The 57,671-nt window shown below is 68.8% G+C and carries 45 protein-coding genes and 1 tRNA gene (1 of these 46 running past the window's edge); 24 read left to right on the forward strand and 22 right to left on the reverse strand.

Features of this window, described 5'->3' with window-relative positions; translation table 11 throughout:
- Positions 1-1,359: FHIPEP family type III secretion protein (locus AC1DYN_RS00005; protein ID WP_477957028.1), on the reverse strand; the 1,359-nt coding region annotated here is incomplete at its 3' end.
- A gap of 144 nt (positions 1,360-1,503) precedes the next feature.
- Between AC1DYN_RS00005 and sctQ the strand changes: the two genes are divergently transcribed.
- From sctQ to AC1DYN_RS00020, 3 genes are read left to right on the forward strand one after another with little or no spacing between them, the layout of a single operon-like run.
- A complete protein-coding gene (gene sctQ / locus AC1DYN_RS00010) occupies positions 1,504-2,589 on the forward strand; it encodes a type III secretion system cytoplasmic ring protein SctQ (protein WP_477957029.1) in 1,086 nt (361 codons plus the stop codon).
- Entirely contained in the window at positions 2,586-3,245 is a 660-nt protein-coding gene (gene sctR, locus AC1DYN_RS00015) for a type III secretion system export apparatus subunit SctR (RefSeq protein WP_477957030.1), read from the forward strand. Before sctQ ends, sctR begins: the two co-directional genes overlap by 4 nt.
- A 10-nt stretch (positions 3,246-3,255) precedes the next feature.
- Entirely contained in the window at positions 3,256-3,798 is a 543-nt protein-coding gene (locus AC1DYN_RS00020; protein WP_477957031.1) for a GNAT family N-acetyltransferase, read from the forward strand.
- A gap of 246 nt (positions 3,799-4,044) precedes the next feature.
- Here the strand turns inward: AC1DYN_RS00020 and AC1DYN_RS00025 are convergent, their stop codons facing one another.
- Positions 4,045-4,476 carry a winged helix-turn-helix transcriptional regulator gene (locus tag AC1DYN_RS00025; RefSeq protein ID WP_477957032.1) on the reverse strand — a complete coding sequence of 144 codons (432 nt, stop codon included), beginning with the start codon at positions 4,474-4,476 and terminating at the stop codon, positions 4,045-4,047.
- Positions 4,477-4,587: 111 nt separating this feature from the next.
- On the opposite strand from AC1DYN_RS00025, the gene AC1DYN_RS00030 reads away from it, so the two are divergent.
- The 4 genes from AC1DYN_RS00030 (at position 4,588) to AC1DYN_RS00045 (ending at position 10,213) form a co-directional block, all read left to right on the forward strand.
- On the forward strand, positions 4,588-5,202 hold the full coding sequence (locus AC1DYN_RS00030) for a hypothetical protein (RefSeq protein ID WP_477957033.1): 615 nt from the start codon (positions 4,588-4,590) through the stop codon (positions 5,200-5,202).
- 86 nt (positions 5,203-5,288) lie between these two features.
- Positions 5,289-7,547, forward strand: a complete 2,259-nt coding sequence (locus AC1DYN_RS00035; RefSeq protein ID WP_477957034.1) for a winged helix-turn-helix domain-containing protein — start codon at positions 5,289-5,291, stop codon at positions 7,545-7,547.
- A 135-nt stretch (positions 7,548-7,682) separates the two neighbouring features.
- Positions 7,683-8,438 (forward strand): DsbC family protein, encoded by a 756-nt coding sequence (locus AC1DYN_RS00040; protein ID WP_477957035.1) that lies wholly within the window; start codon positions 7,683-7,685, stop codon positions 8,436-8,438.
- Between the two features lie 122 nt (positions 8,439-8,560).
- Entirely contained in the window at positions 8,561-10,213 is a 1,653-nt protein-coding gene (locus AC1DYN_RS00045; RefSeq protein WP_477957036.1) for an RICIN domain-containing protein, read from the forward strand.
- 19 nt (positions 10,214-10,232) lie between these two features.
- On the opposite strand, the gene AC1DYN_RS00050 is transcribed toward AC1DYN_RS00045, so the two are convergent.
- Entirely contained in the window at positions 10,233-11,174 is a 942-nt protein-coding gene (locus AC1DYN_RS00050; RefSeq protein WP_477957037.1) for a winged helix-turn-helix domain-containing protein, read from the reverse strand.
- Between the two features lie 267 nt (positions 11,175-11,441).
- Here AC1DYN_RS00050 and AC1DYN_RS00055 point away from each other — a divergent pair, with 267 nt between their 5' ends.
- Both AC1DYN_RS00055 and AC1DYN_RS00060 read left to right on the forward strand, forming a co-directional pair.
- Positions 11,442-12,188, forward strand: coding sequence for a sensor histidine kinase (locus AC1DYN_RS00055; protein ID WP_477957038.1), 747 nt, complete (start codon positions 11,442-11,444; stop codon positions 12,186-12,188).
- A 263-nt stretch (positions 12,189-12,451) separates the two neighbouring features.
- Positions 12,452-13,696, forward strand: a complete 1,245-nt coding sequence (locus AC1DYN_RS00060) for a hypothetical protein (RefSeq protein ID WP_477957039.1) — start codon at positions 12,452-12,454, stop codon at positions 13,694-13,696.
- 83 nt (positions 13,697-13,779) lie between these two features.
- Here the strand turns inward: AC1DYN_RS00060 and AC1DYN_RS00065 are convergent, their stop codons facing one another.
- The 3 genes from AC1DYN_RS00065 to AC1DYN_RS00075 form a co-directional block, all read right to left on the reverse strand.
- A complete protein-coding gene (locus AC1DYN_RS00065; RefSeq protein ID WP_477957040.1) occupies positions 13,780-14,781 on the reverse strand; it encodes an AraC family transcriptional regulator in 1,002 nt (333 codons plus the stop codon).
- 22 nt (positions 14,782-14,803) lie between these two features.
- Positions 14,804-15,622 carry an oxidoreductase gene (locus AC1DYN_RS00070; RefSeq protein WP_477957041.1) on the reverse strand — a complete coding sequence of 273 codons (819 nt, stop codon included), beginning with the start codon at positions 15,620-15,622 and terminating at the stop codon, positions 14,804-14,806.
- Between the two features lie 213 nt (positions 15,623-15,835).
- Entirely contained in the window at positions 15,836-16,384 is a 549-nt protein-coding gene (locus AC1DYN_RS00075; protein ID WP_477957042.1) for a hypothetical protein, read from the reverse strand.
- A gap of 103 nt (positions 16,385-16,487) precedes the next feature.
- Between AC1DYN_RS00075 and AC1DYN_RS00080 the strand changes: the two genes are divergently transcribed.
- The 5 genes from AC1DYN_RS00080 (at position 16,488) to AC1DYN_RS00100 (ending at position 25,698) form a co-directional block, all read left to right on the forward strand.
- Entirely contained in the window at positions 16,488-16,832 is a 345-nt protein-coding gene (locus tag AC1DYN_RS00080; protein WP_477957043.1) for an ArsR/SmtB family transcription factor, read from the forward strand.
- Positions 16,822-17,325 (forward strand): SRPBCC family protein, encoded by a 504-nt coding sequence (locus tag AC1DYN_RS00085; RefSeq protein ID WP_477957044.1) that lies wholly within the window; start codon positions 16,822-16,824, stop codon positions 17,323-17,325. Before AC1DYN_RS00080 ends, AC1DYN_RS00085 begins: the two co-directional genes overlap by 11 nt.
- Before the next feature lie 1,162 nt (positions 17,326-18,487).
- Positions 18,488-22,444 carry a sensor domain-containing protein gene (locus AC1DYN_RS00090; RefSeq protein WP_477957045.1) on the forward strand — a complete coding sequence of 1,319 codons (3,957 nt, stop codon included), beginning with the start codon at positions 18,488-18,490 and terminating at the stop codon, positions 22,442-22,444.
- Positions 22,445-23,018: 574 nt separating this feature from the next.
- Positions 23,019-25,301, forward strand: a complete 2,283-nt coding sequence (locus AC1DYN_RS00095; protein WP_477957046.1) for a nitric-oxide reductase large subunit — start codon at positions 23,019-23,021, stop codon at positions 25,299-25,301.
- A 4-nt stretch (positions 25,302-25,305) separates the two neighbouring features.
- Entirely contained in the window at positions 25,306-25,698 is a 393-nt protein-coding gene (locus tag AC1DYN_RS00100) for a SirB2 family protein (protein WP_477957047.1), read from the forward strand.
- Between the two features lie 193 nt (positions 25,699-25,891).
- On the opposite strand, the gene AC1DYN_RS00105 is transcribed toward AC1DYN_RS00100, so the two are convergent.
- From AC1DYN_RS00105 to hemC, 5 genes are all read right to left on the reverse strand, one after another.
- Positions 25,892-25,968 (reverse strand) — tRNA-Arg (locus AC1DYN_RS00105).
- Between the two features lie 27 nt (positions 25,969-25,995).
- Positions 25,996-27,249, reverse strand: a complete 1,254-nt coding sequence (locus AC1DYN_RS00110) for a heme biosynthesis HemY N-terminal domain-containing protein (RefSeq protein ID WP_477957048.1) — start codon at positions 27,247-27,249, stop codon at positions 25,996-25,998.
- A complete protein-coding gene (locus AC1DYN_RS00115; protein ID WP_477957049.1) occupies positions 27,249-28,316 on the reverse strand; it encodes a uroporphyrinogen-III C-methyltransferase in 1,068 nt (355 codons plus the stop codon). Before AC1DYN_RS00115 ends, AC1DYN_RS00110 begins: the two co-directional genes overlap by 1 nt.
- Positions 28,317-28,354: 38 nt before the next feature.
- Entirely contained in the window at positions 28,355-29,107 is a 753-nt protein-coding gene (locus AC1DYN_RS00120; protein WP_477957050.1) for a uroporphyrinogen-III synthase, read from the reverse strand.
- Between the two features lie 12 nt (positions 29,108-29,119).
- A complete protein-coding gene (gene hemC / locus AC1DYN_RS00125; protein WP_477957051.1) occupies positions 29,120-30,079 on the reverse strand; it encodes a hydroxymethylbilane synthase in 960 nt (319 codons plus the stop codon).
- A 116-nt stretch (positions 30,080-30,195) separates the two neighbouring features.
- On the opposite strand from hemC, the gene ppc reads away from it, so the two are divergent.
- A complete protein-coding gene (gene ppc, locus AC1DYN_RS00130) occupies positions 30,196-33,045 on the forward strand; it encodes a phosphoenolpyruvate carboxylase (RefSeq protein ID WP_477957052.1) in 2,850 nt (949 codons plus the stop codon).
- An 8-nt stretch (positions 33,046-33,053) separates the two neighbouring features.
- On the opposite strand, the gene AC1DYN_RS00135 is transcribed toward ppc, so the two are convergent.
- Complete coding sequence (locus tag AC1DYN_RS00135) at positions 33,054-33,968, reverse strand: glutaminase (RefSeq protein ID WP_477957167.1); 915 nt, start codon at positions 33,966-33,968, stop codon at positions 33,054-33,056.
- Positions 33,969-33,988: 20 nt separating this feature from the next.
- Here AC1DYN_RS00135 and AC1DYN_RS00140 point away from each other — a divergent pair, with 20 nt between their 5' ends.
- Positions 33,989-35,293 carry a glycerate kinase type-2 family protein gene (locus AC1DYN_RS00140; RefSeq protein WP_477957053.1) on the forward strand — a complete coding sequence of 435 codons (1,305 nt, stop codon included), beginning with the start codon at positions 33,989-33,991 and terminating at the stop codon, positions 35,291-35,293.
- Between the two features lie 15 nt (positions 35,294-35,308).
- Here AC1DYN_RS00140 and AC1DYN_RS00145 read toward each other — a convergent pair whose 3' ends face one another.
- From AC1DYN_RS00145 to xdhA, 5 genes are all read right to left on the reverse strand, one after another.
- Positions 35,309-35,866 carry a ferritin-like domain-containing protein gene (locus AC1DYN_RS00145; protein ID WP_477957054.1) on the reverse strand — a complete coding sequence of 186 codons (558 nt, stop codon included), beginning with the start codon at positions 35,864-35,866 and terminating at the stop codon, positions 35,309-35,311.
- A 113-nt stretch (positions 35,867-35,979) separates the two neighbouring features.
- On the reverse strand, positions 35,980-36,771 hold the full coding sequence (gene xdhC / locus AC1DYN_RS00150; RefSeq protein WP_477957055.1) for a xanthine dehydrogenase accessory protein XdhC: 792 nt from the start codon (positions 36,769-36,771) through the stop codon (positions 35,980-35,982).
- Positions 36,772-36,853: 82 nt separating this feature from the next.
- Complete coding sequence (locus AC1DYN_RS00155) at positions 36,854-38,110, reverse strand: GNAT family N-acetyltransferase (RefSeq protein WP_477957056.1); 1,257 nt, start codon at positions 38,108-38,110, stop codon at positions 36,854-36,856.
- Positions 38,111-38,234: 124 nt separating this feature from the next.
- Positions 38,235-40,616 carry a xanthine dehydrogenase molybdopterin binding subunit gene (gene xdhB / locus AC1DYN_RS00160; protein ID WP_477957057.1) on the reverse strand — a complete coding sequence of 794 codons (2,382 nt, stop codon included), beginning with the start codon at positions 40,614-40,616 and terminating at the stop codon, positions 38,235-38,237.
- Positions 40,613-42,145 (reverse strand): xanthine dehydrogenase small subunit, encoded by a 1,533-nt coding sequence (xdhA, locus tag AC1DYN_RS00165; protein ID WP_477957058.1) that lies wholly within the window; start codon positions 42,143-42,145, stop codon positions 40,613-40,615. Before xdhA ends, xdhB begins: the two co-directional genes overlap by 4 nt.
- Positions 42,146-42,252: 107 nt before the next feature.
- Here xdhA and AC1DYN_RS00170 point away from each other — a divergent pair, with 107 nt between their 5' ends.
- Genes AC1DYN_RS00170 through AC1DYN_RS00205 form a run of 8 tightly spaced genes read left to right on the forward strand, consistent with a single transcriptional unit; the run spans position 42,253 to position 51,342 of the window.
- The gene (locus tag AC1DYN_RS00170) at positions 42,253-43,200 is read left to right on the forward strand and encodes a LysR family transcriptional regulator (RefSeq protein ID WP_477957059.1); all 948 of its coding nucleotides are present in this window, start codon (positions 42,253-42,255) and stop codon (positions 43,198-43,200) included.
- A complete protein-coding gene (guaD, locus tag AC1DYN_RS00175) occupies positions 43,197-44,489 on the forward strand; it encodes a guanine deaminase (protein ID WP_477957060.1) in 1,293 nt (430 codons plus the stop codon). Before AC1DYN_RS00170 ends, guaD begins: the two co-directional genes overlap by 4 nt.
- A 60-nt stretch (positions 44,490-44,549) precedes the next feature.
- On the forward strand, positions 44,550-46,085 hold the full coding sequence (locus AC1DYN_RS00180) for an ABC transporter ATP-binding protein (protein ID WP_477957061.1): 1,536 nt from the start codon (positions 44,550-44,552) through the stop codon (positions 46,083-46,085).
- Positions 46,072-47,190, forward strand: coding sequence for an ABC transporter permease (locus AC1DYN_RS00185; RefSeq protein ID WP_477957062.1), 1,119 nt, complete (start codon positions 46,072-46,074; stop codon positions 47,188-47,190). Before AC1DYN_RS00180 ends, AC1DYN_RS00185 begins: the two co-directional genes overlap by 14 nt.
- Positions 47,190-48,107 (forward strand): ABC transporter permease, encoded by a 918-nt coding sequence (locus tag AC1DYN_RS00190; protein WP_477957063.1) that lies wholly within the window; start codon positions 47,190-47,192, stop codon positions 48,105-48,107. Before AC1DYN_RS00185 ends, AC1DYN_RS00190 begins: the two co-directional genes overlap by 1 nt.
- Positions 48,108-48,157: 50 nt before the next feature.
- Entirely contained in the window at positions 48,158-49,321 is a 1,164-nt protein-coding gene (locus AC1DYN_RS00195; protein ID WP_477957064.1) for a BMP family ABC transporter substrate-binding protein, read from the forward strand.
- Positions 49,322-49,324: 3 nt separating this feature from the next.
- The gene (locus AC1DYN_RS00200; protein ID WP_477957065.1) at positions 49,325-50,314 is read left to right on the forward strand and encodes a Rieske 2Fe-2S domain-containing protein; all 990 of its coding nucleotides are present in this window, start codon (positions 49,325-49,327) and stop codon (positions 50,312-50,314) included.
- A complete protein-coding gene (locus AC1DYN_RS00205) occupies positions 50,311-51,342 on the forward strand; it encodes an adenosine deaminase (protein ID WP_477957066.1) in 1,032 nt (343 codons plus the stop codon). The genes AC1DYN_RS00200 and AC1DYN_RS00205 overlap by 4 nt, the downstream gene beginning before the upstream one ends.
- Before the next feature lie 90 nt (positions 51,343-51,432).
- Here the strand turns inward: AC1DYN_RS00205 and AC1DYN_RS00210 are convergent, their stop codons facing one another.
- From AC1DYN_RS00210 to AC1DYN_RS00230, 5 genes are all read right to left on the reverse strand, one after another.
- Positions 51,433-55,089: an RICIN domain-containing protein gene (locus AC1DYN_RS00210; protein ID WP_477957067.1), complete on the reverse strand. Its 3,657-nt coding sequence runs from the start codon at positions 55,087-55,089 to the stop codon at positions 51,433-51,435.
- Positions 55,090-55,270: 181 nt separating this feature from the next.
- A complete protein-coding gene (locus tag AC1DYN_RS00215) occupies positions 55,271-55,960 on the reverse strand; it encodes an ORF6N domain-containing protein (RefSeq protein ID WP_477957068.1) in 690 nt (229 codons plus the stop codon).
- A 21-nt stretch (positions 55,961-55,981) separates the two neighbouring features.
- A complete protein-coding gene (locus tag AC1DYN_RS00220; protein WP_477957069.1) occupies positions 55,982-56,359 on the reverse strand; it encodes a hypothetical protein in 378 nt (125 codons plus the stop codon).
- Between the two features lie 121 nt (positions 56,360-56,480).
- Complete coding sequence (locus tag AC1DYN_RS00225) at positions 56,481-57,320, reverse strand: alpha/beta fold hydrolase (RefSeq protein ID WP_477957070.1); 840 nt, start codon at positions 57,318-57,320, stop codon at positions 56,481-56,483.
- Positions 57,321-57,328: 8 nt separating this feature from the next.
- Positions 57,329-57,671: the final stretch of a 3-hydroxybutyrate oligomer hydrolase family protein gene (locus AC1DYN_RS00230; RefSeq protein WP_477957071.1), read on the reverse strand. 1,844 nt of this gene lie beyond the right edge of the window; only the last 343 of its 2,187 coding nucleotides appear in the window; the start codon falls outside the window, past its right edge — the gene reads right to left on this strand; its stop codon occupies positions 57,329-57,331.

Genomic DNA, 57,671 nt, shown 5'->3' on the forward strand with positions numbered 1-57,671 from the left:
GGCATGCGGGGCCGGCGCCGGCGGCGCCAGCAGCGACCAGCCCGGGCGCAGCGCGGCCTGCGCGACCGGCACGTCCTTCACCAGCACCTGGTAGTGCCCGTCGGGCAACGCCGCGGACGCGCTGAACTGCAGGCGCGGGAACACCGGGCCCAGCTCGCCTTCGACGGTGGCCTTCATCAGCGCCATGCGGCGGTCGAGCAGGTGGCGGTCGAGCACGCCGCGCAGCGCCGGCGACAGCCGCACCGCGAGCGGCGCGGCGATCGCCTCGGGCAGCGCGAGCTCGCCCTCGGCCGCGCCGTCGCGGTAGGACAGCCAGGCCGGCGTGCGCCGGCGCGACTGGCCCCAGCGCGACCACAGGCCCAGCCCGATGATCGTGCCCGACAGCAGCGCGAACACCCATTTCGGGAAGCCCGGCACCAGCATGAAGCTCGCGATCGCGATGCCGGCGATCATCAGCGCGCGCGGGTAGGCGAGCAGCTGCTCGCCGATCTGCCGCGCAAGCTGCTTGTCGCGCGACTCGGGGCCGCTGCCGACGCGGGTGATCACGACGCCGGCGGCGATCGACACCAGCAGCGACGGGATCTGCGACACCATGCCGTCGCCCACCGTCAGGATCGCGTAGCGCTGCAGCGCCTCGCCGACGCTCATGTCGTGCATCAGCGAGCCGATCGCGATGCCGGCCAGGATGTTGACCAGCGCGATGATGATGCCGGCGATCGCATCGCCCTTGACGAACTTCATCGCGCCGTCCATCGCACCGTGCAGGCTGCATTCCTGCTCCAGCTGCGCGCGCTTGAGCTGCGCCTGCGCCGGCGACAGCACGCCGGCACGCACGTCGGCATCGATGCTCATCTGCTTGCCTGGCATCGCGTCGAGCGCGAAGCGCGCGGCGACCTCGGCGACGCGCTCGGAGCCCTTGGCGATCACGATGAACTGGACGATCGCGATGATCAGGAACACCACGCCGCCCACCACCACGTTGTTGCCGACGATCAGGTGGCCGAAGGTGTCGATGATGTGGCCGGCGTTGGCGTGCAGCAGGATCAGCTTGGTGGACGCGATGTTCAGCGCCAGGCGGAACAGCGTCGTGAACAGCAGCAGCGACGGGAAGGTCGACAGCGACAGCGCCGACGGCACGTACATCGCGACGATCAGCAGCACCAGGCTGATCGCGAGGTTGGCGGCGATCAGCAGGTCGAGCAGCGGCGTCGGCAGCGGCAGCACGAACAGCGCGACGATGGCCACCAGCAGCGCGGCCAGCACCAGGTCGTCCTGGCGCCCGGTGCGCACCTGCGCCAGCCGGCGCCACGACGAGGCGGGAAGGCGTGAAGCGAGCGGCAGGGGCGGTCGGGCGGACATGGTAGGTCGTGAACTTGTTGGCACTTGGCGAGGGGTGCGGCGACTCTAGGTTTGGGAGGCGGTCGCGGGCAACTACGAGTTCTCGGACTTGCTGGCGACGCGCGCTGTTGGCTAGGCTGCGACGCGACTTCATTCCAAAACGTCATGCCCACTGCCCAGCGCCGCGACATCGTCGAGCTCGACCAGGCCCCCGCATTGCCGCGGCTGGACGCGTCGTTCGTGCACGCGATGAACCGCCTGCTGGACCGGCGGCGCGAGCCGCTGGCGATGACGCTGGGCCGCGGCGCGATGCAGCTGCGCTGGGAGTCGCAGCCGGTCGCGGCGGCGCAGGACGCCTACCGCTTCCGGCTCGGCGCGCATGCCGGGTGGCTGGCGCTGGACGCGGCGGGCCAGTCGGCCCTGCTTGGCGAGCGCCATGCCGAGCGCCTGCCACGCGAGTTGCGCTACGTGCTGCTGGCCGAGGCGCTGCAGCCGGCGGTCGAGCTGCTGGAGCGGCGCTCGCGCATGCGCTTCGAATGGGCGCCCGACGACGAGGACGCGGCACGCCAGGCGCTGGTGCCCGGCGCGCAGGGCGCCGGGTTCCGGCTGCGCGACGTCGACAGCGGGCTCGAGTCGGGCGGGCACATCCAGTTCGACCAGCCGGGCGTGCTGGAGGCGCACGTGCCGGCGTCGGCGCCGGCCGGCAAGGCGCCGCCGGCACCGCAGCTCGACCGGCTGCGCTTCGCCTTGAACTTCTGCCTCGGCCGCACGCAGATCCAGCTGGGCGAGGTGCGCGGCATCCGCCCGGGCGACATCGTCAGCCTGGAGACTTGGGACCCGCGCGGCAGTGCGTTGCGCGTGGTCGCGCGCGTCGGCGGCGCGCGGGGCCGGCGCCTGCTGGCCCTGGCCGAAGGCCACCGAATCACCTTGCAGCCCATGAAAGGCAGCGCCATGAACCGAGACCCGATCACCAACGTCGACGAGGACGCCTTCGACGACAACGCCAGCCCGACGCTGGACCGCCTGGATGCGCTGGAGGTGACGCTGCGCTTCGAGGTGGGCGAGCTGAGCGTGTCGCTCGGCGAGCTGAAGGCGCTGCGGCCGGGCCATGTGTTCGAGCTGCCGCAGCCGCTGAACCGCAGCACGGTGCGCATCCTGGCCCACGGCAACGTGCTGGGCAAGGGGCACCTGGTGGCGGTCGGCGACCGGCTGGGCGTGCGCGTCGCCGAGTTCGCGGCGGCCGAGCTGTGAACGGCGGGCTGCCCGAACCGGTCACGCTGGTCGCGCTGATCGTCGCGTTCGGCGTGGCGCCGTTCGTCGCGATGATGGTGACCAGCTACACCAAGCTCGTGATCGTGTTCGGGCTGCTGCGCACCGCGCTCGGCCTGCAGCAGACGCCGCCGAACATGGTGCTGAACGGGCTGGCCATCATCCTGTCGGTGTACATCATGGCGCCGGTGGGCATGGACGTGGCCGACGCGCTGCGCACGCGGCAGTTCGGCGCCAAGGGCGAGGGGCTGTCGGACATCGTCGCGGTGATGGATGCGGCCAAGGCGCCGATGCGCGCCTTCCTGCAGAAGCACACGCAGGATCGCGAGCGACAGTTCTTCCTGAAGTCGGCCAACAACATCTGGCCGCAGGCGCGTGCCGACAAGCTGCAGCCGGACGATTTCATGGTGATCGTGCCCAGCTTCACGCTGAGCGAGCTGACGCGGGCGTTCCAGATCGGCTTCGTGATCTACCTGGTGTTCGTCGTGGTCGACCTGATCGTCGCGACGGTGCTGCTGGCGCTGGGCATGTCGATGGTGGCGCCGACGACGATCTCGCTGCCGTTCAAGCTGCTGCTGTTCGTGATGCTGGACGGCTGGACGCGGCTGATCCACGGGCTGGTGCTGTCGTACCGCTGAGGACGCCGCGATGGACGCCTTTCCGGTGCTGCAGACGGCGCGGCTGACGCTGCGCGAGATGGTGCGCGCCGACGCGCCGGCGCTGCTCGCGCTGCGCGGCGATGCGCAGGTGATGCGCTGGTGCGGCGACGACAGCGTGGTCGAGCTGGCACAGGCCGAACAGCTGATCGAGGTGTATGCGGCATGGCGGCGGATGCGCTTCCCGGCCACGCAGTGGGCGCTGGAGCGGCGCGAGGACGGCCGGCTGATCGGTGCCTGCGCGCTGTCGAACTGGCGGCCGGTGTGCGGCAGCTGTTCGGTCAGCTACGAGCTGGCGCGCGAGGCATGGGGCGCCGGCTACATGCACGAGGCATTGCACGCCGCGCTGGATTGGGGGTTCGCGCAGATGGTGCTGCACCGCGTGGAGGCACGCATCCATCCGGACAACGCGCGCTCGGCCGCGCTGGCACAGCGGCTGGGCTTCGTGCGCGAAGGCCTGCTGCGCGAGGCGGGGTTCTGGGGCGGGCGGCATCACGACATGGCGCAGTGGGGGCTGCTGCGGCGGGAACGGTAGGCCTTGATCTGCAAGATCGACTTCAGTAGGCTTTCCAACCTCGCCTCCGCCATCCCCCATGGCCCATCGACTCGACGTGTTCGACGACTTCCACCTGCACGGCGCTTCGGCGCCCGAGTGGAACCAGCGTTACCTGCAGACCCCGCTGGCGCGCAAGTAATCCGGAAGCCGCCCCAGGCGGTGGCCGACGCGTTGCAGCGCAGCGGTCGACTCGCTCACCAGCTCGCGCCGTCGCATGGCCCCGGGTCAAGCGCCGAAGGCCGCATCGCACACCGCGCGCGCATCGACCTCGCCTTCCGGCTGGACACGGTCCGCATGCGCGGCCTGGTGGGCCAGGCCCCAGCGGCGGATCTCCTCGGCCACCGGCAGCACGGAGCGGCCGTGCGGCGTGAGCGCGTAGTGAACGCAAGCCGGCACCGGCCCGCTGCGCTCCCGGCTCACCACGCCATCGGCCTGGAGCTCGCGCAGTTGTTGCGCCAGCACTTTCGCTGACACATCCGGCAGGCTGCGTCGCAACGCAGCGAAGTGCCGCGGTCCGTCTGCCAGCCGGTACACGACGAAGAGCTTCCAGCGCCCGCCGATGGCGGCGAGCGCGGCCGTGAGCGCGCAGCCCGGGATCGCATTGGCCCGTGCAGCGCGCGGACGGTTACCTCCGGGTGCCTTCTTGGCAGTGTCCATGGTGCTGGATAGAGTCGATTCCATCGTCCGGACGCATCGAGCCCTCGCGGCGTCCGGGGGTTCAGTGTAGTCACGTCGTCACTCCTTCGGCTGCCTCGCGCACTCACCACCATGCTGCTGCCCATCCGTTCGCCGTCCCTGCGCGGCCTTGCCGCATCGCTCGCCGTGGCCACGGCCTGCGCCATCGGCGCCCCACCCACGGCGGGAGCGGCCGATGCCTCAGCGGACGCCGCGCCGGCCCTTCCGGCCACGCCGGTCGGCTCGCCGCAGGACTTCGACTTCGAACACGGCCGCTGGCACACGGCATTGCGGCGTCGCCTGCACCCGCTGAGCGGATCCGAGGCCTGGGCCGACTACGCCGGCACGAGTGTCGTGCGCCCGGTGCTGGGTGGACGTGCCAACCTCGTCGAACTCGATGTCTCCGGCCCCGAGGGACGCATCGTCGGCTTGTCGCTGCGGCTCTTCGAGCCGACGCGCAAGCGCTGGACGCTCAACTTCTCCAACGCGGCATCCGGCACGCTCGCCGCGCCCATGACGGGCGGATTCGGGGGCAGCCGGCGCGGCGTGTTCTACGGCGAAGAGGAATTCGACGGCCGGCGCGTGCTGGTGCGCTTCGTCATCGAATCGACGGGCGCCGACAGCTGCCGCTTCGAGCAGGCGTTCTCGGCAAACGGCGGCAAGACGTGGGAGGTCAACTGGATCGCGGTGGACACACGCAAGGGCTGAGCGGGCGCACGGCGCCATCCGGGAGGGAATTGTGGATCGGATGGCCGGAATGCAGACTGCCATGTGTCGTCGGCAGAATGCCAGACATGAACCTGCCGCCTGCCCGCCACGAGAACCGCGAAGAGGAGCACCGCATCCGCTTCGATCGGTTCGAGGCCAACCTCGAGTCTGGAGAACTGCGGACCGACGGACGCGCGGTCGACATCGAACCTTTGCCGCGCAGGCTGCTGCTGCACCTGATCCGCCACCGGCACCGCGTGGTGTCCAGGCAGGAACTGGCCGAGGACGTGTTCGGCCGGCCCCAGGTCAGCAGCACCGCACTGGCCCGCGCGGTCCTGAAGATTCGGCAGGCGCTCGGAGGCGACGAAGCGGCGTCCATGGTGTGCACCGTCCCGCGCGTAGGCTACCGCTTCGTTGCCGAGGTCGACGCCGGCGCGCTGGAGCCGGGTCAGGCCCGCGCATGCACCTCGCTGGCATTCCTGCCCTTCGACAATCGGACGGCCGACACGGCCCTGGCGTGGGTGGAGTTCGGCTTGCCCGCGCTGGTGGGCGAGATCCTCGGGCGCGATCCGGGAATCGCCCTCGTCGCAATGCCTTCGGTCCTCGGCGCCGTCGATCGCGCCCGTGGGAACAGCGTGCTCGAACAGGTTGCGCGGGTGCAGCGGGTCACCGGCGCAGCGCGCGTGGTCCACGCGCGCGCGGCGCGAGGCGCGGGCGGTTTGCGGGTCGACTTCCGGGTCTTTTCGGGCCGCACGGTCGAGACCGGATCCATCGTCGAATCACAGTGCGCGAACCTGGCCGTCGAAACGGCCAAGGCGCTGGGCCGGGTCTTGAATTGCGCCGTCGACTACACGGCCGCTGCAGCTGCGCTGCCGCAGGATCCGTTGGCCGCGGAAGCGTACTTTCGCGCACGCCAGGCGGACGCCGCCGAGCGCACCGAAGCGGCCATCAACCTGTATCGTCTTGCGCACGACCTGGAGCCGGGCCACACCGCCATCACCCTCGCCTTGCTGAGAAAGCTGGCGCGGTTCGGGGTCGGCGATACGTCTGCCGAGCTGCGCGCGCGAGCAGCCGAATTGCTCGGCGCCGCCGAGTCGGCGGGCGATCGGGCGACGATGGTGCGCGTGCATCATGTCCTGGCGTTCTGGAGTCTTCGGCGCAACGCACCGGAAGAGTCGGAGCTCGCGCTGGGCCGGGTGATCGAACTGGCCGATGGGCGCGAAGGAACGGCCTTCTGGGCCGACGTCCACCACCTCCTGGCCCATGCGGCGCGCAACCGGACCCGGATCGAGGAGGCACGCGAGCAGGCGGCATGCAGCTGCCGCCTCTTCCGGGACGCCGGCGACCGCCCTGGGGTGCTGCGGGCGCTGATGCTGGAATCGGGGCTGGTGCGCGGGCAGGAAGCCGTGGACCTGGCCTTGGAGGCAGCACGGGGCGCGCGACAACTGGATTTGCCCTTCACGCTCGCTGCCGCCTGCAACAGCGCCTGCATGGCCCTCATCGATGCCGGCCGCCTGGCGGACGCCGTCTCGTACGCAGCCGAGGGCTATGCAGCCGCGGTGTCGGCCGGCGAGAGGGGACTGGCCGAGCAGCTGGTGGAGGGCTCCGCGCTGGCTTGTCGATTGGCCGGCTGGCCGGCGGCCGCAGCGCGCGCATTGGCCGAGCTCGATGTGCTGGCAGGTCCGCCCGCCTATGAAGCGATCGTGTCGCTCGCGCGCGGCTTGTGCCATTCCAGCCGCGGAGACTGGTTGCAAGCCGCCCGCTTCCTCGGCCACGCACTCGAAACAGCGGGGACGGCCTACGTTCGCGCCTACATCCTGCCCTGGCACGCCGAGGCATTGATGTTCAGTGGGAGGCCGGACGAAGCACAGGCCGTCATCGACCACGCGGACCCATCCTTGAGGCCCAGCCACGACTTCCCCGTTCACTTGCTGCTGATGCGGGCGGCACTCGCCCACCGGCGCGGCGAGCCGGCAGCCGCGCTGGCCCTGCTCGGCGAGGCGCTGGCGCAGGGCCCGGCGCCGATGTGGCACGCATGGGCCTGCGTCGACGCCGCCTGGCTGCATGCGGAGGCCGGCCGGCATGCCGAAGCCGCGCGCCTGCTCGCGCAGGTCGAGCCACCGGTCGCGACGCTGCCCGTCGTCATCGCGGCCCACGCGCGCGCCACGCATGCGGCAGGCGACGTGCAGGGCGCCCTCGCCTTGCACCGGCAGTACCTCGCCGTCCGCAAGGAGCCGAGTTGGAATGACTGGTTCGGCAGCCTCGGTGCCGCCTACGTGCAGCAATCGCATGACGGGATCCGGCCGCTGCCGCGTGCGCCGTTCCTGCCCAGCCGTTCGTGCTGATTCGCAGCGAATCGCGCCGGCTCGTACACCAGCGGTTTCATCTCGGTCAGTGAGCCATCATGACTGCAGGTGTCGCCCCACCTAGCCTCGCGTTCCTCGGGTCATCGTGGCCCGAGAGGAACGAAAGGGCTCCGGATGAGGGTGCGATGCGATCTCGGTGACAGGAGGCAGTGGCTGCTGCTCGGGTTCGTCGCCATCGGCCTGGGCGCGCCGATGCACGGCGCCATGGGGCAGGAAGCCCAGATCCGCAAGGCGCTGGCATCGCGATTGCCGCAATCCGTCGTGGTGGACGAGGTGACGACCACACCGATCGAGGGACTCTACGAGGTGCGGTCCGGGACCTCGGTGTTCTATACCGATCGGCGAGGCGACCACGTGATCCGCGGCGAGATGCTGGACACCCGCAGCCAGGCGAACCTGACGGAAGCCCGCATCGCCAAGTTCTCCGTGCTCGACTTCTCCAAGCTGCCGCTGCAGGACGCCATCGCCTCCACGCGCGGCCCGGGCACGCGCAAGCTGGCGGTGTTCGCCGATCCGGACTGCCCTTACTGCAAGCAGCTGGAAGCCGTGCTCCGGGACAGGGACGATCTCACCGTCTACACCTTCCTGGTCCCCATCCTCGGGCCGGGCTCGCTCGACAAGGCCAAGGCCATCTGGTGCGCCAAGGACAGGGACGTGGCCTGGCGCAGCTGGATGCGCGAAGGCACGCTGCCGGGCGGACAGCCCGCTTGCGACGCGAGCGCACTGGACCGCAACCTCGCGCTGCGCAGCCAGCACGCGATCCGGGCCACGCCCACGCTCGTCTTCCAGGACGGCACGAGGAGCACCGGCGCGCTTGGCGCGGTCCAGCTGGAGCGACAGCTCGCGCAACACCAGGCCGTCACGCCGTAGCGGCGGGGCGCCGACAGTCACCCTGCAACCCATCCAATCACCCTGGAGATGTGGAGATCATGAATCAAGGAAGTTCGTTCACGAGCATGTCGAGGAGGGCGGCCTCTGCGGTGCGAATCGCCATGTTCGCTGCCGGCCTGTTGGCCACGTGGGCCGCCCATGCGGCCCATTGCACCGACGCGCCGGCCAGCGGCAAGAGCTACTACATCGTCAACCGGGAAAGCGGCCTGCAGCTGGACGTGATGAGCGGCTCGCAAGAGGCCGGGGCACCCGTCATCCAGTGGGCCGGCGGCACGCAGGCCAACCAGCAGTGGACCTTCACCGAGATGGCCCGCGGGATCTGGACGATCCGCGCAGTCCACAGCGGGCAGGCGCTGGACCTGTGGAGCTACTCCCCGGCCGAGCGCGCCCCGGTCAAGCAGTACACCTACTCGGGCAACGCCAACCAGCAATGGCTGGTGGCCAACGACGGGGGCGGGTACACCATCGTCTCCAACTCCTCCAAGAAGCTGCTGACGGTCGGCGACACGACATCGGCCACGACGCTGGAGCAGCAATCCGATCACGGCTCGGGCCTTCAGCGCTGGCTCTTCAACCCGGTGGACGGCAAGTGCGGCAGCAGCGCGACCGGCGCATCCGGACCATGGGGCAGCTTCATGGGCCACGACAAGATCCTCATCGGCGGCGACATCGACAAGGGGACGGCTGCGAAGGTGGCGTGGGACCTGCGTTACCAATACATTCACAGCAACCCCGCACCCTATGCGCAGTGCTACGACAAGTGCACGGCGGGCTGCGACGCAGGGGGCTGGTGGGGCTGCTGGGGATCGAATCAATGGGACAACTCCTCCGGCATCACCATCACCTGGAACAACAAGAATGCAGACAACCTCAACCCCGGCCACCCGGTGATCCACCAGTGGACGTGGTACTCGGGGCAGGACCTGGGGATTGCGTTCGGCGACTTGAAGAAGAAGTACAGCGGCGGCGATGGCAGCCCGGACTACAAGGGCGCGATCAACAATGCATCGCTGCTGAAAGGCTACCTGGACGACTACCGCTTCTTCCTCACCAAGATCGGCAAGACGAACCGCAACATCATCCACCTGGAGCCCGATTTCTGGGGCTTCCTGCGCGACACCTCAGGCCCCAACGCCAACAACCCGCACGCCCTCCCGGCCCAGGTGCGCACCGCCAACCCGACCGACTGCGCGTCCGAAGAGAACAGCGCGGCAGGCCTCGCGAGCTGCATGATCAACATGGCCCGCACGTATGCGCCCGGTTCCACGGTGGGCGTGCATGCGTCCTGCTGGGATTGGGGCGCGGCGGACACCGCGACCCAGGGGCCGAAGGCGTGTGCCGGGTACTACCGCGAGCTCGGCGCGGGCAAGGGCGACTTCATCGTCTCGGACGCGGCCGACCGGGATGCCGAGTGGGCCAAGCGCTACGCCAATGGGGCTCACTACTGGTGGGATGACCAGGCGTTCGCCCAGTACCTGAACCTCATCAAGACGCTGACCGAGGGCGTGGGCAAGCCGATGGTGATCTGGCAGATTCCGCTGGGCAACGAGTGGCAACCCAACACGATGAACCACTGGCAGGACAACAAGGTGCGCTACATGTTCGACCGCATCGAAGACCTTGCCAAGGTGCACGTGGTGGCGCTGCAGTTCGGCGCCGGGCATTGGCAGCAGACCAGCACGGAAACCGACTACGGCTACATGCTGCAGAAGGCACAGGCCTACTACGCCAAGGGTGGCGTGCGGATGCGCTGACGCGCAGACCGGGCGCGCGTCAAGCCGCGGCGTCTGCGGCCGCTGCCGCCTCGACGCGCGACAGTTCGCGCCGCGCCGCGTCGTAGTCCGGCTCGATGTCGAGCACGACGCGCAGCATGCGCTGCGCGCGTGTCCACGACCCTTCGGCGCACGCCTGCATCGCGCGGGCCAGCAGCTGCATCGCCCAGGGGTCATGCAGCGTGAAGACGTCGGTTCCGTCGGGCGTTCCAGGCAACAGCTCGCCGAGCAGGTGCCGGGCCAGCGCCCGGCCGAGGCGAACCAGGTCGCCCGCGTAGACCGTGCCGATGGCCTCGCCGGGCGCTCCCAGCAGCCGGTAGTCCAGCCGGTAGCCCTGGTCTTCGCGCGAGATGCGGGTGTGCACGACCTGCTGCGCGCCGGTTCGTTGCAACAGGGCTTCGACGCGCGCCTCGACGCCGGCACCGGGACCGAGCCCCTGCATGGCGCTCGACACCTCGTGCACCGTGAGAGGGGCGAGGCGCGGATCGATGGCCAACGCATTGCCGACCAGGGCCATCAGGCCGATCGTGGTCCAGTCGAGCGACAAGTCGCCCGTCAGGTTCTCGAACGGCAGCAGCGCCACGCTCACAGGGCGGGCTGCAGGGACAGGATCGGGCACGGGCAAGGCGGTCTCATGGACCTCGCCGACGAACCGGTAGCCGATCCGATGCGCCGTGCGGATCAGCGGGGCGGCCGGGGTGCACGCGATGGCCTTGCGCACGGTCATCGCCGCACGTGCGACGGCGCCGACCGAGACGATGCGTCCGAGCCACACCTCGTCGAGCAGTTCATCCTTCGACACATCGCGGTCGCGATGGCGCAGCAAGTAGGCGAGCAGGTCGAAGGCGAGCGGCTCGACCGCTTGCACCTGTCCGTCGACAAGCAGTTCGCGCGTGGCGATGCGCAACTCGCAGCGGCCGAAGTGATACGCGAGGTGGGTCATGCGATTCGGAGGAAAGGTGGCGGCCGATCAATCGAAAGTCTACCCGTCGCGCGCGCGTGATCCCCGTCGCACCGGGAGCCGCCACATTGCGGCACCGTGCCTCGTCACCAAGCCATCATGATTTCGAGCGCCTTTGCTTTTAAAGTCGGGCCGCCGAACGCCCCCCGGACGGGAAGGTTCGACCGGCACCCGATGTTCGCCTGAGCGCCCGCCAAGGTGTTCGCTTGAAAGGTCTCGCAGATGTTCCAACGTCAGGTTCCGGTCCCCTTGCCCACCACCATGCAGGGCGAGAGGGCTGGTGGCCCGTTCGACGACAAGGTCAGGGAGCACACCGCCGAGCTCGAGGCCGAGGTGCGTACGCTGCGCAGGCTTGGCGAGCACAACATGCAGGAGTTTGAAAGGGAACGGCTGCGCATGTCGCGTGAGTTGCGCGAGATGGGCCGGCAGATCACCTCACTGCGCATGGAAGTCTCGGTGCTGCGCGTGCGCGAAGGCGATGAACCACCAGTCAGCGCCGGGCCGTACGGCATGCTGCTCGAACGCGTGGACCGCCTGCTGGCAAGCTTGCGCGAGATGGTGCCTCGGCTGCGGCCGCCGGCGCTCGATGACGGCCTGGTCGCCGCGATCGAATGGCAGGCCGCCGAGTTCAGCCGCGACACCGGCGTGCCGTGCCGGCTGGACCTCGATCCGGCCGCGCACAACCTGCCGCCCGACACCATGATCCTGGTGTTCCGCATCGTCCAGGAGTCACTGACCAACGTGGGCCGGCATGCCCAGGCGACCCAAGCTGCGCTGCGCCTGGTGCAGGAGGCCGGCGGCTGGACGCTGGCGATCGTGGACGACGGCATCGGCTTCGCCACGGCGCATGAGCACGACGGGTTCGGCCTGCTGTCGATGGGCGAGCGCGCGCGGCGGCTGGGTGGCAGCCTGGTGGTCGAGAGCGCGCCAGGCGCGGGCACGATCGTGCGCCTGCGCATCGCTGCGGAATCGGATCGCTCGCCGCAGCGCGAATGACGCCATCGACGCCGGCGCGGCATTCGTCACTTTGGTGCAATTCGCGGCGGTCGCAAGGCCCGACCCGACGTCGTTCGATCCAGCGCCGTTTGCATCCTGTTGCACTGCGTCTCGTGGCGCCAACGCCGCGTGCGATGCCGTCGGGTGGTCAACGATCCATCATTCTTCCCGCTCAGGTGCCCCACAGAATCGCACCGGGATTCAAGACCGCCGCACATCCCGACGTGTAACCCAGCCGGCCTTGACGCGAGAGGATTTTCACCATGAGCATGCAACGACAACTCCCATCCCGCGCCATCGCGGCGAGCACCCTGCTGTGCTCGCTGATTCTGGCCGCTTGTGGCGGGGACCATGACTCGGGCACCGCCGCAGCGCCGGTTGGCGCGCCGGCGCCCAGCCCGGCGGCACCTGCACCGGCACCAGCACCGGCACAGGTCACCTTCATGGGGAGCAGCAAGCTGCGGATCGGTGGTCAGATGGCTGATTCGACAGCGGCCGCCGCGCCGTTCGACGTGCGCTACGCCTATGTCCACAGCCAACCGGCGTCTTCGCAGGCCTGCTACTCGGCTCCGCTTTGCACCGACGCCTGCGGCGGTGGGTGGTGGGGTTGCTGGGCGGGCAACACCACGGCGCCCGGGACCTACGTGACGTGGTGGAACAAGCAGGTGACGCAGGCGACCTGGCAGAACGCTCCGCGCGAGCAGATCTTCTTCTGGACCTGGTACTCGCTGCGGGACCTGGGCGATGCGGCCGGCCAAGGTGACGGTCCGGGCGAGGTGGTGGCCATCAACCGGCTTGACTTGCTCACGCGCTATATGGACGACTATCGATTCTTCCTTCAGAAGATCGGCAACTCGCGCGCCATGGTGGACATGGAACCCGACTTCTGGGGCTATGTGAAATCACTTGGCAATCCGCACCAGGTCGCCGCGCAGGTTTCCGCTGCCAATCCGACCGATTGCGCCGCGCAGGAAAACAGCGCCGCCGGCCTCGCGCGCTGCATGATCTCGATGGCGCACAAATATGCGCCCAACACGACAGTGGGAATGCATGTGTCCTGTTGGGACTGGAGCACCAATCCGCAGGGGTGCGGGCAGTTCTACGTGGATCTCGGTGCGAAGAACGCCGACTTCCTGGTCGCCGATGTGTCGGACCGCGATGCGGGCTGGTACGACAAGTTGAATCACAGCGGCTACTGGTGGGGTGTCCAGAACCACGCCGTCGATACCTTGGCGTTCTACAAGAGAGTCTCCGAAGACATCGGCAAGCCGATGGTGCTGTGGCAGATCCCGCTGGGCAACATGGCGCAGAACAACACCACCAACCACTACCAGGACGACAAGGTGGACTATCTCTTTGCGCACCCGGACGATGTCGCGGCATCGCATATCGTCGCACTGCTGTTCGGCGCAGGACAGCAGGAGCAGACTTCGCCGGAGACGGACGGCGGCAACCTGATCAACAAGACGATCAACTACTGGAAGCTGGGCGGCACGCCGCTGCGTTGATTGCGCCGGCCGTCCGCTGCCCTGGCATCTCCTGGCACTCAGAGCAAGAGCAGACCTTCGCTGTTGCACAGACGGGCCTTTCGTCAATCCGTCGACCCATGTCGCAGCTCATCGGGCGTGCAGCCCGTCCAGTCGTGGAATGCCCGGAAGAACGAGTTCGGATCCTCGAATCCCAGCAGGAACGAGATCTCGCCATTCGACAGCGTGGTTCTTGACAGGTAGTGGCGAGCCAGTGCCTCACGCGTTTGATTTACCAGCGACTGAAACGTCACGCCGTCTTCCCCCAGCCGGCGCTGCAGCGTTCGCTTGCTCATCGCCATGCGGCCGGCGATGGAGTCCATGGACGCCTGTCCGCTGGGCAGTGACTCCAGCAGCAGGGCGCGAACGCGTTCACTCGTGGACGCGGTCTCGTCGAGTTCCGCCAGGCGGCGGCGGAGGTCGGGCTCGAAGACCTGCCAGATCGCGTCGTTGGCGGTCAGGAAGGGCAGTTCGGCGTCTGACGCTGAGAAGCTGATGCTGGCTGCCTTGCCTTTGCGGATCGATGCGCCGAAGTACCGTTCGTATTCCGGCAACGGATCCGGGATGGTGGGCATGGTCACCTGGACCGCGTGGATGGGTTCGCGCGTCGCCAGTTGCACCAGACGCACGAAGAATGCCAGTTCACTGGCCACCACGGACAGTGGCGGCGCGACCAGTGCGTCCAGCCAACGCGGGCTCAGTGAGAGGGCCCCACGCTTGTCGACCGTCAAGTCCAACGCCATCGGCGCCACCAGTCTCTTGTACTGGGACAGGCGTTGAGTGGCCAGCCGCAGGTTGGGACTGCACAGTGCCGCGAAGATGGGAGGCGAGAAGGCCTCGGGCGTGATCGCGTCGACCAGACGCAGCGGGAACAGCGGATCGCCCACCGCGGCCTCGAGGCTGCGCCAGAAGCTGAAGTATTCGGCCGTGCTCAACCCGGCCTGCGGCCGCGCCAGCAGATCCTCCGGCAAGCCGGCGCGGCGCATCACGTCGGCCGGCTTCACGCCGAGATCCCTGAGCAAGGTTCGCCAACCAGCGTCCACCGGGAACGTCTTGGCTTGTGTCATGTCAGCCTCTTGGCGAAGACACTCAAGCGACCTGGCTCAGGATGGCCTTGTCGAAGACCCGATCGCCAAGGAACTTGCGAAGCAGAATCATCGGACGTGCCAGCTTTCCGACGGCGTAGCGCGTCCGGGGTCTCCTGGCTGCGATGGCCTTGACGATGGCGTCGGCCACCACCGTGGGCGACGACGCCGAGCCCGGCCTGCCGTATGAGTCACGCGTTCCCTTCGCCATGCCCTGGGCGAGCGCCTTGTACGGGCCCTGACCGGAACGCTTCAACATGGGGTCGAGCAACACGTTGCCGAACTCGGTCGCAATGATGCCGGGTTCGATGATGACCACATCGATTCCGAAGGGCGCCAGCTCGATGCGAAGGCAGTCGCTCCAGCCCTCGATCGCGTGCTTCGTCGCGTGATACCACGCGCCGAGCGGCGTGTAGATCTTGCCGCCCATCGACGACAGGTTGACGATCTTGCCCGCGCCCTTCTTGCGCATCGCCGGCAGCAGCAGTTGCGTCAGACGCGCCATGCCGAAGATGTTGACCTCGAACTGATAGCGCGCGTCGGCGATGCTGGTCTCTTCGACCGAGCCATACATGCCGAAGCCGGCGTTGTTGATGAGCACGTCCACGCCGCCGTGGCCGGCGGTGATGGTCTGGACCGCTGCGACGATGTCATCGTCCTGCGTGATGTCCATCTTCAACGCGATCGCGCCCAAGGTCTGAAGGTCTTGCATCTGCTCGAGTCGGCGTGCGGCAACGTAGACCGTATGCCCTTCGCTCAGCAAGCGCTTCGCGGTTTCTTTGCCCATGCCGGACGATGCGCCGGTGACAAGAATGGTGCTCATGTGGTTCCTCTGTTCGGTGGTGGCGCCCATTGCGGTAGTGAACGGACGATGAACAGAAGTCTAGGGATGGCAACGCGACATGCTACTAGCAGAACGCGCCAAAGCACCAACCATCGGCGCCACGCACTTTGCCCGACCTTCTACTCCTCCAGCGAGGGCTCAATGACTGACCGTGGCCGGCTGGCGACGGTCAGCCCCCACTCGACTCGATGATCAACGAGGCTGAGATTTACCTGTGAGGGGAGGCGGCCGGAGGTGCAGTTTCGCCCGGCGTACCGTCGTCGCTACCGTCGACCGGCCGTCACAACAACGCCCGCCGCTACTGCCCTCTGCGGCCACCTGCTCATTCGATGTGAATGTGTGTAGAGATTCTTTGAGGTTCTTGACTCTCTGACCGCTTCCGCTTGGCTCCAAGGGAACATGCTCTTCTTTCAGTTGCGCGGCCTGTCTTTCGATTCCGCCAGGCAGGTATTTCAACAGCTCGCCATGTGATGCGACGAGGCGCCAAAACGAAACGCCTTCCGGGTTGCCTGCGATCGCTCGCAGAGCCTGTTTTGTTTGAAACGGGCAGACCGTCTCTACGCCATGGAGGCCGGCCAACTCCCGACGCAGCATCTCCATGGTCACGACTTTGCCACGTGGGACCTTCAGCAGCTGCAACGCCACCGTGCCTGGGCAGGGGAGAAGCATCGTTCGCGCCCCACCGAAGGCTCTTTGACGATCGAGTGGTATGGCGACGATTTCGTCTTGGAGCATGTGCATACGGGCTCCTTGCTGCTCATAAGAGGCCTTGCGCCCCCGAGAGTGTTTAGCCTACTCGAAACCGGCCTTGCTCAAGAGTTGACAGCCATCTATACTTCGCCAAATGGCAAACAGTTCTTTGGCTCTGGATTCGGTCTTTCACGCGCTGGCCGACCCCACGCGTCGAGCGGTCCTTCAACGACTCGGCTCGGGGCCGGCGACTGTCAGCGACCTGGCGGAGCCATTCGACATCGGTTTGCCCACCTTCATGAAGCACGTGGGGGTGCTCGAGAGTACGGGGCTGATCCGCACCAGCAAGAGCGGTCGAGTTCGGACCTGCGTGCTCGAGAGAAGGAAGCTGGCAGCGGCCGAGCGCTGGTTTGACGAGCAGCGCGCGATCTGGGCAAGCAGATTCGAGAACCTGGACAACCTACTTGAACAACTGAGCGGAAATGATCATGAAACCTGACCTCCGATTCGATTTCGTTGTGGACAAGACCAAGCACAGCATCACCGTGAAACGAGAGTTCGCGGCGAAGCGCCAACTCGTGTGGGACTGCTACACGAAGCAGGAACTGCTCGACCAGTGGTTCGCCCCCAAGCCACTGACCACCAAGACCAAGCACATGGAGTTCAAGGAAGGTGGGTATTGGCACTACGCGATGGTCATGCCCGACGGACAGGCGTTCTGGAGTCGCCAGGACTACCAGACGATCAAGCCGATTGACGGCTACGTGGCGCTTGACGCGTTCAGTGACGAGACCGGTGCTGTGAATCCCGACCTGCCGCGCGCACGTTGGGACGTCGGTTTCACCGACCTCCAGACTCGCACGCTCGTGACGACCATCGTCCTGTACAAGTCTGCCGAGGACGTCCAGAAGGTGATCGACATGGGACTGAAGGATGGTCTCGCATCGACGCTTGAGCGACTCGACGAACTCCTTCTCACCATGACCGCGTGACAGGGCCGGAACTGCCCTCGCGCGCAGCGAGGCCAGCCTACCTGAATACTGCCCGTCGCGATCGTCTGCTGCGGGCCGACGGCGCCCCTTCGTCTGTCGGCCTGCAAGCGCATCGGGCGAGCCTGCTCCGTTGACCATGACGCGGGTTGGTGGCTCGTGCCCTGTTTTGAGAAGTTCCTGGAGGCGGTCGCTCGGCCAGAGGTAGCCGAAGAAGGTCATCGGCTTCTCTTCGCTTCATCCTGATCTCCGCAATCGGCCAGTTGCTGCTCCTTGCGACTGGCAGCATTCGGGTAGGTTATGTGGGTTGATCATTGGATTGAAGAAAACGGACGGTCGACCTGACGCCTCCCAGCAAGCATCGGTTCGCAGCTCAGTTTCAACGTTTGGCATTTTGGAGTTGCGCTTGGCCACCTGCCCTTGAGTATTGGCATCGGCCTTGCCGTCGGCGCTGGCATTGGCATCGCAGTTGGTGCGGCCCTGGGCGACGAGCGCGCCAACGCGGAGCAAGAGCCGGCGCGTTTGTTTGCAAGCTCACCGCAGTGATGCCCAGCCATCGCTCGACCGAAGCCCGGCGGGAAGCCCCCGCCTGGACCCAGCGTCACCATTGAAGGGCTCCGGCCGACCACGAGCCACCGGCCGCTTTGGCGCCGCTCAGGCAATCGCGCGGAGTCTTCACTCCTTCTTCCCCGAGGTCTCTCGACACGGCAATTTGGAGCGGTGACGGGCTGAAGCGTGCGCGCAGGCTCCGACGCGCGGCTGCCGCGGTGGCGCAACAAGCTGAAGCCGGACTGATTCACGGCCTTGCGAAAGGCCGCCATGGCCGCCTTGCCGGCGGGTGCCACTCAGGCGGTGCCAACCCCCAGCACTTGCGCGCGCGGCTTCCTGCAGGAAGGCGGTCACCGCACGCACGCAGCGTTGCGCCGGCTCGGCAAGTAGTCGGCGTACATCGTGCAAGTCGCCCGTGGAGCGAAGGGCTCCAGGCTCTTCAGGGTCATCTGCCGGTGCTTCCTGAGCGCAGCCACCGCTACCGCGTGCGAGGCCCGTTGGTCGAATTGGCCTGCTCGCAGTGCGCATTTCATGCGCTTCCCTGCCTGCATGCAGCCGATACTCTCGACATCGCGGATTGAGTTCCCAACAAGACAGTGGCTCCGGAGGCGACCTCGTGCAACAGTCACGGTTCTCTACGCCACAAGTGGCGGGTGTGCTGGTGGGCCTATTGGGCCTCGCCGTCGCGTTGCGCTGGCTGTTTGAGGTAAATGCAATCGCGCGCCTGATCCCCGGTTCGGAGCACATGGGGATCATCAACCCGTTGCTCTTCCTCGCGGCAGGCATCTGCCTTTTCAACGCCGCGCGCGTCAACGCCGGGCGCGTCACGCCAAACATCTGGCTTTCCGGGTTGTCGACGGCCTGCACTGTTGCCCTGATGGCGATACCCCTGGGCTGCTTGTTTGAAATTGCGACCGGCATTGGACTCGGGATCGATGTCGTCCGCGCACCCACGGGACCCATGTCCCCGAACGCGAGCCTGGCGTTCTTTCTCGCCGGCGTGGCCTTCTGGCTGCACGAACGGCGCTCCACCCCAACTGGGCAGATCATTTTCCTGGCGCTGGTCCTTGCGGTTTCAGTCATCGGCCTTGGCGGCCTCGTGGGTTACTTCGTGGGCCTGGAGACGCTGTACAAGGTGGCGAGTTTCAACCGGATGCTGCCAGCGACGGCATTCGGACTCTCGATCATCGGCGCGGGCTTGTGGATGCTCCATGAGGCATCGCAGAAATTCGATGCCGGGGCTCTGGAGAAAAGCGAGCGACGCATCAAGCGCCGCTCGCTCGCGATCATCGCGCTGGCCACGATCGCGGGCGGCGTGGCCGGGTTTGCGGTCATGCGCGACACGTTCGAGCAGTCGGTTTCAAAGGACATGCTGCTCGTCGCCACGACAAACGCGACATCGCTTGCCCACACCATTGACGTAAGCCTGTGGTTCCCGAGAACCGTCGCAACGCGACCGGCCGGACGCCAGGCCTTGGACAAGTTGAGCAAGGTGCCTGACGATGCGACAGCCCGGGAGTTCCTGCAAAGGGTTGCCGACAGCTTCCTGAGCGCCGACCTGACGGGCGTTGAGATCTACGCCGCGAACGGTTCGCGCGTCGCGCTGGCAGGAGCCATGACGTCCGCGAAGATGCAGGTCATTCAGCGTCTGGCAAATACGGGGCAACCGACCTTCCTTGCCTGGAAGGATGGCTACATGCTCCTCACCGAATCGGAGGTTGTCATCGACGGGCGCGCGGTGGGACGGGTGCGCACCGAGCAGCGCATGCCTCTTTTCGATCGCCTGCTGGCCGACATCCGGGCCTCAAGCGACACGTCCGACGTGGCGATCTGTGGTCGCGACAACGACACGCTGGTCTGCGCGCCGAATCGGTTCAGGCCCGACGGGTTCAAGCTGCCGATGTTCGACGCGTCCGGACTTCCTGGCCTTCCCGTGGCGAGAGCCCTGCTCGGAGAACACGGCGTGCAGTTTCTCAAGGACCGGCGCGGCAGCAACGTTCTCTCGGCCTTCACGCCGCTCAAGGACTTCGGGCTCGGTCTCGCAGTGCGGACCGATGTCGACACGCTCTATGCGCCGCTGAAGGCACGGCTGAAACTGTTGGCCTTGGCGATCATTGGCGTTGTCGCGCTCGCGATCTATGCCCAGCACAGCCAGGTGCGGCCGGCGCTCAAGCAACTGGTCGCCAGCGAGCAGCGAGTCAAACGCATTCTCGAGGACCAAACCGAGTTCGTGTCGCTCGCCAAGCCCGACGGCGAATTGACCTACGTCAACCCAGCCTACGCGCGGCACTTCGGGCTCACGCCCGTCGAGATGGTGGGCAAGAATTTGTTCGACTACGTCGAGCCGGCGGATCGGTCGATGGTTCTCCAGGCCGTGGCAGACGTCGTGTCGACAGGCCAGACCGCGAATGGCGAACACCGGATGACGGCCACCAACTGCGCCCAGCGCTGGGTGGCTTGGACCAACAGCCTGCAGCGCAATCACTCCGGGGCGCCGATGCTTCATTCCGTCGGACGTGACGTGACCGAGCGCAAGCAGACGGAGATGGCATTGCATACCAGCCAGGCGCTGCTCGCGCGCATGGGCCATGTTGCCGGCGTCGGTGGCTGGCAGATCGACCTGCGGACTGGAACACACACCTGGACCGAAGAGACCCGACGCATCCACGAGGTTGGGCCGGACTACGTGCCGAGCAAGGAGACCGCCCTCGCGTTCTACACACCGGAGGCACGCTCGGTCATCGAAGCGGCCGTCCAGAAAGGGATCGAGCGCGGTGAGTCCTGGGATCTGGAGGTGGCCATGGTCACAGCCAAAGGCCGCCAGATCTGGGTTCGTGCCCAAGGCCAGGCCGAGACAGAGAACGGGAAGCCGGTGCGCCTGGTCGGCGCGATTCAGGACATCACCGAGCGCATGCTGGCCGAGCGCGCACTTCGTGCGCTGACCGCGATCTTCGACGCGACCACGGACTACGTGGTGCAACTCGACACAACGGGCCGGGTCACGTACTTGAATCCGGCTGCTCGCAGTCGTACCGGGTTGGATCGAGATGCACCCATCGATCACTTGACACTGGCGGACCTCAACCCGCCTCAAACGCTCGACAGATTCATGACGGAGGTCTGGCCGGCTCTGGTGATCGCGGACGTCTGGGTTGGCGAATCCATGGTCTGGGACGCCGAGCGGCGCGAATTCCCCGTCAGCCACATCGTCATTGCCCACCGCGACAAGGACGGAAGGATCGAGTACCTGTCCGGCCTCATGCGCGACATCTCATCCGCCAAGGCGGCGGAGCAAGCGATCCGCGACAGCGAGCATCGCCTGCGCATGGTGACCGACAACCTGCCGGTGCTGATTTCCTATCTGGACCGCGACCTGAGTTTTCGCTTCGTCAACAGGACGTATCAGCAGTGGTTCGGCGCTGAGGCAGCCCCGCAAGTCGGGACGAACGTGAGGGAGTTCTACGGCGAGCAGGCTTGGCCAGAGATCGAGCCACGACTGAGAGCGGCCTTGGCCGGCGAAGGGGTCGCCTACGATCGCGAGATGCTGCGTCCCGACGGTCGACGCCATGTGCAGGTCACAGTCGTTCCGGATCGCAACGAGAAGGGCGACGTCGCCGGGCTATACACACTCATCGGAGATGTCACGTCCTACCGGGAAGCGCAGCGTGCGCTTCAGGAGAGTGAAGCGCGCCTGCGAACGGTAGCCGACTCGCTGCCGATGCGCGTTGCGTACATCGACGCCGCCGAGCGCTACCGGTTCAACAACCTGGCGTACGAGCGTGGCTTCGGCAAGTCGCGTGAGCAGCTCTACGGCCAGACGGTGCGCGAGCTGCTGGGCGATGTGGCCTACGAATCGGTCGAGCCGCACATTCGCCGTGCGTTGCGCGGCGAATCGGTCACGTTCCAGAGCGAAATGGCCAGCGCTGGCAGCTATGTCTGCTACGAGGCCCAATACATCCCGCAGTTCGCGGCCGACGGCACGACGGTGCTCGGCTTTCACGCTGTGGTCAGCGACATCACGCGTCAGAAACTCGAAGAGCGTCGATTGATTGAACTGGCACGCGTGGATTCGCTGACCGGCCTCATCAATCGCGCCGGGTTCGAGTTGTGCGTTGCCGAGACGATGCAGCGCTGCCGTTCGACGGGGGCGCTGATGGCGCTCATGTATCTGGACATCGACAAGTTCAAGCAGATCAATGACCAGTTCGGACACGACACCGGGGATGCACTGCTTCGCGCATTTGCGGGCCGGCTGCAACACACGCTACGCTCGAGCGACACCATCGCCCGGCTGGGAGGGGACGAGTTCACGGTCATCATGGCAAACCTGCCGAGGGCCGATGTCGCATCCACCGTCGCAGCCAAGATCGTCCAGGCCATGAGTGCGCCGTTCGTGCTCGATCAACGAACGGTCAGCGTCACGACCAGCATCGGCCTGACGTTCTACCAGGGAGACGCCACGACGGCCGAATCGCTTGTAAAGCAGGCCGATGTAATGCTCTATCAAGCCAAGGGCGCGGGGCGCAACAACGTTCAAGTGGCGCTGCGGCTGATCGAAGGTGGCCGGGCCTAGGCTGCATTGGCACGGGTGAACTTCAGCTTGCAGACCATGATTTGGATCTGTGAGGCCTCGCACACTGCACGGCTGGTCTGACAGGTCGCGGGAGTCTCTGCTCTTCAAGGGTGAATGTCGGAGTTGGTCGCCGACTGCCGACGAGGCGCAGCGTCCGATTGGCAACACCGACCCGACTCGGACGCTCACGCTCCTGGATTCGATGCCGGAAAGCAGTTGCGTATGAGAGCGAGCGTGCTCCGGTCCGACTTTCGTCGCCGCGTATTCGCTCACCTGGCTGTCACTCGTCGAGCGCTACCCTCGCTCACTTCCGCCACGCGGCGGTATCAAGGCAGAACTGCCCAACGACGCGCGCACCGGAAGTACGGGAGTTGTGGCCACCGTCATCCAAATGCTCACCGGTGCGGCAGGTGGAAGTGGATTCTCGCAATGTGCGCTGTCGCACAGCCGGCAACTCCCAGTCTGAAGATGATCGCAAATCGGCGCGGGCTTCGGCTCGCCCGTTCGGCCGGATGTTCGGGTCCACGGGATCCGCTTGAGTCGGTCGGCTTTTGTTCATCCGAGGAGATCGTCCATGTCGACTACCGGCAGGCTGTGGGTGGGCCTCTGCACCTTGCTCGTCGTCGGCTTCGGCGTGCTGCTCTGGATGGGCACCGAGATCCATCGCCAGGCACCGCCGATACCGCAAGCCGTCGTCACCGAGCGCGGCGACATCGTCTACACGCGCGCCGACATCGAACTCGGCCGCCAAGTGTGGCAAAGCATTGGTGGCCAGCAGCTCGGCTCGATCTGGGGCCATGGTGCGCTGGTGGCGCCGGACTGGTCGGCGGATTGGCTCCATCGCGAAGCCACAACGTGGTTCGACCTGCGCGCGCGTGCGAAAGACGGCGTGGCCTACGCCGATCTCGGCCCCGGCGAACAGGCACGTGTGCAGGCCGAGTTGCGCCCGCTGATTCGGCGCAACACCTTTGACGCCGCCAGCGGCCGCATCGTCGTTCCCGCCGAGCGCGCGCAGGCGATCGCGCAGGTCGCGGCGCACTATTCGAGCCTGTTCTCGAACGATCCGGCCACCCATGCGCTGCGCGAAGGCTATGCGATGCGCGAGGACACGGTGACCGATGCGCAGCACCGCCGCGCGCTCGGCGCGTTCTTCTTCTGGACCAGTTGGGCGGCCGTCACCGAGCGGCCCGGCGAGCCGATGAGCTACACGCAGAACTGGCCCTACGAGCCGCTGGTCGGTAACACGCCGACCGCGGCGACCTTCATCTGGACCGTGTTCAGCGTGCTGTTCATGATCGCCGGCATCGCCCTGCTGGCTTGGCACAACGCGGTCTGGCACCACAGGGACAAGGCCGAGGCGCTCGCCCCGCCGAAGCACGATCCGCTGCGCGGTCTGGTGCCGACCCCTTCGATGAAGGCCACGGCCAAGTACTTCTGGCTCGTGGTCGCGATGTTCCTCGTACAGATCCTGCTGGGCGCTACCACCGCGCACTACCAGGTCGAGGGCCAGAACGCCTACGGCATCGCGCTGTCAGAGGTGCTGCCCTACGCGCTGACGCGCAGCTGGCACACCCAGCTCGCGGTGCTGTGGATCGCTGTCGCTTGGCTCGCGACGGGCCTTTATATCGGGCCGGCGATCTCCGGGCACGAACCGAAGTACCAGCGCCTGGGCGTCAACCTGCTGTTCGTCTGCCTGGTCGTCATCGTCGTCGGGGCGTTCACCGGACAGTGGTTCGCAGTGATGCAGAAGCTCGGCCTGGCCAACAACTTCTGGTTCGGCCACCAAGGCTGGGAATACGTCGACATCGGCCGCTTCTGGCAGTGGTTCCTGTTCATCGGCCTGCTGCTGTGGCTGGTGCTAGTCGGCCGTGCGCTCTGGCCGGCGCTCGCGCGCAAGGACGAAATGTCGTCGATCGTAGGCCTGCTGTTCCTTTCCACCGTCGCCATCGGGCTGCTGTTCGGTGCCGGGCTGATGTGGGGCGAGCACACCCATCTGTCGATGGTCGAGTACTGGCGCTGGTGGGTCGTGCACCTCTGGGTCGAGGGCTTCTTCGAGGTCTTCGCGATCGCCGTCATCAGCTTCCTGTTCGTCAAGCTCGGCCTCGTGCGCGGCAAGACGGCGACGGTCAACGTGCTGTTCGCGACCATCGTCTTCATGTCGGGCGGCATTCTGGGCACCTTCCACCACCTGTACTTCGCCGGCACCACCACCGCGGTGGTGGCGCTCGGCGCTAGCATCTCGGCCCTCGAAGTGGTGCCGCTGGCACTGATCGGCCTGGAGGCCTACGAGACTTGGCGCCATGGCCAGGCGACGCCGTGGATGCAGCGATACCGCTGGCCGATCCTGTTCTTCCTGGCCGTCAGTTTCTGGAACCTGGTCGGCGCCGGGTTGTTCGGCTTTCTCATCAACACGCCTCTCGCGCTGTACTACATGCAGGGCCTGAACCTGACGGCGCTGCACGGCCACACCGCGCTGTTCGGCGTCTACGGCATGCTCGGCATCGGCCTGATGCTGTTCTGCCTGCGCGGGCTCAAGCCCGAGGCGCAGTGGAACAACGGCACGCTGGCCGGCGCATTCTGGGGCTTGAGCATCGGCCTGACGCTGATGGCGCTGCTGACCTTGCTGCCGCTGGGTGTGCTGCAGTTGCAGGCTGCGCTGGAAAACGGCTACTGGTACGCGCGTTCGGCAGAATTCATGGGCAAGCCTATCGTCCATTTGCTGGTGTGGATGCGCGTGCCCGGCGACACGGTCTTCAGCGTCGGCGCCCTGTTGATCGCCTGGTTCGTCCTCCGCCTGTGGGTGGCCCCGCGACAAGAGATGATTCCGGTGGATGCAGTCTCCGCCGGGCGCGCCTGAGACCATGATCGAGTTCTACGCTCAGATCCGTGCCGTGCACATCGGCGCGGTGCTGATCAGTGGCGCCCTCTTTGCGTTGCGCGGTGCCGGCGCGCTCAGCGGCATGCGCTGGCCCCTGGCAGCACCGCTGCGCTACCTCAGCTATTCGATCGACACCAGCCTGCTTACGGCTGCACTGATGCTGGTGGCCATGCTTCCGGCCGCCGTGTTCGCCAACCACTGGTTGACGGTCAAGCTGGTGCTGCTCGTGATCTACGTGGTGCTCGGTAGCTTCGCGCTGAAGCGCGGCCGCAGCATCCGCGCGCGCGGCATCTGCTTCGGAGCTGCCATCGGGGTGTATGCGTTCATGTTCGGCATCGCACGCACGCACCAGCCGCTGGGTTGGTTGGCGGGCTGACAACAGGGTCGTGGAGCTGCACGCGGCGCTGGAGAAGATCAAGGAGGATTCGGGCCGCTGGAACAAGAGCCTGGCCACGCTGCGGATGGAGCAAAAGGCAGCGCGCTCGGCGGCCACTCCCCCAAAAGTCCCCGGCAAGAAAAAACGCCCTGGAGGCGTGAACCTCCAAGGCGTTGAATCATTTCTTGTTTTTTGGTGCGGCTGGCAGGATTCGAACCCACGACCCCTTGGTTCGTAGCCAAGTACTCTATCCAACTGAGCTACAGCCGCTGAGCCTCGCAGTATAGCAGGACTTTTTCAGTTCTCGGCCAGCGTCGCCGCCTGCCGATAACAATCGGCCGTGCACTCGACGTCGCCCTGCTGCTCGGCCAGCCGCGCCAGCAGCACCCAGGCGTCGCGCCGCGCCGCCACCGGCAGCTCATCGGCCGCGGCCGCCTGCTCCAGCAGCAGCCGCGCCTTGCCCCACAGTTCGCGCTCGGCCAGCGCGCGTCCCACGGCATGCGCCAGCGCGGCCTCGCGCGGGAAGGCCTGCAGCGACGACTCCAGCCGCGGCAGCCAATCGGGCCCGATGCCGTCGACCGCAGCCACCAGCGCCTCGGCCAGCACGCAGCGCTCGTCGACACCCAGCTCGGTCAGCCGCTCCCAGAACGGCTTCAACGCGTTGCGCGCATCGACCTGCGCGCCGAAGTGCGCCAGCCGCGTGGCGGTGCGCGCGGCCACGAACGGATCGCGCCGGTCGACCGGCTCGAGCGACAGCCACACACGGCGCACCTGGTCGGCATCGCGCGCGCCATCCAGCGATTCGAACGCCAGCGAACGCAGCAGCCCCTGCGCGGCCTCCTTCGAGAAGGCCTGGTGCTTGGCCAGCAGGCGCGCGGTCTTCAAGGCCTCGTGCGGCTGGCGCGCCAGCCGGGTCGCCTGCAGCCGCAGCCGCAGCGCATGCGTGCGGCGCGCGACACCCGGCGGCAGCTCGGCCAGCAGCTCCAGCGCGCGGGCCGCATCGCGGTCGTCCAGCGCCCATTCGGCGGCCAGCAGGCGCGCGCCCTCTTCCGCCGGCCGCGCCAGCCCGCTGCGGCTGGACAGCTCGAGCGCCTGGCGCAGCTGCTCGTCGCGCCGGCTGCGGTCCTGCAGCTTGTGCAGGCTGCCGGCGGCCAGCAGGTGGCCGAGCACGGTGAACTCGTTGTCCTGCACCAGGTCGGGCGTGTCGCTCTGGATCAGCAGCGCGCGTTGCGCCGCCTTCTGCGCACGGCTGTAGCGCCCGCCGAAATACTGCGCCAGCGCATCGCGCAGCGCGGCCTGGGCCGTGCGGTCGCGCCGCGCCACGCGCCACTCGTGCGCGCGCCGCGGCAGGCCGAGCAGCGCATTGATGGCCTGGATCACCGTCACCAGCGCGAAGCAGGTGGCCACCAGCGCGATCAGGAACAGGTTCAGCGAGACGTCGAGCCGCCACGCACCCCAATAGAAGGTGACGAGGCCGTCGTTGGTGCCCAGCACCGACGCGCAGACCACCGCCAGCGCGAACAACAGCACGAACCAGACGACAGCACGCATCAGCGGCCCGCGGTGGCCGTGGCCAATGCCGCCAGCGTGTCGTCCGGCCGCGGCAGCACCACCTGGCGTGCGCCGGAGGCCACCTGCTTGACCAGCTCCAGCGCCATCGTCGTGCGGCGCGAGTTGCGGTCGAAATAGCGCTCCAGCGCCTGCTGCGCGCTCTGCAGGTCGGCCTGCGCCGCATCGAACTGGCGGCTCAGCACCGCCAACCGCGCGTTCAGCAGCCGCAGCTTCAGGTTCTCGCGCAGGAAGAAGGCCTGCTCCGGCGCCAGCCACATCGCATCCGGGTTGTCGATGCGGTTGACGCGCACCAGCGAACGGGTCTCGCCCCACACCCGGTCGAACACCGCGCCCAGCCGGTCCGACAGCTCGGCCAGGCCACCGCCGACCGGCGTCGGCGCCGCGTGGCTGGCCGGCGAGGCGCTGCGGCCGGTGGCGCGGGGCGGCGGGGCAACGGGTTTCGGTACTTCGCGTTTCGGCTCGGCCTGCGCCAGCAGCGGCAGTTCGTCGACCAGTCGCACCGCCTCGTCGAGGCGAATCGACAGCCCGCCGATGTCGGCCACGCCGACGGCCTTGACGCGGTCGATGTCGCGCGCGATCGCGCGGCGCACGCCGTCCAGCCGCGGCTGGCTGTAGCGCGCGAGCCGCTCGTCGGCCTGCTTCAGCGCCGCCACCAGCGGCTCGGCGCTGCCGGTGATCGCCGCCTGCTGCTGCGCGACGCGAAGGCCGGCATCGATGTCGACCAGCACGTTCTCGTCGCGCGAGCGCGACAGCGACTGGATCAGGTCTTCCAATTGGCTGCGCTGGATCGCCACCTCGGCCAGCCGGGCCTCGAGCAGCGCCACCTTGGCGGCACTGTCGCGCGCCACCTCCTGCGCCTGGCGGGCCATCATCTGCGCCTCGCCGCTTTGCTTGCCGCTGTCCTGCTGGCGGCGCACCAGTTCCTGCTCCAGCGTGCGCACGCGCTGCTGGGCCGACCAGGCCTGCACCAGCGCGATCACGATCAGCAGCACCAGCAAGGCCAGCACCGCCGGCGCAAGCCAGCTGCGACGGCGCGGCGGGGCCACGGGCTCGGGGGCAGGCGGGGTGGGAAGGGTGGCGTCGGTCACGATGCGATCGATTGTATGCAGGCCACCACTTCCGCGAAGGTCGGCCGCGATTCGAGCACCTGGCCGAAACCCAGGGCCCGCGCCCGGGCTGCGATGCGGGGATGGGTGGCCAGGGCGCGGGCGGCGTCCCAGCGCGCGCGGGGAGCCAGTGCCTCGAGGTGGTCGATGGCCTCCGAGCTGCTGAAGAACCACAGGTAGCCGGCGGGTGCGTCCAACGCGGCCTGCAGCCAGGCCGAGGCCTGCGCATCCGGCACCGGTGCGGCGCGCCGGTAGGCGCACACCAGCGACACCACGGCGCCCTGCTCGCGCAGCCGGTCGGCGAGCCAGTCGCGCCCGCTCGTGCCGCGCACCACCAGCACCCGGCGGCCGGCCCACTCACGCTCGCGCAACTGCTGCCACAGCGCTTCGGAATCGAACTGCGCCGAGTCCGCCGCCGGTTCGACGACCTGCGCGACGCCCCATCCACGCAGCACCCGCGTGGTGCCGGGCCCGGGCGATGCGGCCGGCACATCCGCCGGCCACGCGGCCTGCCCAGGCCGCTGCGCAAAGAAGCATTCGGCCGCGTTCGGGCTGACGAACATCACCAGCGCGTGGTCGGCCAGCGCCTGCCACGCCGCGTGCAGCGGCGCCGCATCGTCGACCGGCAGGATGTCGATCAAGGGCAGGGCCTGCGCGTCAAGACCCGCGCCGCGCAGGCCATCGACCCATTCGAGCGCCTGTGCCGCGGGCCGGGTGACCAGCACTCGCATGCGGTGGCGGCCTCAGCCCGCAGCCGTGGCGAGGTAGGCGTCACCGCCCGCCGCACGCAGCTGCGCGGCGGCCTGCTCGCCCAGCGCATTCGCGGCCGCGTCATCGGCGACGCGCGCCACCACCGTCGTGTGCAGCAGCGGCTGTGCCGGGTCGTCGACGTGGCCGAGCGCCGCGCTGATGCGCAGCTGTTCACCGTCCCACACCGCATGCGCCGCCAGCGGCATGCTGCAGCTGCCGCCCAGCGCGCGCGACACCGCGCGTTCGGCCTGCGCCCCCAGCCAGGTCGGCCGGTGGCTCAGGGCCGCGAGCCGCTCGCGCAGCGCCACCTGGTCGCTGCGGATCTCGATGCCGAGCGCGCCCTGCCCGGCCGCCGGGATCATGTCGTCCGGCGCGAACACCGAGCGGATGCGCGCCGCCAGGCCCAGGCGCTTCAGCCCCGCGGCCGCCAGCACGATCGCGTCGTAGTGGCCTTCGTCGAGCTTGCGCAGGCGGGTGTCCAGGTTGCCGCGCAGCGGTTCGATGCGCAGGTCGGGCCGGCGCGCCAGCAGCTGCGACACGCGGCGCAGGCTGGAGGTGCCGACGCAGGCCCCCTGCGGCAGCTCGGCCAGCACGGCATGGCGGTTCGAGACGAAGGCATCGCGCGGGTCTTCGCGCTCCAGCACCGCGGCCAGCTCGAAGCCATCGGGCAGCACCATCGGCACGTCCTTCAGCGAATGCACCGCCAGGTGCGCCCGCCCGTCTTCCAGCGCGGCCTCGAGCTCCTTCACGAACAAGCCCTTGCCGCCGACCTTCGACAGCGTGCGGTCGAGGATCTGGTCGCCGCGGGTCGTCATGCCCAGCAGCTCGACACGCAGCCCGAAGCGCTGCTGCAGCAGGTCGCGCACGTGTTCGGCCTGCCACAGGGCGAGGCGGCTTTCGCGGGTGGCGATGACGAGGGGTTCGGGAAGCACGGCGGACGGCGAGGAAGGCATCGCCAAATGCTATCAGGCCCGGCTCTTGCTGCCGGTCAAGAAGCCGTCGGCCCCTGCGCTGATACCATCAGGGTTCGTAACCAAGTTACAGCCTCGACGAGGCCCAGAGGACAAAGATGCCACGCGCCACACCTGCCCCCGCCCCTCGTTCCCGCGCCACCGCACGCCAGGCCGCCGCCGAGGCCGCCGACAAGAACCGCCCGCTGGTCGAGGACATCCGCCTGCTCGGCCGCATCCTCGGCGACGTGATCCGCGAGCAGGAGGGCCAGGGCGCCTTCGACCTGATCGAGCGCATCCGCCAGCTGTCGGTGGCCTACCGGTTGAAGCGCGACGCGCAGGCCGGCAAGACCTTCGACCGGCTGCTCAAGAGCCTGAGCGGCGACCAGACCGTCAGCGTGATCCGCGCCTTCAGCTACTTCTCGCACCTGGCCAACATCGCCGAGGACCGCCACCACGTGCGCCGGCGCGAGATCCACGAGCGCCAGGGCCACCTGCAGGAAGGCTCGCTCGCGATGAGCTTCGAGCGCCTGGCCGAGGCCGACATCCGCGCCGACGACATCGCGCGCACGCTGCGCCACGCCTACATCTCGCCGGTGCTGACGGCCCACCCGACCGAGGTGCAGCGCAAGAGCATCCTCGACGCCGAGCGTGCCATCGCCGAGCTGGTGGGCCAGCGCGACGAGCTGCGCAGCGCGCGCGAGCTGGCCGACAACGAGGCGCTGCTGCGCGCCCGCGTGACGCAGCTGTGGCAGACGCGCATGCTGCGCTACACCAAGCTGACGGTGGCCGACGAGATCGAGAACGCGCTCAGCTACTACCAGGCGACCTTCCTGCGCCAGATCCCGAAGCTGTACCAGGAGATCGAGGAGGCGCTGCCCGGCCACCCGATCGCGCCCTTCTTCCGCATGGGCAACTGGATCGGCGGCGACCGCGACGGCAACCCCAACGTCAGCGCCGAGACGCTGCAGATGGCGCTGCGCCGGCAAAGCGAGACGGTGCTGCGCTTCTACCTGACCGAGGTGCACGAGCTGGGCGCAGAGCTGTCGATCTCGGCCACGCTGGCGCCGGTGACGCCGGCGATGCAGCAACTGGCCGAGGGTTCGCCCGACCACAACGCTCACCGCGAGGACGAGCCCTACCGCCGCGCGCTGATCGGCATGTATGCGCGGCTGGCCGCGACGCTGCATGCCTTCACCGGCACCGAGGCGCTGCGCCATGCGGTGGCGCCGCAGGACCCGTACCTGGCGAGCGACGACTTCCTGGCCGACCTGCGCATCATCGAAGCCTCGCTGCGCTCGCACCATGCCGACGCGCTGATCGCGCCGCGGCTGCGTCCGCTGATGCGCGCGGTGCAGGTGTTCGGCTTCCACCTCGCGACCGTGGACCTGCGGCAGAGCTCGGACAAGCACGAGGCGGTGGTGGCCGAGCTGCTGAAGGTGGCCCGCATCGAGCCCGACTACAGCGCGCTCGACGAGGCCGCGCGGCGCACGCTGCTGATGTCGCTGCTGAACGACACGCGGCCGCTGCGCGTGCACGGCGCGGCGTACTCGGAGCACAGCCTGGGCGAGCTCGCGATCTTCGAGGCGGCGCTGAAGATGCTGAACCGCTATGGCCGCGAGGCACTGCGCCACTACATCATCTCGCACACCGAGGACGTGAGCGACCTGCTGGAGGTGCTGCTGCTGCAGAAGGAGACCGGCCTGATGCTGGGCACGCTGGACGACGGCCAAGGAAGCGGATCGTCGCCTGCCGGCGCCGAGTGCCGGCTCATCGTCTCGCCGCTGTTCGAGACCATCGGCGACCTGCGCAACGCCGAGCCCATCATGCGCGACTACTACGCGCTGCCGGGCATCGCGGCGATGATCCAGCGCTCGGGCCGCGAGCAGGACGTGATGCTCGGCTACAGCGACAGCAACAAGGACGGCGGCTCGTTCACCAGCAACTGGGAGCTGTACCGCACCGAGATCGCGCTGGTGGGGCTGTTCGCGTCGCTGGGCGAGGAACACGGCATCACGCTGCGGCTGTTCCACGGCCGCGGCGGCACGGTGGGGCGCGGCGGCGGCCCGAGCTACCAGGCCATCCTGGCGCAACCGCCGGGCACGGTGAACGGGCAGATCCGCCTGACCGAGCAGGGCGAGGTGATCTCGTCGAAGTATGCGCACCCCGAGATCGGCCGGCGCAACCTCGAGACGCTGGTGGCGGCGACGTTGGAGGCGACCCTGCTGCACCCGACCAAGAGCGCGCCGAAGAGCTTCCTCGAGGCGGCGGCGGCGATCAGCGAGGCCAGCATGGCGGCCTACCGCAAGCTGGTGTACGAGACCCCGGGCTTCACCGACTACTTCTTCTCGGCCACGCCGATCCGCGAGATCGCCGAGCTGAACATCGGCTCGCGGCCGGCCTCGCGCAAGGCGACGCGCGCGATCGAGGACCTGCGAGCGATCCCGTGGAGCTTCAGCTGGGGCCAGTGCCGTGTCGCGCTGCCGGGCTGGTGCGGCTTCGGCTCGGCCATCGACGGCTACCTGGGCAAGGCACCGAAGGAGCGCAAGGAGCGCCTGCTGCTGCTGCAGCGCATGCACAAGCAGTGGCCGTTCTTCCGCACGCTGCTGTCGAACCTGGACATGGTGCTGGCCAAGAGCGACCTGGGCATCGCGGCACGCTATGTCGACCTGGTCGAGGACAAGAAGCTGGGCAAGCGGATCTTCGGGCTGATCCAGGCCGAGTGGCAGCGCACCAGCGACGCGGTCGGGCTGATCACCGGCGAGAAGAACCGGCTCGCGTCGAACCCGTCGCTCGCGCGTTCGATCGAGCACCGCTTCCCGTACCTGGATCCGCTGAACCACCTGCAGGTCGAGCTGATGCGGCGCTACCGCCAGCGGCGCGAGGGCGATCCGGCGATCGAGCGGGTGCAGCGCGGGATCCACATCTCGATCAACGGCGTGGCGGCCGGCCTGCGCAACACCGGCTGAGGCATCCGCTAGAACAACGACTGCCCGATCAACGAGGTGAAGCGCTCCAGCGCCACGCTGCCTGCCAACGAGTTGCCCGTATGCTCCAGCCCCGGCGACCACACGCAGACCCCGAGCACGCGCGGGATGTGCGCGACGATGCCGCCGCCCACGCCGCTCTTGGCCGGGATGCCGACGCGGTAGGCGAAATCGCCCGCCGCGTCGTAGGTGCCGCAGGTCAGCATCAGCGCCGACAAGCGCTTGGCCGAACTCGCGTCCAGCACGCGCTCGCCGCTGACCGGGCTCACGCCGCCATTGGCCAGGAAGCCGACCGCGCGCGCCAGGTCGACGCAGTTCATGCGGATCGCGCAGTGCCGGCAGTAGGCCTCGATCACCGCATCGACCGGGTTCTTCAGGTTGCCGAAGCTGTGCATGAAATGCCCCATCGCGCGGTTGCGCGAGCCGGTGGCGAGCTCCGAGCGGGCCACCGCGTCGTCGTACTGCAGCCCCGCGTTGCCCGACAGCCGTCGCAAGAATTCGACCAGCGCCATCTCGGGCTGCACGAAGCGCGTGCTCAGCACGTCGGTGACGACCAGTGCGCCGGCATTCAGGAACGGGTTGCGCGGTTTGCCCTGCTCGGTCTCCAGCTGCACCAGCGAGTTGAAGGCGGTGCCCGACGGCTCGCGCCCGACGCGTTCCCACAGCGCATCGCCGACCAGCTGGAACGCGAGCGTCAGCGAGAACAGCTTGGAGACCGACTGGATCGAGAAATCCTCGCGCGCCTGGCCCACCGTGTAGAGTCGCCCGTCGAGCATGCTGACCGCCATGCCGAAGCGCTCGGTGGGCACCTTGGCCAGTTCGGGGATGTAGCTGGCAACCCGTCCCTGCGGCAGCAGGGGCTGCACCTCGTCGTGGATGCGGTCGAGCACCGCCTGCATGTCGATCGTCATCTCATCATTGGGCCATGACCATGCCTTCACCGCACACCGATCCCCGTGGATTTCTTCGCGCGCTGTACGACGCCGCGGTCGCCCGCGCGCTGCCGCAGCGGTCGATGCAGGCATTCCTGCCACCGCCTCCGCGCGGGCGCACGCTGGTGCTGGGCGCCGGCAAGGCGGGCGGCTCGATGGCCGCGGCGCTGGACACGCTGTGGCCGGCGGACGCGCCGCTGTCGGGCCTGGTCGTCACCCGCTACGACCACGTGCCGCCGGCCTACCGCGCGAAGCCGGGCCGCATCGAGGTGGTCGAGGCGGCCCACCCGGTGCCCGACGAAGCCGGCCGGCAGGCCGCGCTGCGCATCGCCGCGCTCGCGCGACAGGGGCTGACGGCCGACGACCTGGTGCTGTGCCTGGTGTCGGGCGGCGGCTCGGCGCTGCTCGCGCTGCCGGCCGACGGCGTCACGCTGGAGGAGAAGCAGGCGATCAACAAGGCCTTGCTGAAGAGCGGTGCCGCCATCGACGAGATGAACTGCGTGCGCAAGCACCTGTCGGCGATCAAGGGCGGGCGGCTCGCGGCGCTGTGCGCGCCGGCCCGGGTGGTCACGCTGCTGATCTCCGACGTGCCCGGCGATTCGCCCGAGGTGATCGCGAGCGGGCCGACGGTGCCCGACGCGAGCACCTGCGCCGATGCCTTGCGCATCCTCGCGCGCTACGGCATCGAGATCCCGCCGGCCGCGCGCGCCGGGCTCGAGAGCGGCGCCTTCGAGACGCCGAAGCCGGGCGACCCGCGCTTCGCCGGCCACGCGGTGAAGATGATCGCGACGCCGCAGGAGTCGCTGGAAGCCGCCGCGGCGCTGGCGCGTGCCGCCGGCCTCGACGTGCACATCCTCGGCGACGAGATCGAAGGCGAATCGCGCGAGGTCGGCAAGGTGCATGCGGCCCTCGCGCGGCAGGTGGCGCGGCGCGGGCAGCCGTTCGCGAAACCGTGCGTGATCCTGTCGGGCGGCGAGACCACGGTGACGGTGAAGAGCAAGGGTGGGCGCGGCGGACGCGCCACCGAGTTCCTGCTCGGCTGCGCGATCGCGCTGCAGGGCCAGGCCGGCGTGCACGTGCTGGCGGCCGACACCGACGGCATCGACGGCGTCGAAGACAACGCCGGCGCGATCGTCACGCCCGACACGCTGGCGCGCGCGCAGGCGCTCGGGCTCAAGCCGGCGGAGTTCCTCGACCGCAACGACGCCTACAACTTCTTCGCGCCGCTCGGCGACCTGGTGGTGCCGGGCCCGACCTTCACCAACGTCAACGACTTCCGCGCGCTGCTGGTCGTCTGAGCGCCGGCAGCGCGGTCACTGCTCCAGCAGGTCCCGCATCTCGTCCGCATGCTCTTCCTCGTCGCTGAGGATGCCTTCCAGCATGCGCCGCGTCGTCGGGTCCTTGTCGCCGATCAGCGTGATCATCTGGCGGTAGGCCTCGACCGCGACGCGCTCGGCCACCAGGTTGGCGCGGATCATCGCCTTCAGCTCCGACGATTCATCGTAGTCGGCGTGGCTGCGTTCGAGCAGCGTGTTCGGCGAGAAATCGGGCTCGCCGCCCAGCTGCACGATGCGCTCGGCGATCAGGTCGGCATGCGCCGCCTCTTCGTTGGCGTGCACCATGAACTCGGCCGCGATCGCGGGTGAGCTCATGCCGTGCGCGGTGAAGTGGTGGCGCTTGTAGCGCAGCACGCACACCAGCTCGGTGGCCAGAGCGTCGTTCAGCAACTGGACGATGTCGTCGCGCCAGGGCCCGAAGCCGGGCGTCACCGGGCCTTGCTCGGCATTCTTGCGCGCCGCGTCCAGCGCAGCCGCGTCCAGGCGCAGCGATCGGCCTTCACGGCCCTTCTTGGGGTCGGTCTTATGAAGCATGTCCATCTCCGTTCGGGGTCAGGTGGGGATGGCTTCACTGTAGGAACTGCACCGCCGCCGCGGCATCGGAAGGCAGCGGCCCTGCCTGTAGGACATGACCCCGCAGCTGCGGCTCAGCCCTGCTGCAGCAACTGCGCCACCACCGCCACCGCGATCACCGCCGGCTCCTTGCCCGCGATGCCCGGCACGCCGATCGGGCAGGTCATGCGCGCGATCCGGTCCGCGGCAATGCCGCGCTCTTCGAACCGGTGCACGAAGCGCTCGCGCTTGGTCCGGCTGCCGATCAATCCGAGGTAGGCGAAATCGCCGCGCCGCAGGATCGCCTCGGTGATGCGCAGGTCCAGGTCGTGGCTGTGCGTCAGCACCAGGTAGTGCGCGCCCGCCGGCGCCTGCGCCACCTCGGCCTCCACCGGCTCCACGCACAGCCGCTCGACCTGCGGCGGCAGCCAGCCGTCCGGAAACTCGCTCTCGCGCTCGTCGATCCACTGCACCTTGCAGTCGTCGATGCCGGCCAGCAGCCCGACGATCGCGCGGCCCACGTGGCCGGCCCCGTACAGCTGCAGGAAGAAGCGCGGCGCCGGCTCCACCCAGCCCGCCAGCAGCGCCGCATCGACCGGCTGCGTGCGCAGCGTCAGCGCGCCGCCGCAGCACTGGCCCAGCGACGGGCCGAGCGCGTAGTGCTCGTCATGGATGACCGGATCGCCGGCGGCCAGGCAGCGCCGCGCATGCGCGATCGCCTTCAGCTCCAGGTGGCCGCCGCCGATCGTGCCGTGCACCGCGTCGTGCGTCACCAGCATGTGCGTGCCGCTCTCGCGCGGCACCGAGCCGCGGTGCGACAGCACCTGCACGTCCATCGCCGGGATGCCCGCGGCGAGCAGGGCCTCAGCCTGGTGACGTGCTGACATGCTCAGCCGACGCCGGGCCGCCCCAAGCCGGCTGAGCGCCCCCTCGGGGGGCAGGAACGCAGTGACGTGGGGGCGTCACCTCTCAGCCCATCACCAGCGGCAGCGGGCTGCTGACGACGGTGCCGATCAGTTCGTACATGCCCTCGTGCGTCAGCACGCCCGCCAGCACCAGCTTGGGCCGGCGCAGCAGCGGCTTCACGCGCGCGAGCAGGGATCGCCAGCTGCGGTGCAGCCCGACGCGCAGCCGGTTGGTCGCGGTGTCGCGCAGGATCAGCAGCGAGGTCTCCTCGCGCACCTCGGTCGCGAACTGGCGCTTGTACTCCGACACGCCGATGCCGAAGTTCAGCGTCTGCGGCGCCTGGTGCGCGATCAGGTCCTCGATCAGGCGGTACAGCAGCACCGTGCCGGGGCTGAACTTCGCCAGCTCGGCGTCATGCCCGATGTCGGCGTAGTGGAACACGCCGCGCCCCTGGTAGCCCAGCACGAAGGCCAGCGCCCGGCCGCCGCTGCGCAGCACGTAGCTGCGAAGCAGTCCGCGCCGCGCCAGGTCGGCCAGCCGCAGGCCGATGTCGGCGCGCTCGATGCCCAGCGGCCCGATCGCCTGGTGCTGCCAGGTGCGCTGCGCGATGTGCTGCGCCTGGCGCACGAATTCGTCGACCTGCTCTTCGCGCTCGACGCGCACCAGCTCCAGTCCGCCCAGCTGTTCTTCGAGCACCCGCACCTGGCGGCGCAGGTTGTAGCGCTTCTTGCTGCCGAAACGCGCCAGGTAGGCGTCGAAGCTGTCTGGCAGCGCGATCGTGTAGAGCGGGCGCTTGCCATGCTCGCTGTACAGCAGCGAACCCTTGCGCTCGCGCAGCGCGGCCTCCCAGCCGGCCCAGGCTTCGCAGCCGGCCGGCACGCCCTTCAGGAACAGCGCGTCCAGGTCGGGCCGCTCGCGCCACAGCCGTTCCACCACGTCGGCCAGCGCGCCGGGGCGGCCGCTGGCAAGCGGGGCGCCGCCCAGCAGGTGCGCGGCGCGCAGCTTCATCGTCGCGAAGGTGTGGCGCCCGGCCGAGAAGGCCAGCGCATACGGCTGCACGTCCATCGGCACCACGCCGACCTCGGCCCCGGCCTGCGCCGGCAGCACGCCCAGCAGCAGGTCATCGGACGGGCGCGTGCTGACCAGGTGGCTCCACCATTCGGGCGACTGGTAGATGCGGTAGACGTGGTCGCTCGACCGCAGCAGGCCGTCCCAGCCCTGGATCAGCCGGGCATCGCGCCCGGCGTCCATCGTTCGGGAAAACACCACCGCCGCGACGGAGGCGAGGATGGGGGCGGCGGCGGACGTTGTGGCGCTCATCGGATGCGGCTCGTGGGGTCAGGGTGCAAATCGCCACGAAGAATAGCCAGCGGCGCGTCAAAGCCGTCTCCCTTGCCCCGGGGGTTTCGCCGTGAATACTGCACGGATCGCACCGCACGCGTCCTTATCCGACCTGCCGCACCGCGGTGATCGCGTCCAGGATCGCCTCGCTGGTGGCCGGTGCGCGCAGCGGCGGGTCGACCCGGTGCCCGCCCACCGCCGACACCGCGTCGCGGATCGCGAAGAACACCGAGAACGGCAGCAGCAGCGGCGGCTCGCCGACCGCCTTGCTGCGGTGGATGCTGTCCTCGACGTTGTCGCCGTCGAACAGCTGCACGTCGAACACCGGCGGGCAGTCGTTGGCGGTCGGGATCTTGTAGGTGCTGGGTGCATGCGTCATCAGCAGCCCGCTCTGCGGATGCCACACCAGCTCTTCGGTGGTCAGCCAGCCCATGCCCTGGATGAAGGCGCCTTCCACCTGGCCGATGTCGACCGCGGGGTTCAGCGAGCGGCCGGCATCGTGCAGCAGGTCGGCGCGCAGCAGCTTCCACTCGCCGGTCAGCGTGTCCACCACCACCTCGCTCACCGCCGCGCCGTACGCGAAGTAGTAGAACGGCCGGCCCGTCAGCGTCGCGCTGTCCCAGTGCAGCCCGGGCGTCGCGTAGAAGCCGTCGGACCACAGCTGCACGCGCGCCAGGTACGCCTGCATCACCAGCTCGCCGAAGCCGATGCGCCCTGCAGGCCCCACCACCTCGTCGTTGGCGAAGCGCAGCTCGCCGGCGCGGCAGCCCAGGCGCTGCGCGGCCACGTCGGCCAGCCGCTCGCGGATCTGCCGCGCTGCGTCCTGCGCCGCCTTGCCGTTCAGGTCGCTGCCGGTGGACGCGGCGGTGGCCGAGGTGTTGACCACCTTGTGCGTGTCGGTCGCGCTGACGCGCACGCGCTCGAAGCCGACGCCCAGCTCGTGCGCCACCACCTGCGCCACCTTGGTGTTGAGCCCCTGGCCCATCTCGGTGCCGCCGTGGTTCACCAGGATCGACCCGTCGGCATACACGTGCACCAGCGCGCCGGCCTGGTTCAGGTGCTTGACGTTGAACGAGATGCCGAACTTGACCGGCGTGAACGCGAGGCCGCGCTGCAGCACCGGGCTCGTGCGGTTGAACTCGGCGATGGCGGCGCGTCGTTCGCGGTAGCCGCTGCTCGCCTCCAGCTGGTCGCACAGCTCGTGCAGGATGTTGTCGTCCACCGGCTGCCGGTACGGCGTCACGTGGTTCGTGCCCTTGCCGTAGAAGTTGGCGCGGCGCACGTCCAGCGCGTCCTTGCCGAGCGCGCGCGCGATGCTGTCGACGATGTTCTCGATCGCGATCGCGCCCTGCGGCCCGCCGAAGCCGCGGAAGGCGGTGTTGCTCTGCGTGTTCGTCTTGCCGCAGTAGCCGTGCATGGCCACGTCGGGCAGCCAGTAGGCGTTGTCGAAGTGGCACAGCGCGCGCGTCATCACCGGGCCCGACAGGTCGGCCGAGTGGCCGGCGCGCGACACCATCGTGATCTCGCTGCCGAGGACGCGGCCGTCGTCGTCGTAGCCCACCTCGTACTCGTACCAGAAGCAGTGGCGCCGCCCGGTGATCAAAAAGTCGTCGTCGCGGTCGACCCGCAGCTTGACCGGCCGGTGCAGCTTCTGCGCCGCCACCGCCGCCACGCAGGCGAACAGCGCCGACTGCGATTCCTTGCCGCCGAAGCCTCCCCCCATGCGCCGGCATTCGACCTGCACGTGGTGCGCGTTCAGCTTCAGCGCATGCGCCACCACGTGCTGCATCTCGCTCGGGTGCTGCGTCGAGCAGTGCAGCAGCAGGCCCCGGTCTTCCTTCGGGATCGCGTAGCTGATCTGGCCTTCGAGGTAGAACTGCTCCTGGCCGCCGACGTCCAGCGTGCCGGACAGCTTGTGCGGTGCCGCGTCGATGGCGGCGCGCGCACCGCCCTCGCGCGTGCTGCGCACCAGGTGCATCGGCGGCAGCACGTACTGGCCGGCGGCATGCGCGGCCTGCGGCGTCAGGATCGGCGGCAGCGGGTCGATCTTCAGCACCGCCTTCGCCTGCGCGGCGGCGCGGCGTGCGGCATCGCGCGTGGCCGCGATCACCGCGAACACCGGCTGGCCGAGGTAGCGCACCTCGCCGTCGGCGAGGATCGGATCATCGTGCAGGATCGCGCCGCAGTCGTTCGGGCCGGGGATGTCGGCCGCCGTCAGCACCGCGACCACGCCCGGCTGCGCGCGCAGCAGCGCCAGGTCGAGCGCGGTGATCCGGCCGTGCGCCACCGGCGACAGCCCGAGCGCCGCGTGCAGCGTGCCGGCCAGCTCGGGCAGGTCGTCGATGTAGGCGGCCTCGCCGGCCACGTGCAGGTGCGCCGATTCGTGCGGCCGGCTGATGCCCACGCGCGCGCCGTCGCGCAGCGCGGCGGTCTCGGCGTCGGCATCGATGCGGCGCTGCAAAAAGGCGTCGAGCGGCTTGTTCATGCGGCGGCGCTCCAGACGCTGGTGGCGCTTTGCGGCAGCGCGTCGGTGGCGCGCGTCTCCAGCCAGAAGCGGCGCAGCAGGTTCTGCGCGACCTGCAGCCGGTAGGCGGCGCTCGCCCGCATGTCGGTCAGCGGCTTGAAGTCTTCGGCCAGCGCCTGTTGCGCGGCCTGCAGTGCGGCCTCGTCCCAGGTCCGACCTTGCAGCACCGCCTCGGCCCCCGCCGCGCGCTTGACGATGGCGGCCATGCCGCCGTAGGCCAGCCGGACCTGCGCGACGGCGCCGCCCGCATCGAGTTCGATCGACAACCCGGCGCACACCGCCGAGATGTCGCAGTCGAAGCGCTTGCTGATCTTGTAGGCGCGCGTGTGCCGCGCTGCCACCGCCAGCGGCACGACGATCTCCTGCACGAACTCGCCCGGCTGCAGCAGGCTCTTCATGTAGTCGACATAGAACGACGCGAGCGGCACGCGCCGCGCCTTGCTGCCGCGGCGCAGCACCAGCTCGGCATCCAGCGCCAGCAGCACCGGCGCGCTGTCGCCGATCGGCGAGCCGTTGGCGACGTTGCCACCCATCGTGCCGGCATGGCGGATCGGCGGCGACGCGAAGCGCAGCCACACCTCGGTCAACCCGCCGATGCGCTGCGCGAGCGCGGCCCAGGCGTCTTCGAGCGACGCACCGGCGCCGATGTGCAGGTGGCCGTCGCGCTCGGCGATGCGCTTCAGCTCGGCCACGTCGCCCAGGTAGACGATCGCGCCCAGGTCGCGGAACTGCTTGTTGACCCACAGCCCGATGTCGGTGGAACCGGCCAGCAGCGTGGCCTTGGGGTGCTGCTCGAGCAGCGCGGCCAGCGCATCCAGCGAACGCGGTGCGAAGAAGTCGTCGACGCGCGGCGCACCCGCGCGCTGTCGGTTGAAGCCGGCGTAGTGCAGGCCGTCGCCGCCCTGCAGCCCCCGCAGCGCGGCGAGCACCGGCGCCGTGTCCAGCGGCACGGCCGGCAACTCGAACATGCGCTGCCCGGCATCCAGGATCGGCCGGTAGCCGGTGCAGCGGCACAGGTTGCCCGACAGTTCGTCGGCCAGTTCGCGGCGCGTCGGCGGGGCGCCGCAGGCGCGGTGGCGCTGGTAGCTGTCCCACAGCGACATCACGAAGCCCGGCGTGCAGAAACCGCACTGCGAACCATGGCAATCGACCATCGCCTGCTGCACCGGATGCAGCGCGCCGGAGGCGGGGTCCTTCAGGTCCTCGACGGTGAACAAGGCCTTGCCGGCCAGCGTCGGCAGGAACTGGATGCAGGCGTTGACGGTGTGCAGCGCGAGCCCGCCCACCACCTGCGACGCCGGCGTGTGCGGCCCCGGCAGCTCGCCGATGACCACGGTGCAGGCGCCGCAATCGCCTTCGTTGCAGCCCTCCTTGGTGCCGGTGCAATGCGCGTCCTCGCGCAGCCAGTCGAGCACCGAACGCGTGGGATGCACGCCGCTCACGTCGACGAGTTCGCCACGGTGATAGAACCGGATGCCTTGGGTACTCATGGAAAACCTGGGTTGCTCGACAAGCATAGGAACAGACTCCCGAAAGGTAAACCGTCCCGCCGCCGTCGTTATACGATGCGGCCCATATCATCTATCAGCCAGCGGCCATGGCGCAGCGCGCGGATTTCGACAAGATCGAGCTCTACCTCATCCGGGTCCTGCACACCTTGATCACCGAACGCAATGTTTCGCGGGCGGCGCTTCGCCTGCGCAGCACCCAGCCCGCCGTCAGTGCCCAATTGAAGCGCCTGCGCGCGCTCACCGGTGACCCCTTGCTGGTGCGCGCCGGCCACGGCATGACACCCACCGCCACGGCACTGCAATTGGTGGGCCCGGCCACGGCACTGCTGGCCGAGGCCGACCGGCTGTTCAGCCCGCGCAGCCGCGCCCAGGGCTTCGACCCGCTGACCAGCACCGACACCTTCCGCATCGCGGCCAGCGACTACCTGGACCCGCTGTTCCTGCCCCAGCTCGTGACCGCGCTGAAGCACGGCGCGCCCGGCGTGCGCATCGAGCTGCTGCCGCTGACGGGCGAGTTCGACCACCGGCGCGCGCTGGCGCGCGGCGAGGTCGACCTGGTGATCGGCAACTGGCTCGAGCCGCCCGGCGAGCTGCACCTGGGCCGGCTGCTCAGCGACGAGGTGGTGTGCCTGGTCGCGGCCGACCACCCGGCGACGCGCGGCCGCGCCTGGAGCGTCGACAAGTACCTGGCCTGCGAACACGTCGCGCCGACGCCCACCCATGCCGGCGCGCGCGGCGTCATCGACGAGCACCTCGACCGCCAGGGCCTGGCGCGCGACATCGTGGTGCGCAGCGCCCATTTCGGGCTGATCCCCGACATGGTGGCACGCAGCCTGCTGGTGCTGACGACCGGCAAGCTGTTCTGCTCGCGCTACCTGGGAAGCCTGCCGGTGCGCATCGTGCGCTGCCCGGTGGCCTTTCCGGCGCTCACCTACTACCAGCTGTGGCACGACCTGACGCATGCGTCGGCGGCGATGCGCTGGCTGCGCGAACAGGTGCGCGACGCTGCCCGCAGCCTGAGGACGAACGAATGACCGCCAACCGCATCGCGCTGCGCGCCGACCTGCTCGATTTCACCGCGTCCCCCGACTGGGGCGACGTCGATTCCCCGGCCGTGCGCTTTCGCCCCGACCACTGGCTGCTGGTCGAGGCCGGCCGCATCGTCGGCGCCCAGCCCGGCACGCCGGACGCCAGCTGGCAGCTGCACGACCACCGCGGCCGGCTGCTGATGCCCGGCTTCATCGACACCCACGTGCACAGCCCGCAGCTGGACGTGATCGCGAGCTACGGCACGGCGCTGCTCGACTGGCTGGACACCTACACCTTCCCGGCCGAGCGCCGCTATGCCGATGCCGGCGAGGCCGAACGCGGCGCGGCGCGCTTCCTGGATGCGCTGCTGGCGCACGGCACGACCAGCGCGGTGGTCTTCCCGACGGTGCACAAGGTCAGCGCCGACACGCTGTTCGCGGCCGCGCAGGCGCGCGGCATGCGGCTGGTCACCGGCAAGGTGCTGATGGACCGGCATGCACCCGACGGGCTGCGCGACGACGTCGACCAGGCCGAGCGCGATTGCGTCGAGCTGATCGAGCGCTGGCACGGCACCGGCCGGCTGGCCTATGCGGTGACGGTGCGCTTCGCGCCGACCAGCACGCCGGCCCAGCTGGCGATGGCCGGGCGGCTGTGCGCCGCGTACCCGGGCGTCTTCATGCAGACCCACGTGGCCGAGAACCGCGACGAGGTGCTGTGGGTGGCCGAGCTGTTCCCCGAGGCGCGCAGCTACCTCGACGTCTACGCCCGCGCCGGGCTGCTGAACGAGCGCAGCGTGCTGGCGCACGGCATCTGGCTGGACGATGCGGACCGGGCCGCCATCCAGGCCAGCGGGGCGCAGATCGCCCACAGTCCGTCGTCCAACCTGTTCCTCGGCAGCGGGCTGTTCGGCTGGCGCGCGGCCGAGGCGGCGGGCTGCATGGTGAGCCTGGCGACCGACGTGGGCGGCGGCACCAGTTTGTCGATGCTGCGCGCGGCGAGCGATGCCTACCGGGTGCAGGCGATGGCCGGCGAGCGGCTGACGGCGTGGAAGGCCTTGCACGCCGCGACGCGCGGCGCGGCGAAGGCGCTGGGGCTTGCGGACGAGATCGGCTCGCTGGAGGTGGGGCGGGTCGCCGACCTGTGCGTCTGGGACTGGGCCGTCGGGCCGGTGGCCGAGCGGCGCATGGAGGTGGCGCGGGGCTTGCATGAGAAGGTCTTTGCGTGGATGACGCTCGGGGATGAGCGGAACCTCGTGCAGACCTGGATCGAAGGGCGCCAGCGCCATGTGCGGTGATCCCGGATGCCAATCCGGGTCGTCGCCAGAGCACAATCCCAGCCGCCCGCGGAGACAAGCATGTTGCGCCTAGAGTTGATCGACATCAGCAAGACCTACCCCGCCGTCAAGGCCAACGACCGCGTCTGCCTGCGCGTCAAGCCCGGCGAGATCCATGCCGTGCTCGGCGAGAACGGGGCCGGCAAGTCGACCATGATGAAGATGATCTACGGCGCGGTCCGTCCCGACGAGGGCACGATCCGCTGGAACGGCCAGCCGGTCGAGATCCGCAACCCGCAGGAGGCGCGCGCGCTGGGCATCAGCATGGTGTTCCAGCACTTCAGCCTGTTCGACACCCTCACCGCCGCCGAGAACGTCTGGCTCGGCCTCGACAAGTCGCTGACGCTGGCCGCCGTGACGCAGCGCATCACCGAGGTCGCCCGCGTCTACGGCCTCGACGTCGACCCGCTGCGCCCGGTGCACACGCTGTCGGTCGGCGAACGCCAGCGCGTCGAGATCGTGCGTGCGCTGATGACCCACCCGAAGCTGCTCATCCTCGACGAACCCACCTCGGTGCTGACGCCGCAGGCGGTCGAGACGCTGTTCGTCACGCTGCGCCAGCTGGCCAGCGAAGGCTGCAGCATCCTCTACATCAGCCACAAGCTCGACGAGATCCGCGCGCTGTGCCACCACTGCACCGTGCTGCGCGGCGGCCGCGTCACCGGCGAGGTCGACCCGACGCTGGAGACCAACGCCAGCCTGTCGCGCCTGATGATCGGCGCCGAGCCGCCGCAGCTGCAGCACCTGCAGGCGCGGCTGGGCGACGTGGCCCTGTCGGTGCGCGAGCTGGCGCTGCCCAAGCTCGACCAGTTCGGCATGGACCTGCGCGAGATCAGCTTCGATGTGCGCTGCGGCGAGATCCTCGGCATCGCCGGCGTCTCCGGCAACGGCCAGCAGGAGCTGATGGCCGCGCTGTCCGGCGAAGACCCGCGCGCCGCGCCCGACAGCATCCGCCTGTTCGACCGCCCGATCGGCCGCCAGTCGCCGCGCCGCCGCCGCGCGCAGGGCCTGCACTTCGTGCCCGAGGAGCGCCTGGGCCGCGGCGCGGTGCCGACGCTGTCGCTGGCGCAGAACACGCTGCTCACGCGCACCGCCGCGGTGTCGGGCCAGGGCTGGATCCGCACCGGCGAGGTCGCGGCGCTGGCGCAGCGGCTGATCGAGCGCTTCAACGTCAAGGCCGGCGGCCCGGATGCCCCCGCGAAGAGCCTGTCCGGCGGCAACCTGCAGAAGTTCATCGTCGGGCGCGAGATCGACGCCGCGCCGCGCCTCTTGATCGTCTCGCAGCCCACCTGGGGCGTCGACGTCGGCGCCGCGGCGCAGATCCGCGGCGAGCTGCTGAAGCTGCGCGACGCGGGCTGCGCGGTGCTGGTGGTCAGCGAAGAACTCGACGAACTGTTCGAGGTCTGCGACCGGCTGGTCGTCATCGCGCAGGGCCGCGTGTCGCCGCCGATCGCCACCTCGCAGGCCACGGTGGAGCAGATCGGCGAATGGATGAGCGGGTTGTGGACCAAGCGCGGCGCGGCCTTCCACCAGGAGGCGAACCATGCTGAAGCTTGAGGCGCGGCCGGCGCAGAGCCGGGTCATGTCGATCGCGTCGCCGCTGCTGGCGCTGGGCATCACCGTCGTGCTCGGCGTGGTGCTGTTCCTGCTGCTCGGCAAGGACCCGCTGCGCGGCCTGCAGGTGTTCTTCGTCGAGCCGCTGAAGAGCGCCTACGCGCTGTCCGAGCTGGCGGTGAAGGCGACGCCGCTGCTGCTGATCGCGCTGGGTCTGGCGGTGTGCTTCCGCTCCAACGTGTGGAACATCGGTGCCGAGGGCCAGTTCGTGATCGGCGCGATCGCGGCCGGCGGGGTGGCCATGCTGGCCGAGCCCGGCACGGGGCGCTGGATCGTCGTGCCCATCCTGCTGGCCGGCATGCTGGGCGGCATGGCCTGGGCCGGCATCGTCGCGCTGCTGCGCGACCGCTTCAACGCGAGCGAGATCCTGGTCAGCCTGATGCTGGTCTACGTGGCCGACCAGGTGCTGGGCTACCTGGTCTACGGGCCCTGGAAGGACCCGAACGGCTACAACTTCCCGCAGACCATCACCTTCCTCGACGCGACCAAGGTGCCGCGCCTGGTCAGCGGGCTGCGCGTCAACATCGGCCTGGTGATCGCGCTGCTGGCGGTGGCGGCGTTCTGGGCCTTCCTGTTCCGCACCTATGCCGGCTTCCAGCTGCAGGTGGGCGGGCTCGCGCCGGCAGCCGCCCGCTATGCAGGCTTCTCGTCGCGCCGCGCGCTGTGGACCGCGCTGCTCGGCTCGGGCGGCATGGCGGGGCTGGCCGGCGCGCTCGAAGCCGCCGGGCCGCTGGGCCAGCTGACGCCGCACGTGCCGGCCGGCTACGGCTTCGCGGCCATCATCGTCGCCTTCGTCGGCCGGCTGCACCCGGTGGGCATCGTGTTCTCGGCCATCCTGATGAGCATGTTCTACATCGGCGGCGAGCTGGCGCAGTCGCGCCTGGGCCTGCCCAAGTCGCTGACCGGCGTGTTCCAGGGCTTGCTGCTGTTCACGCTGCTGGCCTGCGACACGCTGATCCACTACCGCATCCGCTGGAAGCCGGCGCACGTGCCGGTGCCGGCCGCCGCGCCGCCGGCCGCCTCCTCCACCGCCGAAGGACAAGCCTGATGGACGCCGTCGCCCTGCTGATCGCCGCCACGCTGAACTCCGGCACCGTGCTCGCGTTCGCGGCGCTCGGGCTGCTGATCAACGAACGCGCCGGCATCGTCAACCTCGGCGCCGAGGGGCTGATGCTGATCGCCGCGATCGCCGGCTTCGCGACCGCGGTGCACACCGGCAGCGACTGGCTGGCCTTCGCGGCCGGTGCCGGTGCCGGCGCGCTGCTGGCCGCGGCCTTCGGCGTGCTGGTGATCTGGCTCAACACCAACCAGTACGCCACCGGCCTCGCGCTCAGCCTGTTCGGCAGCGGCTTCTCGGCCTTCGTCGGCATCGGCTACGTGCAGGAGAAGCTGTCGGAGCGGCCGCACTTCCAGGTGCCCTGGCTGGCCGACATCCCGCTGCTCGGCCCGGCGCTGTTCCGCCAGCACCCGATGGTGTATGCGGCGATCGCGCTGACGGTCGCGCTGGCCTGGTTCCTGTACCGCTCGCGCGCCGGACTGGTGCTGCGCGCGGTCGGCGAATCGCCCGAATCGGCGCATGCGCTGGGCTACCCGGTGCGCCGCATCCGGCTGCTCGCGGTGGTGGTGGGCGGCGCGCTGTGCGGGCTGTCGGGCGCCTACATCTCGGTCGTCTACACGCCGCTGTGGGTCGAGGGCATGATCGCCGGCAAGGGCTGGATCGCGCTGGCCCTCACCACCTTCGCCACCTGGCGACCGGCACGCGTCTTGCTCGGCGCCTACCTGTTCGGCGGCGTGACCATGCTGCAGTTCTACCTGCAAGGCGAAGGCGTCCAGGTCTCGGCGCAGCTGCTGACGATGCTGCCCTACCTGTCCACCATCGTCGTGCTGGTGCTGATCTCGCGCAATGCCGGCTGGATCCGCGTGAACATGCCGGCCTCGCTGGGCAAGCCCTTCTTCCCCGGCTGACCGGGGTTTCACAACTGATAAATTCTCGCGTTCCTCACCCTGGAGTCCCCATGAACCCAATTTCCAAACGTGCCCTGCTGAAGCTCGCAGGGTGGAGCACGCTGGCGGCAGGCACCGCGCTGGTGGGTTGCGGCAAGAAGGAAGAAGCGCCCGCCCCGGCACCGGCCCCGGTGGCCGCCGCGTCGGCCGCAGCGCCCAAGCCCGAGCCGCTGAAGATCGCCTTCGCCTACGTCGGCCCGGTGGGCGACGGCGGCTGGACCTTCGCGCACGACAACGCGCGCAAGGCGCTCGAGAAGGAATTCGGCGACAAGATCCAGACCAGCTTCGTCGAGAAGGTGCCCGAGGCGGCCGATGCCGAGCGGGTGTTCCGCGACATGGCCAGCCAGGGCAACAAGCTGATCTTCGGCACCACCTTCGGCTACATGGAGCCGATGCTGAAGGTGGCGGCCGACCTGAAGGACGTGAAGTTCGAGCATGCCACCGGCTACAAGCAGGCCGAGAACATGCGCACCTACGACAGCCGCACCTATGAAGGCGCCTACATGGCGGGCGTGGTGGCCGGCGGCATGACCAAGAGCAACGTGCTGGGCGTGGTCGGCTCGATCCCCATCCCCGAGGTCATCCGCAACATCAACAGCTTCACGCTGGGCGCGCAGTCGGTGAACCCGAAGATCAAGACCAAGGTGGTCTGGGTCAACGAATGGTTCAACCCGCCGAAGGAAACCGAGGCCGCGCAATCGCTGATCAACGGCGGCGCCGACGTGCTGATGCAGAACACCGATTCGAGCGCGGTGCTGCAGACGGCCGAGAAGGCCGGCAAGTACGCCTTCGGCTGGGACAGCGACATGACGGCCTACGGCCCGAAGGCCCACCTGGCCTCGAGCATCATCAACTGGGCGCCGTACTACAAGAAGGCGACGCAGGATGCGCTGGACGGCAAGTGGGCCGGCAACAGCGCATCGTGGTGGGGCGTCAAGGAAGGCGCGATCGACCTGGTGTCGATCTCCGACAAGGTGCCCGCCGACCTGAAGGAGAAGGTCGAGAAGGTCAAGGCCGGCCTGAAGGACGGCACGTACGTGATCTGGAAGGGCCCGATCGTCGGCAACGACGGCAAGGAAGTGCTGAAGAAGGACGAGGTCGCCGACGACAAGTTCCTCGGCGGCGTGAAGTTCTTCGTCAAGGGCGTCGACGGTAAAGTGCCGGGCGGCAAGTAAGCCTTGATCGAAGCGACGCTGTGGCACCCGGTGGCCGACAGCGCCTCGCTGGGCGCTGGGCCGCTGGGCGTGCGGCTGTTGTCGCAGGACCTGGTGCTGTGGCGCGATGCCGCGGGCCAGGTGCGGGTCTTCACCGACCGCTGCCCGCACCGCGGCACGCGGCTGTCGCTGGGCCGCGTGGTGCAGCAGGACGGGCAGGCGGCGATCGAATGCCCGTACCACGGCTGGCGCTTCGCGGGTGACGGGCGCTGCGTGCTGGTCGCGTCGCAGCCGTCGTTCCAGCCGCCGGCCTCGCATGCGGCGTGTGCGCACCAAGCGCAGGAGGCCCACGGCCTGGTCTGGGTGCGGTTGCAGGGTGGTGACACGCCGCTGCCGGCCTTCGAGGCCGAGACCGACCCGCAGCTGCGCAAGCTGCTGTGCGGGCCGTACGACGTCGAGACCAGCGCCGGCCGCATCGTCGAGAACTTCCTGGACCTGTCGCACTTCGGCTTCGTGCACGACGGCTGGCTCGGCGAGCGGCAGCAGGTGCGCACGCCGGACTACGCCGTGCAGGCCACGCCGACGGGTTTTGTCGCCACCGGCTGCCAGGCCTGGCAGCCGAAGAGCAACCGGCTCGCCACCGAGGGCAGCTGGGTCGACTACCGCTACGAGCTGACGGCGCCGTTCAGCGCACTGCTGACGAAACTGCCGCAGGCGCAGGACGCGGCCCGCAACGACACGCGCGACGTGATCGGCCTGTTCGTCTGCCCGCTCGACGAGGAACGCAGCCGCGTGTGGTTCCGCCTTGCGGTGACCGATGCCGAATCGAGCGACGACGCGCTGCGCGCCTTCCAGCACACCATCTTCGCGCAGGACCAGCCCATCCTCGAGTCGCAGCGCCCGAAGCGCCTGCCGCTCGCCGGGGGCGAGGTGCACTGCGCGGCCGACCGCAGTTCGGCCGCCTACCGCCGCTTCCTGAACGAACGCGGCATCCGTTTTGGAGCCCTGACATGAACCTCGACGCCATCCCCCGCGACCGCCTGCCCGCGCTGCTGTGCGCGATGCCGAAGGCCGAGCTGCACATCCACATCGAGGGGTCGCTGGAGCCCGAGCTGATCTTCGCGCTGGCGCAGCGCAACGGGGTGTCGCTGCCGTACCCGAGCGTCGAAGCCTTGCGCCAGGCCTATGCCTTCACCGACCTGCAGAGCTTCCTCGACATCTACTACGCCGGCGCCAGCGTGCTGCTGAAGGAGGAGGACTTCTTCGACATGGCGATGGCCTACTTCCGCCGCGCGAAGGCCGACAACGTGGTGCATGCGGAGCTGTTCTTCGATCCGCAGACGCACACCGAGCGCGGCGTGCCTTTCAAGACGGTGATCGAGGGGCTGACGCGGGCCGGCGAGGCGGCGCGGCGCGAGCTGGGGGTCAGCAGCGCGCTGATCCTGTGCTTCCTGCGGCACCTGAGCGAAGAGGCGGCATTCGAGGTGCTGGAGCAGGCGCTGCCGTTCCGCGATCGCTTCATCGGCGTCGGGCTGGACAGCAGCGAGCGCGGGCATCCACCGGAGAAGTTCGCGCGGGTGTTCGCGAAGTGCCGGGAGCTCGGGCTGCGGCTCGTCGCGCATGCGGGCGAAGAAGGGCCGCCGGCCTACATCTGGAGTGCGCTCGACGTGCTGAAGGTGGAGCGCATCGACCACGGCGTGCGCTGCGTCGAGGACCCGGCGCTGGTGAAGCGGCTGGCGGCCGAGCGCGTTCCGTTGACGGTGTGCCCGCTGTCGAACGTGAAGCTGTGCGTCTACCCGACGATGGCGTCGCACCAGCTGGGCGCGCTGCTCGATGCGGGGCTGTGCGCGACGGTCAACTCGGACGACCCGGCGTACTTCGGCGGGTACATGAATGCGAACTTCCTGGCCACCTTCGAGGCGCTGCCGGCGCTGGGGGCACGGCAGGCGCACCAGCTGGCGAAGAACAGCTTCGAGGCGAGCTTCGTCGACGAGGCCACCAAGGCGGCGTGGAACCGCCAGCTCGACCAGGCCTTCGCGTGATCGTTCCGCCGCTCCCGGATTGCGCTTCGCTTCATCCGGGCTACAGGCCTGCTGGTCATGTAGCCCGGATGCCAATCCGGGGATCGTCGTTCACTCCCGCCACATGCGCCCCGCCCAATCCGAGAAGGTCTTGAGCCGCTGAGCTTCCGCCCCGTGGTTGCGCGCCGACATCACGCTCCAGGTGATGTACTGCTCGCCGGTCCAGTCCACCCAGCCGCCGACCAGGTGCGGCTGGCCCTTGCCGTTCAACGGCAGCGGCGTGCGCTTCGGATCCAGGCAGAAGCGGAAACCTGACTTGACTTCCGGCTCGCTGCCGAACAGCGCGTTCGGATCGCAGCGCCGCCACTGCTCGTAGGTGGTGTTCGCATACAGCGCGTTGTACAGCGAGATCGAGCTGTTGATGAACATCAGGTGCAGCCCCGGCGTCACCGCATCGAGCTGGCGGAAGCGCGACTTCTCCCAGTCGTCCGGCCCGCGGTCGACCACTTCGCCGACGCCCAGCTTGTGGATCGCGAGCGACGCGCGGCTCTGGTGCCCCACGTTGCGGAACAGGTCGGTCGGCGCCGCCGGATCGGGCTGGTTGAACGGCAGGTTGGTGTTGGCCAATTGCGCCAGCTTGGTCCGCACCTGGAAGTAGCGCGCCAGGTGCGAGGCCGACACCGCCGCCGGCGCCTTGGCCGTCACCAGGTCGTCGACCACCGCGGTCGTGAAGCCCATGTGGTACGGCCAGTCCATCGGCCCCATCGACGCGCCCGGCCAGCCCGGGTTCACCGTCATCTGCAGCTGGTACCACTGGTTGGTGCGGTAGAACGACACCAGCCGCGGCTCCCACGAGAAGTAGTTCTCGCGCCCGTTCGCCGGCACGTACAGGATGTGCGGCGCCATGTAGAACACGCTCGGCCAACTGAACGGCCAGCCCCGCTTCTCGCCGATGCCCACCCATTTGCCGGTCGCGTCGCGCGAACCGTGCAGCCAGTCCTGCCGCCCTTCCAGGCCATAGGTGTGGGCCAGCTCCCACTGCTTCACGCCCATCCAGCGGATCGCGCCGAACAGCGCGCGTTCGATGAAGGCCTCCTTCGTGAAGGCGGCCGGCAGGTTGGCCGCGCTCGCCGTCTGTGCCGACATCAGGGCCTGCAGCTTCCTGCCTCCGATCTCGCCGCCATACGGGTGGGCCGGATCGCCCGAAACGCGCGAGCCGCGCCCGCCTCCGGCAAAGTCGATGCTCTTCGCACCGACGTCCCCCAGCCAGTACTGCGCACGCTCGCGCAGCTCGGGCGTCAGGTGGCTCCAGTCGCCATACACGCCGTTCGGGTTCTGGTTGGCCTTCAGGAAGTCGCTGATGCGCTTGACCACCTTGATCGGGTTCGAACCGTCGTCGCCCTGGGTCTCGAACAGGCCTTGCGCCTGCCCGGCCTCGGGTGTCCAGATGTCCAGCGGGCTCTCGATCGGCAGCCACGCGCTCCAGTCGGGCAGCTGCAGCGGGATCGGCATCTCGCGCGTGTTCAGCACCTTGCCGGGGCTCGGGTCCATCGCGGCGTCGAGTTCGGCCTGCGTCACCGCGGCGCTGCTGTTCGCGGCCTTGCCGGTGAACACGTTGACGAAGGACTTGGCGTCCGGCAGCACCGCATCGATGCCGGCACCGGCCGCCCATTCGACCGTCGGCTTGCTGTCCAGCCCCGGGCCGGGCTGGTACGGCGGGTTCCATGGCGTGGCCTGCGCGACATGCGGCACCTTGGGGTATAGCGCGGCGCGCAGGTAGGCCGCGATCTGCCGGCCCTGCGTTTCGCTCAGCCCGTGGAAACGCGAGCGCTGCACGATCGAGTTGTTCGAGAAGTTGAAGTACTGCAGGTCGCGGCCGTCGCTCGCATGGCACGACGAGCAGGCGGCGCGGATCGTCGTGTTGACGATCGGCGACTTCTTCAGCAGGTTCTGCCCGCTCCACAAGGCCTGGCCGGCGCTGGCGTCGGCCGTCCAGGTGCGGCCCGCCTCCTTCTCGGATTGGATGTCGGCCCACTGGCGCGGCTGCGCGGCCGTGAGGTTGCGGCCGGACGCGTCCTGGAGTTGCAGGTCGAGGATGCGGTAGCCGTTGGAGCTGCCGTCGGTGCCGTTGAAGCGAAATTCGATGCGGTTGGCGGCGGGCTGCGCCACCAAGCGGGCGCGCGTCGTCGCATCCAGCGGCACGCGGAAGCGGATCGTCAGCAGGCCGCCGTTGACGCCGCCGTGCGCGCGCTCGACCTCGTCGAGCTGCACGCCGGCATCGCTGATGTCGATCCACGGCGCGGCGCTGCCGTTCGGGCCGCCGACGATGCGCAGGCTGGCCGCGATCTTCGTCAGCGGCTTGCTCAGCGCCTCGAACTCCGGCGAGTTGTAGAAGCCGCAGCGGTGGCAGCGCACGACCAGTTGACTGGCAGCGCCGAGCGATGCGCCATCGAGCGCGAGCTGGACCGGCACCACGGTGGGCGCGTCGGGGGCGCCGGCGCCGAGGACTTCGAGCGGCAGCGTCAGCGTGGGGGCCGGGCCGGGTGCAGGGGCAGGGGCAGGGGCAGGCGCGGGAGCAGGTGCCGGGCTCGGTGCAGGCGCCGGCGACGGGGCAGGCGATGGTGCCGGGCTGGGTGCGGGAGACGGCGCAGGCGCCGGGCTGGGCGCAGGTGCGGGGGATGGCGCAGGGGCCGGAGCAGGGGCCGGAGCGGGCGCCGGGGCTTGTGCATCCGTGGCCGCCAGCTGCCAGCGCTGGTTGTCGTTGTTGCCGCAGTCCCATTGCTGGATGCGGCCGCCGACCGCGGTGCTGAAGTCCTTGACGTCCAGGCACTTGCCGGTGTGCTTGGCCGCGATGCGGAAGCTGTCGCCGACGGGCATCACGCTGAAGCGCTGGTTGGCGCCGGCGCCGTAGCTCCACTGCTGGATCAGTGCGCCGTTGGCGGTGGAGATGTCGCTGACGTCCAGGCCCTTGCCGCTGTTGACGTTGCTGAACGAATAGCTGCCGTCGGCCGCGGCACGCACCTCGAAGCGCTGGCTCGCGGCGCCGCTGCAGGTGGCCTGCAGCGTCTTGGCGCCATCGGCGGTGCTGGCGCCTTCGATGTCCAGGCACAGCTTCGACTGCATGCCGCGCAGCGTGTACTGGCCGACGGCCAGCGCGCCACGGCTGCTGGCGCCGCGCGGGAAGAACAGGAACTGCTGCGCCGCGTCGGCCGTGTTGCAGCCGGACTGCTGCAGCTGTGCGCCGTCGGCAGTCGACTTGCCGGCGATCGTCACGCACTTGCCGCTGGCCGCGCTGACCAGCCGCACGCGGTTGCCTTGCGCGCGCCATGGCTTGAAGCGCTGCGCGGCGGTGTCGTTGTTGGTCCACTGGTGGATGGGCGCGCCGTCGGCCCCCGAGCTGCCCGACAGGTCGAACACCTGCCCGGTGCCGGCGTTGACCAGCTTGATGGTGCCACCGCTCTCGTTGGTCACGTCGAAGGCCTGGGTCAGGCTGTCGCCGCAGCCGGCCTGCTGGATGCGGCCGCCATCGGGGGCCGAGGGCACGGCATCGACGCACTTGCCGCTCTGGGCGTCGATCAGCACGTAGCGGCCGGCGACCAGCACCGGTGTCGCATCGGCACTGGCGGCGGCAGCCGTCTCGCGGTTCAACGCGGCATCGGGCGCGGAGGCGCTGTTCTGGTTGCCGCCGCCGCAGGCGCTCAACAACAGGCTGACGGCCAGGGCAACCGCGGTCGGCGCGGCGTGCAGGGTGGCGTGGTGGCGGAGCATGGCATCCCTCGCGAGTCTTGTTCGCAGAGGCCGTCGGTCGCCTCATGAAACCGGTTTGGATGAAACCGGTTCCATTCTTGCCGCGGGACCGATGCGATGCCCATCGCAAGAAGCAAGAGTGTGCAAGCAGGCGTAAGGCGTGTCCCATGCCCAAACGCGCAGCGCACCCCGAAGAATCAGGTCAACTTTCGTTCTTCTTCTCGGAGGGCGGAACAAAGCCGATGGGCCGCTTCGGAGGATCGGGCGGCATCATCAGCTCGCGCAGCGTGTCGAACACCTGCTTGAGCTGATGACGCGTGTTGCGACTGAAGGTGTCGCGATGCATGGCCAGCACCTCGGTCTTCTCTTCCAGTTCTTTCAGCCGCTGCGACAGCTCGCCATGCATCGAGACCAACTCACGCAGCCGCACGAAAGCGCGCACAACGTAGACCGACACTTCGATGGCACGGGGGCTGTTGAGGATGGTCGCGGCCATCAATGCCCCATGCTCAGTGAACGCGCGCGGGAGGTAGCGCCGGCCACCATGCCCTGTGGGCTCAGAACTTGAGGTCGCAAATTGCGACCTCAAGTCGGCGAACTCGTCTGCCGTCAGGCTGAACATGAAATCGCCCGGAAACTTGGGCAGATTGCGCTTGACGGCCTCGTTGAAACGTTTGGTCGGCACGTCATAGAGGGCGGCCAGATCCGCGTCGACGATCACACGCTGGCCACGAACGATGGCAATGCGCAAGGCAATCGCCTCGAGTGCCGGGAGTTGCTCGTTCCCGATCACGGCCGCTCCCACGACAGGTTGTGGAACGGGTGTGCTGTGGCCATGGCGGCGCACGTTATCGAGGCAGGCTTGGAGGGTCAAGCCAAGGCCGTCAGACATTTGTACCCGATTGACGGCGTCTCAGGAAAAATCGCGATCGTGCGCGGCAATCGCCTCGTCGACAGAGGCGAACCAGCCGGAGCGATCGCCGGGAGCAGCTTCGATGAGCAGCTCGACGAACCTGCCGTCAGAGTCGCGAAGCTGCTCGTCGTCGACGGGCAGCCTGAAGAAGTCGCAACTCTGGACCGTGACCTGTCCGGTGCTCACGTCCTGGAAGCAGCGGTACAAGATCGCGGTCTTGGCATCGCGCCGCTTCCAGACCTTGAGTTCAATGCAGGGATCGGTCATTTCGGCGTGTGGTTGCAAGTGCAGCCCGGTGAGTTCGGTCCCATGCTTTTGGAACATGCCCTCGATGCGGATCGTCGGCGAGTGCATCTCCGGATACTTGACGTCGTTCATGGCGTGGTCCAGCACCGCCACGTGAGACAGTCCCTGGGTGGCTTTCGATCGCGGGGCGATTGTCCTCGATGCGTCGGCCGACCGGGCTCGGCGTTTGAGGTCGCAAATTGCGGCCTCAAGTTCAAGGCGCCATCAGAAACCGCTCCACCACCGTCAACTGCTCCGGCACGTTCAAGGCCGGCGCATGCCCGCAGCCCGGCACCGTCACCACCTGCGCGCGCGGCCCGCGCCGGCGCATCTGCTCGGCCACCTCGGGCAGCAGCAGGTCCGAGTGCTCGCCGCGCAGGCACAGCACCGGCAGCGTCAGCGTGTCCCAGGCATCCCACAGCCGGTAGTCGTCATCGTGGTGGGTGAACTGCATCACCATCGCCGGGTCGTAGTGCGGCGTCACGCGGCCGTCGGGCAGGCGGCGCGTCGAGGTCTCGGTCAAACGTCGCCACTGCCCGTCGCTGAGCCAGCCGTACGGCTGGTAGATCTTGCGGAAGTACTGCTCCAGCTCGCTCACCGTCTCGAAGGCCGCCGGCCGCCCTGCATAGCCGCGGATGCGCGCCAGCGCCGGCTCGGCCAGCTCCGGGCCATTGTCGTTCAGCACCAGCTTGCGGATGCGCCCGCGCAAGGGTCCGGCCGCGGCCAGCGTGCCGATCGCCCCGCCCATCGACGTGCCCAGCCAGTGAAACTCGTGCAGCCCCAGCTGGTCGGCCAGCGAGACCGCCTGGCGCACGTAGAACGCCAGGCAGTACTCGCGCTCGGGCTCGCGGCTCCATTCGCTCAGGCCGCGGCCCAGCGTGTCCGGGCAGATCACCCGGTAGCGCTGCGACAGGTGCGCCGCCACCTCGTCCATGTCGCGGCAGGTGCGCGCGAGGCCGTGCCAGGCGATCACGGTCTCGCCGCGGCCGGCGCCCCACTCGGTGTAGTGGAGCTCGCGGCCTTCGCACGCCAGGTAGTGCGACGTGAACGACACCGTCGGCCTCAGTTCGGCACGGCCACGGCCGTGCCGCTGAAGCCGATCTGGTCCGCCACCAGCGGCGCTGCCAGGATTGCCGGCACGTTGCCCGACGTGATCGCCGGCGCCGCCCCCGGCACGCCGCCGCGCGGCGTCGCGCGCACCACCTGGCTCGGCGGCAGCGCGCTGCCGTTCTTCAGGTGTGCATACATCGCATCCATCGCCCGGTTGAAGTACACGTGCAGCGGCACGAAGCGCGTGTCGAAACCGGAGAACGACAGGAAGCCGTCGAAGTGCTGCGCATTCGTCACCTCGATGTAGCCGAGCTGGCTCGCTCCCGCCTCCACCGTCTTGTTGAACGCGACATAG

The organism is Rhizobacter sp. P2_D12, from assembly GCF_056404395.1.

Excerpts from the sequence above, each read along its gene's own strand:
- sctQ (WP_477957029.1), top strand. The coding sequence starts at position 1,504 with ATGCCCACTGCCCAGCGCCGCGACATCGTCGAGCTCGACCAGGCCCCC.
- AC1DYN_RS00020 (WP_477957031.1), top strand. The coding sequence starts at position 3,256 with ATGGACGCCTTTCCGGTGCTGCAGACGGCGCGGCTGACGCTGCGCGAG.
- AC1DYN_RS00025 (WP_477957032.1), bottom strand. The coding sequence starts at position 4,476 with ATGGACACTGCCAAGAAGGCACCCGGAGGTAACCGTCCGCGCGCTGCA.
- AC1DYN_RS00030 (WP_477957033.1), top strand. The coding sequence starts at position 4,588 with ATGCTGCTGCCCATCCGTTCGCCGTCCCTGCGCGGCCTTGCCGCATCG.
- AC1DYN_RS00035 (WP_477957034.1), top strand. The coding sequence starts at position 5,289 with ATGAACCTGCCGCCTGCCCGCCACGAGAACCGCGAAGAGGAGCACCGC.
- AC1DYN_RS00040 (WP_477957035.1), top strand. The coding sequence starts at position 7,683 with ATGAGGGTGCGATGCGATCTCGGTGACAGGAGGCAGTGGCTGCTGCTC.
- AC1DYN_RS00045 (WP_477957036.1), top strand. The coding sequence starts at position 8,561 with ATGTTCGCTGCCGGCCTGTTGGCCACGTGGGCCGCCCATGCGGCCCAT.
- AC1DYN_RS00050 (WP_477957037.1), bottom strand. The coding sequence starts at position 11,174 with ATGACCCACCTCGCGTATCACTTCGGCCGCTGCGAGTTGCGCATCGCC.
- AC1DYN_RS00060 (WP_477957039.1), top strand. The coding sequence starts at position 12,452 with ATGAGCATGCAACGACAACTCCCATCCCGCGCCATCGCGGCGAGCACC.
- AC1DYN_RS00065 (WP_477957040.1), bottom strand. The coding sequence starts at position 14,781 with ATGACACAAGCCAAGACGTTCCCGGTGGACGCTGGTTGGCGAACCTTG.
- AC1DYN_RS00070 (WP_477957041.1), bottom strand. The coding sequence starts at position 15,622 with ATGAGCACCATTCTTGTCACCGGCGCATCGTCCGGCATGGGCAAAGAA.
- AC1DYN_RS00075 (WP_477957042.1), bottom strand. The coding sequence starts at position 16,384 with ATGCACATGCTCCAAGACGAAATCGTCGCCATACCACTCGATCGTCAA.
- AC1DYN_RS00080 (WP_477957043.1), top strand. The coding sequence starts at position 16,488 with ATGGCAAACAGTTCTTTGGCTCTGGATTCGGTCTTTCACGCGCTGGCC.
- AC1DYN_RS00085 (WP_477957044.1), top strand. The coding sequence starts at position 16,822 with ATGAAACCTGACCTCCGATTCGATTTCGTTGTGGACAAGACCAAGCAC.
- AC1DYN_RS00095 (WP_477957046.1), top strand. The coding sequence starts at position 23,019 with ATGTCGACTACCGGCAGGCTGTGGGTGGGCCTCTGCACCTTGCTCGTC.
- AC1DYN_RS00100 (WP_477957047.1), top strand. The coding sequence starts at position 25,306 with ATGATCGAGTTCTACGCTCAGATCCGTGCCGTGCACATCGGCGCGGTG.
- AC1DYN_RS00110 (WP_477957048.1), bottom strand. The coding sequence starts at position 27,249 with ATGCGTGCTGTCGTCTGGTTCGTGCTGTTGTTCGCGCTGGCGGTGGTC.
- AC1DYN_RS00120 (WP_477957050.1), bottom strand. The coding sequence starts at position 29,107 with ATGCGAGTGCTGGTCACCCGGCCCGCGGCACAGGCGCTCGAATGGGTC.
- hemC (WP_477957051.1), bottom strand. The coding sequence starts at position 30,079 with ATGCCTTCCTCGCCGTCCGCCGTGCTTCCCGAACCCCTCGTCATCGCC.
- ppc (WP_477957052.1), top strand. The coding sequence starts at position 30,196 with ATGCCACGCGCCACACCTGCCCCCGCCCCTCGTTCCCGCGCCACCGCA.
- AC1DYN_RS00140 (WP_477957053.1), top strand. The coding sequence starts at position 33,989 with ATGACCATGCCTTCACCGCACACCGATCCCCGTGGATTTCTTCGCGCG.
- AC1DYN_RS00145 (WP_477957054.1), bottom strand. The coding sequence starts at position 35,866 with ATGCTTCATAAGACCGACCCCAAGAAGGGCCGTGAAGGCCGATCGCTG.
- xdhC (WP_477957055.1), bottom strand. The coding sequence starts at position 36,771 with ATGTCAGCACGTCACCAGGCTGAGGCCCTGCTCGCCGCGGGCATCCCG.
- AC1DYN_RS00155 (WP_477957056.1), bottom strand. The coding sequence starts at position 38,110 with ATGAGCGCCACAACGTCCGCCGCCGCCCCCATCCTCGCCTCCGTCGCG.
- xdhB (WP_477957057.1), bottom strand. The coding sequence starts at position 40,616 with ATGAACAAGCCGCTCGACGCCTTTTTGCAGCGCCGCATCGATGCCGAC.
- xdhA (WP_477957058.1), bottom strand. The coding sequence starts at position 42,145 with ATGAGTACCCAAGGCATCCGGTTCTATCACCGTGGCGAACTCGTCGAC.
- AC1DYN_RS00170 (WP_477957059.1), top strand. The coding sequence starts at position 42,253 with ATGGCGCAGCGCGCGGATTTCGACAAGATCGAGCTCTACCTCATCCGG.
- guaD (WP_477957060.1), top strand. The coding sequence starts at position 43,197 with ATGACCGCCAACCGCATCGCGCTGCGCGCCGACCTGCTCGATTTCACC.
- AC1DYN_RS00180 (WP_477957061.1), top strand. The coding sequence starts at position 44,550 with ATGTTGCGCCTAGAGTTGATCGACATCAGCAAGACCTACCCCGCCGTC.
- AC1DYN_RS00185 (WP_477957062.1), top strand. The coding sequence starts at position 46,072 with ATGCTGAAGCTTGAGGCGCGGCCGGCGCAGAGCCGGGTCATGTCGATC.
- AC1DYN_RS00190 (WP_477957063.1), top strand. The coding sequence starts at position 47,190 with ATGGACGCCGTCGCCCTGCTGATCGCCGCCACGCTGAACTCCGGCACC.
- AC1DYN_RS00195 (WP_477957064.1), top strand. The coding sequence starts at position 48,158 with ATGAACCCAATTTCCAAACGTGCCCTGCTGAAGCTCGCAGGGTGGAGC.
- AC1DYN_RS00205 (WP_477957066.1), top strand. The coding sequence starts at position 50,311 with ATGAACCTCGACGCCATCCCCCGCGACCGCCTGCCCGCGCTGCTGTGC.
- AC1DYN_RS00210 (WP_477957067.1), bottom strand. The coding sequence starts at position 55,089 with ATGCTCCGCCACCACGCCACCCTGCACGCCGCGCCGACCGCGGTTGCC.
- AC1DYN_RS00215 (WP_477957068.1), bottom strand. The coding sequence starts at position 55,960 with ATGTCTGACGGCCTTGGCTTGACCCTCCAAGCCTGCCTCGATAACGTG.
- AC1DYN_RS00220 (WP_477957069.1), bottom strand. The coding sequence starts at position 56,359 with ATGAACGACGTCAAGTATCCGGAGATGCACTCGCCGACGATCCGCATC.